Origin of the sequence: Shewanella sp. SW24, assembly GCF_025653395.1 — a bacterium.
Taxonomy (GTDB): domain Bacteria; phylum Pseudomonadota; class Gammaproteobacteria; order Enterobacterales; family Shewanellaceae; genus Shewanella; species Shewanella oncorhynchi.
This window is the reverse complement of sequence record NZ_JAKKSH010000034.1, coordinates 1-52152: the sequence shown is the minus strand read 5'-3', so window position 1 is coordinate 52152 and position 52152 is coordinate 1. Positions and strand designations below refer to the sequence as shown.

The following is a 52152-nucleotide window of genomic DNA, read 5'->3' as shown; positions in this document are numbered from 1 at the left end:
TGCGGTATTAGCAGTCGTTTCCAACTGTTATCCCCCTCGACTGGGCAGATCCCTAGGCATTACTCACCCGTCCGCCGCTCGCCACCTCAGAAGTAAACTCCCTTGTGCTGCCGCTCGACTTGCATGTGTTAGGCCTGCCGCCAGCGTTCAATCTGAGCCATGATCAAACTCTTCAATTAAAGTTTTGTTGTTTGACTGACGTCAAACGGCTCAATGAATTCTACTGTTTTGATTCGCTTTGCTCACTAAAAAGCATCGCGTTTCAATCCATACATTACTGTATGTACATATTACTATGAACACTCAGTCACGCTTCTCGCTGAGGAGAATGACTTGAAAACATTGATTTAAATTTTTGACTGCCAACCCTAAGCTAATGCTAAGGGCGAGCAGTTTCGATTAACTCAACACCTGTGAGTGTCCACACAGATTTGCTTGATAAATTGTTAAAGAGCGTTGACCACACACTGAGTTTTCAGCGGGTCAGGGCTGCGTATTTTACGCATTCCCGTTAGTGCGTCAAGTAGTTTTTTCAACTTTCTCAACACTCATCGTTTAGCTCGCTAACCGATGAACTGCTTGGCTTTCTTTGCTTAACTTGCGTTACGCTGTCTGCCCTGTCAGTGGATGCGCATTATAGGGAGATTGAGAAAGTCCGCAAGGGCTTTTTTGAGAAAAATGGATCTTTTTTTAATACTTTCAGTTAGTCACACAATACCCCCACTTTATCCTCAGACTTATCCACAAAATGGGTTTTAACGGTTAAATTTGCTACAGCGATGGCTTTGCTTTAATGGCTATCGATAAGAATGAAATGATGTTCAATGGGGAATAACGACGATTAGCTATATAAAGAAGAGTAAGAATGTAATCCGGATGACACGAGAGTAAGCGCTAGGCTTATTAAAGAGGAAATAAAAAGGCAACTTAGATAAGTTGCCTTTAGTGTGCGTTCTATTCTACTTATTCAGTAGGCTAATCTGTCAGCAGATTAACTTAACTTGCCGTGACATTGTTTGTACTTACGGCCAGAGCCACAAGGACAAGGATCGTTACGACCCACTTTGTCACCATCACGGATCATCGGTGCTTGCGCAGTGACAGCTTCATGCTCATCATCACCACCACCAACAAGCGACTCTGCCGCTGCGTGTTGATAGTCGCGCTGGATCTTGGCATCTTCTTCACGACGACGCGCTTCCATTTCTTCCACATCTGACTGAGCTTGCACTTGTACTTTCGACAGCACACTGATGACGTCATGTTTCAAGGTGTTCAGCAGTTGTTGGAATAACTCAAACGACTCACGCTTATATTCTTGCTTTGGATTCTTCTGCGCGTAACCACGTAAGTGGATACCTTGGCGCAGATGATCCATCGCCGCTAAGTGTTCTTTCCACAGACCATCGAGCGTTTGCAGCATAACGGCTTTCTCGAACTGGCGTAGCACTTGTGCGCCAACCATTTCTTCTTTTGCCTTATACGCATCGCCCCAAGCAGTGATAATACGCTCACGTAGACTCTCTTCATGCAGATCGTCTTCTTTATCTAACCATTCTTGGATAGGTAATTTGAGCATAAATTCTTGATGTAGACGTTGCTCTAAACCTGGGATATCCCACAGCTCTTCTACTGATTGCGGTGGAATATACTGATCGATTACCGCGCCAATCACATCGTCTTGGATGTTTTGGATAGTATCTTCAATACTTTCCGCATCCATCAACTCGTTGCGCTGGGCGTAAACCACTTGGCGTTGATCGTTAGCGACGTCATCAAATTCGAGTAATTGCTTACGGATATCGAAGTTACGGGCTTCAACTTTACGTTGAGCGTTTTCGATTGCGCGAGACACCCATGGATGCTCGATCGCTTCGCCTTCTTCCATTCCCAGCTTTTTCATCATGCCAGAGACACGATCCGAGGCGAAGATACGCATTAAGCTATCTTCCATCGATAGATAGAAGCGTGATGAACCCGCGTCACCTTGACGACCCGCACGACCACGTAACTGGTTATCGATACGGCGTGATTCGTGACGTTCTGTACCTAGGATATGTAAACCACCCGCAGCAACGACTTCATCATGACGAATTTGCCAATCGGCTTTGATCTTAGCTTTTTGCTCTGCTGTTGGATTATCGAGTTCATCGATTTCCATGTTCCAGTTGCCGCCAAGCACGATATCGGTACCACGACCTGCCATGTTCGTCGCAATAGTCACAGAGCCAGTACGGCCAGCTTGCGCGACGATTTCAGCTTCTCGTTCGTGGAATTTAGCATTTAAAACTTCGTGCGGGATCTTTTCCTGCACCATTAAGCGCGCTAACAGTTCAGACTGTTCGATTGATACTGTACCCACCAATACTGGCTGACCACGTTCACGGCAATCTAAATAAACTAAATCCGCCATATCCTTACGCACCATTGGACGGTTAGTCGGCACAACGACTGTGTCTAATCCATAGATGTGTTGGAATTCAAACGCTTCAGTGTCAGCTGTACCTGTCATACCTGCCAGCTTCTCGTATTGACGGAAGTAGTTCTGGAAAGTGATCGAAGCCAATGTTTGGTTTTCGTTTTGAATGTGTACACCTTCTTTGGCTTCGACAGCTTGATGTAAGCCTTCTGACCAACGACGACCTGGCATAGTACGACCCGTGTGTTCATCGACTATGATGACTTCGTTGTCTTGTACTATGTAATCCACATCACGCTCAAACAGCGTGTGCGCACGAAGCGCCGCGTTGACGTGGTGTAATAGGGAAATATTTGCAGCAGAATAGAGTGAATCGCCTTCAGCTAACATGCCGCGCTCGATCAGCAGATTTTCTACTTTCTCTTGGCCACGCTCGGTGAAATGCACTTGTTTGCCTTTTTCATCGATGCTGTAGTCGCCCTCACCCACAAACTCTTCCGTATCTTCTTTATCTTGACGGATAAGATTGGGGATCAGGGTGTTGATCTTGATGTATAGCTCAGAGCTATCTTCGGCAGCGCCAGAAATGATCAGCGGCGTACGCGCTTCGTCGATTAAGATTGAATCCACTTCATCGATTAGGGCGTAGTGCAACGGACGTTGAACCCGTTCTTGCGGTGAAAACGCCATGTTATCGCGCAGATAATCGAAACCAAACTCGTTGTTGGTCCCGTAAGTGATATCGGCGTTATAGGCCGATTTCTTCTCATGTTGGCCAATACCTGCGACGTTGATTCCTACGGTTAAACCAAGGAACTCAAACAGTGGGCGGTTATTCTCAGCATCACGACGTGCCAAGTAATCGTTCACTGTAATCACGTGGACGCCTTTGCCTGTCAATGCGTTTAAGTAAGCGGGTAAGGTTGCCGTTAAGGTTTTACCTTCACCCGTACGCATTTCAGCAATACGGTTGCTGTCGAGTACCATACCGCCGAGTAACTGTACGTCGAAATGACGCATATCAAATACACGCTTAGACGCTTCACGCACTGTAGCAAAGGCTTCAGCCATGATGCTATCTAATGCAGCTCCAGCAGCTAAACGCTCACGAAACTCTGCGGTTTTCGCCTTTAATGCTTCATCGGTTAATTTTTCATAATCAGCTTCTAATGCGTTAATGCTAATAACGATCTTTTGAAGCCCTTTAAGGGTGCGGTCGTTGCGACTACCAAATACTTTTGTCAGTAATTTACCAAACATCTGAATCACTTATTCTCTGTAGGCCAAGTCCATGATGGAAACTAGAAGCCAATGTTTCAATTAACTTGCTTTGCGGTAGACAAACTTTTGTGGATCTATCTGCTGTCCGCCGCGCAACACTTCATAATGCACATGAGCCCCAGTTGAGCGCCCAGTGCTTCCCATACTGGCGATAGCATCGCCTTTTGCGACCACATCACCTACAGTCACTGACAAAGCTTTATTATGGCCATAACGCGTATGCAAACCGTTACCATGGTCGATTTCAACCAATTCGCCATAACCGAACATATTTCCAGCAAAAGTCACCACGCCTGCAGCAGTCGCAACAACTTTAGCTCCTTCTCGACCGGTAAAATCAATCCCCTTATGCACAGACCTGCGACCGTTGAAAGGGTCATTACGTAATCCGTAGGGCGACGATAACCAACCTTTATCGAGCGGGATACCTGATATATAACGTTCATCATCTATATGGTGGTTAGATGACACTGTTTCAAGTAGTGAAAGCTGAACATTATTATTGTCAATTCGTGATGCCAACTTATCCATATCGTCGATAAGCTGTCCGAGCTCGATGTTAGTGCCTAGTTCGCTCAAACCACCCACACCAACCTCGGATGAAAAATCAAAATCTTCATCCAACTTATTCTGCTGGGCGACCTGTTGACCTAAAGCTTCGAGACGGGTGATCTTGGCTTGCATACGTGCAACATGAGTCACAAGCATAGCCAGTTGAGACTCAGTAGCACTTTTAAGCTCTAAGACTTGTTTCTTTTGTTGTTCGCGCACGAGACGATCGTTATCGACACTGGCTTGCTGATCTTGAAATCGAGCGGAGTTGTGTTGATAAATACCGGACCCAGTGGCCAACAATAGTATTGGAAGTAGCAACCAGCGTTTACTGGGCTGCCAGCGTGTGACGCCATTCCGACCTTGAATAAATACTGTTACACTCATAGCCTAATTCAGCCATCTTATTATCATATGAAAAAGCCCCCTCAAGATCTCAGCCAATTACTGCATCAATCGGGAAAATTACCCGACCTTGCTGAGAAAGCGGAACTACTTATGTATCTGGATCAGCATGTGAAGCAGATTATTGCAGGTCCTGTTGCGGAGCAACTAAAAGTCGCTAATTTCCGCCAGGGTGTTCTTGTGGTTGAAACCACTTCGGCAGCCTGGGCTGCGCGAATTAATTTCCAAAAGCCGAAGCTATTAATCCAGCTTCAAGCAGAAACGCTCCCAATCCTTACCGCAATTGAAGTTAAAGTCAACCCGAGATTAGCAATGTATGACGCAAAGCCTAAACAGGGACATAAAGAATTAAGCCCAGCAGCAGCGGAGCACATTGCAGCATTAGCGGAAAATATTGGCGGTTCACTGGGTGAAAAACTAAAACGGCTGGCCTCATTGGCCAGCCGTAATAAATAATCTTACCGCTTTTTAAGCAAATACAGCGCCACCTGGTACAGTAAAGCTGACGGGAACATCGGCTTCTTTTTCGAAGCTGACCAACTCCCACGCATCTTGTTGCGCGAGTAAAGCACGCACCAATTGGTTGTTCAACGCATGACCGGTTTTATACGCAGTGAACTCACCTAAAATAGCGTGCCCAGCCACATATAAATCACCAAACGCATCTAGAATTTTGTGCTTAACAAATTCGTCCTCATAACGCAGGCCGTCGGGATTAAGGACGCGATATTCATCAAGTACAACAGCGTTTTCCATGCTGCCGCCCAACGCTAGGTTGTTGGCTCGCAAATATTCGATATCACGCATAAACCCAAAAGTACGGGCGCGGCTGATATCTTTCACGAAAGCAGAAGTTGAAAAGTCCATCACCACATGCTGTTGGCTACGAGCGATTTCTGGGTGCGCAAAATCAATTTTAAAATTGACTCTAAAACCTTTAAACGGTTTTAACTCGGCCCATTTATCGCCATCTTCAACGCGCACAGGGCGCTTAATCTTTAAGTACTTCTTAGGGGCGGCCTGCTCTTTAATACCCGCAGACTGCAACAAGAAGACGAATGGGCTTGCACTGCCATCCATAATAGGAATTTCAGGCGCGTCCACTTCGATTACAGCGTTATCTATGCCTAAACCCGCAAGAGCTGCAAATAAATGCTCAATGGTCGAGATACGAATACCTTCGTCATTGACAAGTGCCGTACACATAGTGGTTTCACGAACTTGCTCCGCCTTCGCTGGAATGGCGACGGCAGGACTCAAATCGGTGCGCACGAGTACGATCCCTGAATTAACGGGCGCGGGCATAATGCTCAAAGTGACCTTGTTGCCAGAATGCAATCCGACACCAGTTGTTTTCACCATTTTCTGAACAGTTCGTTGAAATATCATTCAGTTACCCGTTTATGTGCCAATTATAAAGCCTAATATTTGTACACTCAGCGTCGGTAAATCGAGCCGCACTGGTCCAACATAATAACATAACTTTATTATGTCACACAAATGCAGCTATGTTGTGGTATTGCCCAAAACGAACAACACCTCACATATTACGCTGGACTCAAACGCTCTCGCTAGTCGGCTTGCTTACGCAAAAATGCTGGAATATCAAGATAATCCAATTCATGCTTTGTCGATGGTGCAGGCGTAGGAGCTGGCTGCGGAGCCGCTGGCAACACGTTGCCTTTTGGCGCTGCATAGTTCACATGTGCAGCTTCTTCGACATAGGCTTCGACTTTTGGTTCAACAACTACAGGCTCTGGACGAGGTGCAGGTTTAGAAACCAATTGGATATCAGGACGCTTTTCAGCACCGATACCAGTAGCAACAACGGTTACACGCAGCTCATCACTCATTTCAGGGTCGATGACAGCGCCAACAACCACAGTCGCGTTGTCAGAGGCATAAGCCTTAACATGATTACCGACAGTTTCGAATTCTTCGATACTCATATCCATACCCGCAGTAATGTTAACTAACACACCACGCGCACCGGCTAAGTCGATGTCTTCTAATAATGGGCTGGCAACAGCAGCTTCGGCCGCTTCTTCAGCGCGGTCTTCACCGCGAGCGACGCCAGTACCCATCATGGCATTACCCATTTCAGACATCACAGTCTTCACGTCGGCAAAGTCGACGTTAATCAGACCAGGACGAGTGATAAGCTCGGCAATACCTTGTACCGCACCAAGTAACACGTTATTCGCTGCGGCGAACGCATCGAGTAAAGAAGTACCACGGCCCAATACTTTTAATAATTTTTCGTTCGGGATCGTGATTAACGAATCCACGTGCTTAGCCAGCTCAGCAATACCTTGCTCAGCGTAAGCCATACGTTTTTTCCCTTCAAATGGGAAAGGCTTAGTCACAACCGCAACGGTGAGAATACCTTCTTCGCGTGCGATTTGAGCCACAACAGGTGCAGCACCTGTACCTGTACCACCGCCCATACCGGCAGCGATAAAGATCATGTCAGAACCTTTGATTGCCGCGCGAATGTTTTCGCGGTCTTCTTCAGCTGCAGCACGACCCACATCTGGGTTTGCCCCTGCTCCAAGACCTTTAGTGACATCGCGTCCTAATTGAATTGTTGAGCCAGCGCCTGATTTTCTCAGGGCCTGAGCGTCTGTATTGGTAACGATAAACTCAACACCTTCAATGTTGTGTTTGACCATATGTTCGACAGCGTTACCGCCGCCGCCGCCAACGCCGATGACTTTAATCACCGCGTCGTCTGAGTGAGTATCCATGATCTCAAACATTGTCTGATCTCCGTGTTGCCTGCGTTATGAAAATTAAAATTCGCCCTTAAACCAGCTTTGGACCCGATTCCAAGCGCTAGTTACCCCTTGGCGCTCAGGACGTTCGAACTGACGTTCGATCACCCGTCGTGCGCCGTAATGAAGCAGTCCGACTCCTGTGGAGTAAATAGACTGGTCCACGTATTCATATAAACCTTTGATCGGTAGCGGTGACGCTACGCGAACTGGCATGCCGAACGTCGCTTCCGCGATATCGACCACACCTTGAATCGACGCTGTGCCACCAGTGAGCACAATACCTGCGGCGATTTGATCTTCTAATCCACTATCTTTCAACTCTTTAAGTACTAACTCAAACAGCTCTTGGTATCTTGGTTCTACCACTTCGGCGAGCGTGTGACGTGACATGCTACGCGATGGACGACCACCTACCGATGGCACTTCGATACTGTCTTCGCGGCTCACCATAGAGCTGCGTGCACAGGCGAATTGCACTTTAATTTGTTCAGCATGTGACGACGGCGTGCGGAAAATCTTCGCAATGTCGTTCGTCACTTGGTTACCTGCAACCGGTACAACCGCACAATGACGCAAGGCGCCATTGGTATATACCGCGATATCCGTAGTGCCACCGCCGATATCGACGATACACACACCTAAATCTTTCTCATCGAAGGTCAACACAGCATCGGCTGAGGCAATCCCAGAGAACACTAAGTCGTCAACCTTAAGGCCACACCGCTCAACGCTCTTAGTAATATTCTTCGCCATATCATTGGCGCAGGTCACTATGTGTACCTTGGCCTCCATACGCATACCGGACATACCGATTGGGCTGCGAATACCGTCTTGAACGTCGATTGCATATTCCTGCGGCAGCACGTGTAAAATGCGACGTTCGGTCGGGATCTTCACCGAGCGAGCCGTATGGATCACGTTATCAACATCTTCCTGTGTCACTTCTTCATCGTTGATCGATACCATGCCGTTTTCATTTTGGCAGGCGATGTGTTTACCCGAAATACTCAAGTAAACCGATGACACTTGGCAATCCGCCATTAATTCCGCTTGATCGAGCGCACGTTGCACACTGCGAACTATCGAATCTAAATCGTTCACGCCACCTTTATCCATTCCCCTTGAGGGATGGTTACCAAGGCCGACTATGCTAATTTCGCCATCGGGCAGAACTTCGCCTATGATCACTGCGACCTTAGAGGTTCCTATGTCCAATCCGACGATAAGGTTTCTATCTTGGTTTTTGATCATTAATTATCGGCTCTCTTGTTTGTGCATCGCCCCAGCCTACGGCCAACCCTGTGTCGTAGCGTAAATCTACTCTGGCAACGGATTTCTCTTGTTTCGCCAAAACCGGATAAACAGTAATAAATCGTTGTATCCGTGCAATTTTATCTTCTCGACCCAAATCTAAAACGATACCGTTTCCAAGGGTCGCGTGCCACGCATGTCGTGGCGTTAAATTCAAACTGGCTAAGGTAAAGCCGTTAATCTTTAGTAGGGAGTTGATCTGTGCATAGACAGTCAACACCTCAAGGCCCATATCATTTGGTCCAGATAACTGCGGTAAATGCTCAAGCTCTGGGTGCGATGGCGCTTCGAATACTTCTCCATGCACGTTCAACCACAAGTCACCATTCCAATGGGCTGCGGGTTGTTGCTCTTGCAAATACACCCTGAGTTTCGCTGGCCACTCACGCCTTACCGATGCGCGATACACCCAAGGTAAAGCTTCTAACGCCTGCTGCACTAAGGTAATGTCAGCACTAAAAAAACTGCGCTGCATTAAATGCTGTAGTGCTACTTGTATATCTTTATCTGTGGTGTAAACCCGCTCACCTTTGATGGCAACGGCCTCAATCGGCAAGTTGCTGGCATCATTCAAAAATTTATGTAACTGATAGCCACCAAATACAAAACTGGCTACGATGAAAAATAAAAAGCCAGCCCCGCTCCATTGATACCAATTAAACCGTGACATTCTTGCCCGCCAGTGCCGCCTCTTATCACTCCAAGACACGCTTCATCCCACCTTTAACGACACCCATTAAAAACCACAGAAAACCGGCCATTATATAGACCAAAATCCTTTGGTCAAAATTTCCTTTTTCTCGCAGATCAAGCGCTAAAGATCAGCTTGCTTGCGCAGGTAATTCCACCACAGCAAACCCTAATCCAGACGACGCTAACTGTCGTGACAGGGCGCCAATATTACCCGCACCTTGGGTGAGTAATAAATCCCCGTCCTGCAATACATCGGGCAACACTTCTGCAAGCAGATCTGGGCTTGCGATAAAGATCGGATCTAGCTGACCACGCAAGCGAATTGAACGACATAATGCGCGACCATCCGCACCTGTGATCGGCGCTTCACCCGCACTATAAATATCGAGTAACAATAAGCAATCCACTTGTGATAACACTTCCACAAAATCCTCATACAAATCACGGGTACGAGTGTATCTGTGCGGCTGATACGCCATGACCAAACGTCTATCAGGCCATCCTGCGCGCGCAGCTTTAATGGTCGCCGCAACTTCGCTGGGATGATGACCATAATCATCCACTAACATGACTTCGCCCTTCGGCGTGGCAAATTTGCCTAAATGCTGGAAACGACGCCCTATACCTTGGAACTCCACTAAAGCCTGAGTAATAGCGTTATCGTCGATTTCATCTTCAGTCGCCACCGCAATGGCAGCTAACGCATTGAGCACATTATGTTGGCCCGGTAAATTCAACACCAGATCGAGATCTTCTTTAGCTTTACGTCTAACAGTAAAACGGCACTGATGACCTTGCTGGCTAAAATTAAGTGCTTGCACGTCCGCATCGTCACTGAAACCATAGGTCACGTGTTTACGGCCAATACGCGGCAGAATCTCACGCACGACGGCATCATCGATACACACCACAGCCACACCGTAGAACGGCAAGTTGTGCAGAAAATCCACAAAAGTCGATTTCAGTTTTTCAAAATCACCGCCATAAGTATCCATATGATCAGCTTCGATGTTGGTCACCACACTGACCATAGGCTGCAAATGCAAGAAGCTCGCATCACTCTCATCGGCTTCGGCAATCAAATAACGGCTGGTGCCTAATCTGGCATTGGTACCGGCACTGTTGAGCAAGCCACCAATCACAAAGGTTGGGTCCCGCCCAGCTTGACCATAAACGCTGGCGATAAGGCTCGTTGTCGTGGTTTTACCATGGGTGCCCGCAATCGCCACACCATGTCGATAACGCATCAACTCGGCTAACATCTCAGCACGACGCACAATAGGAATACGTAATTCTTTAGCGGCAAGGATTTCTGGATTTTCCAGATTAATCGCGGTTGATATGACGACCACATCCACTTGCTGCACGTTTTCAGCGGCATGACCAATTTGGATCTTGGCTCCGAGTAAACACAATCTGTCAGTCACGGCATTTTGCGCAATATCCGAACCACTCACCTGATAGCCTTCGTTCACTAACACTTCGGCGATCCCGCCCATGCCCGCGCCGCCAATGCCGACGAAGTGAATACGCTTAATACGGCGCATTTCTGGGATCATGCTTCTCAGTTGTGCGTATCTTTCTGTCTTAGTCATGCTTATCCTTTCTCAGCAAGGCTGATGCACACTGCGGCAACTTGTTCAGTCGCATCCAGTACCGCAACGTCTCTCGCTCTTTGGCCCATACGGGCTAATTCTGTTCTGTCATTGGCGAGCAACTGTAATTTGTTCGCCAGTTTATTCACGTCCAAGATGGCCTGTGGCAATAGGAAAGCTGCGCCAGCCTCAACCAATACTTGAGCGTTACGGGTTTGATGATCATCCACTGCATGGGGATAAGGTACCAGAATACTCGGTAGCCCCACCGCCGCTAACTCAGACACAGTCAAGGCGCCAGCTCGGCACAATACCACATCAGCCCAGCGATAGGCGGCTTCCATATCGTCGATAAACTCAGCGATATTCACGCCACCATCTTGTCCTTGTTGCTGATATGCCGCCTTCACGCCCGTAAGATTATCTTTACCCACTTGATGCCAAACCGTCACTGACTGCTGCTGACTCAGTATCGCGACAGCTTCTGGCATAAGATCGTTAAATACTTTGGCGCCAAGGCTGCCACCGACCACGAGCACTTTTAAGGCTTCATCAGCCTCATGCTTAGGTTCTGCACCTAAGGCAATCAGTTCTTGGCGAATCGGATTACCAACGACCTTGGCCTTCACTGTGGTAAAGGTATTTTTAAAAGCGCATAACACTTGCGTCGCAATCCGCGACAACAACTTGTTTGTCATCCCTGGGATAGCATTTTGTTCATGCAGCACCAGTGGAATACCGGCTAATCTTGCCGCAACACCACCTGGGCCACTGGCGAATCCGCCCATGCCAAGGACCACATCGGGTTTAAACTCAGCAATCACGGCCTTAGCCTGCAATATTGAACGCACCACTTTAAAGGGCGCCGCGAGTTTTCTGATCAAACCATTACCGCGCACACCTTTGATATCAATGAAATCAATATCAAATCCATACTGGGGCACTAAACGCGCCTCCATACGATCTGCCGTGCCTAACCAACGCACTTGCCAACCCTGTTGAGCTAAATACTTAGCCACCGCCAGTGCCGGGAACACATGTCCTCCCGTACCACCCGCCATGACTAAAATACGTTTTCCTATTGGAGTCATCACTTCAATCTCCCTTGCACGGCCTGAACTAATGTCATGCGCCGCTCGTAATCAATGCGCAACAACATCATAGCTGCCGCAGTCATGACCCATAAACTACTACCACCGTAACTGATAAAAGGTAATGTCAGCCCTTTGGTTGGCAACATGCCGATACTCGCGCCGACATTCACCACAGTCTGGAAACAAATCCAAATTCCGATGGCATAACCTAAATAACCTTCAAATGGCTTATCCATGGCTAAACACAAATTACCTAAACGAATCGATCTCAGCGCCACAAATAGCAGCACAGATAACACAGCGATAATGCCGATAAAGCCCAATTCTTCCCCGATCACGGCAAAGATAAAGTCTGTGTGCGCTTCGGGTAAATATTCTAATTTTTGAATACTATTTCCGAGCCCTTGGCCAAACCAATCACCTCGACCATAGGCCATCAAAGATTGAGTCAACTGGTAACCGCTACCGAAGGGATCTTGCCAAGGATCCATAAAGGAGGTCACTCGGCGGATACGATACGGTTCCAATAGTACTAGGGCCACGAACGCCAATACGCCCGCAAAAATCAAGGCAAAGAAATCGAGTAAACGCGCACCGGCTAAGAACAATAAACCAACCGTTCCAACAAATAGCACCACCACAGTACCTAAGTCGGGCTGCATCAAAATCAGCACAGCGTAAATCGCAAATACTGCAATCGGCTTATAGAAGCCTTTAGCATTCTCGCGCACTTCCTGATGACGCCTCACTAAGTAACCCGCCATATAGATGGCGAAGGCAAATTTAGCGACTTCCGCCACCTGGATACGAATAGGGCCTATGGATAACCAACGCGTTGCACCGTTTACCGTAGTGCCAACCACCAATACAGCCAACAACATCAAACCCACAATCAACAACAACATGGGGCTCCAGCGCTGCCAAGTCTGCATCTCTACTCTTAGCACAAATGCCGCAATGAATAAGCAACCCACTAAATAACCCACATGGCGAGTCATAAAATAAAATGGGTTCCCCGTGAGCGTTTGCGCTTCAGGCATAGAGGCTGACATCACCATTACAAAGCCGAAGCTAATCAAAGACAACACAGCCGCGAGCAAAGCACGGTCGTACAATTGCACGCCCGGGACTTCGGTATCACGTTGCCAATTGGGTATTGCTAAACGCAAACGCCCAAATAGGCTAAGTTGTCTTGCATCACTCGCCATTAAGTTGTCCCACAAGGTTTCTAAAATCATCACCTCGAGCCATGAAGTTACTGTACATATCTAAACTGGCGCAGGCTGGCGATAATAAAACGATATCACCAGAGGTTGCCAATTCAGCGGCTTTCGCTACCGCAGCAGCCATAGTGTCGACTCTTATCGAGCCGTCTTTCAATGCAGCAATCTTTTTACCATCGCGGCCTAAGGTGATGAGGTGTGTCACTTTAGCTAAAGCCACAGCTAAAGGCTTAAAATCAGCCCCTTTACCGTCACCGCCAGCAATCAAAATAATATCGCCTAAGTGGTCACTCAAGCCATCGAGCGCGGCGACTGTGGCACCGACATTTGTCGCTTTAGAGTCATTGACATAGGTCACGCCATTCTTAACACCAACCACTTCACAGCGATGGGATAAGCCAGTAAAAGTACGCGCCACTTTTGCCATAACGTGCTTATCGACACCCACGACATCCACAAGCGCCATCGCCGCAAGTAGGTTGGCATGGTTATGACTGCCAATCAGCGAGACTTCAGTGATCGGCATTATTTCGCTGCTGCCGTGATAAATCTTGCTGTCGCTGATGCCCCATTCGTCCGCTTCTGGCGCAGCTAAACCAAAACTATTTTGGTTCATTGGTTCTGGCGGTACGGTCAGTTTATCGTCACGATTAAAGAGTACGGCACGGGTTTGTTTGTATAAGCGTAATTTAGCCTCGCGGTAGGCATCAATGTCGCTGTATCTGTCCATGTGGTCTTCGCTGATATTCAAACAGGTCGCCACCACACACTTAAGACTGTGGGTGGTTTCCAATTGAAAGCTCGACAACTCAAGCACAAATAAGTCGGCATTTTCATGCAGTAGATCCAGCGCAGGCACACCAATATTCCCACCAACGGCAACGGCGATACCCGCTTCCCTTGCCATTTCGCCCACAAGCGTAGTGACAGTCGATTTTCCGTTAGAGCCAGTAATACCAATCACACAAGGTTTACGGTCAGCAATCTCACGGGCAAATAGCTCCACATCGCCAATCACCTCAATGCCCATATCCACAGCGGCACGCACCTCTGGGGTATAAGTAGCAATGCCGGGACTAATAATGATCTGCGTCGCTTGCACAAGATAACGGCAATCGAATCCGCCAGAAATCAGCTTCACATCAGGAAAAGACGTTGCTAACGTTTCAGCACCCGGAGGCTGCCGACGACTGTCCATCACCAATGGCGTAATGCCCTTTCCACACAAATAGCGCACCACGGACAAGCCCGTTGCCCCTAAACCTAACACTATGTGTGAATACTGATTTTGCATAAGCAATTACCTTAACTTCAACGTGGCTAAGCCAAGTAAGACGAGGAATATCGAGATAATCCAAAAACGCACTATCACTCGAGGTTCAGGCCAACCTTTTAACTCATAGTGATGGTGGATCGGCGCCATGCGGAAAATACGCTGGCCGCGTAACTTGTACGAACCCACCTGCAGAATCACTGACAGGGTTTCCATCACGAACACGCCGCCCATAATCACTAACAAAATCTCTTGGCGAACGAGCACTGCAATCGTGCCAAGTGCAGCACCTAATGACAGTGAACCCACATCGCCCATGAAGACTTGCGCAGGGTAAGTGTTGAACCACAAAAAGCCCAGACCCGCACCGACAATGGCGGTACAGACGATCACTAACTCACCCGAACCGGGTAAATGCGGGATATGTAAGTAATTCGCAAACTGAGCGTGACCCGACAAATAAGCAATCAACGCAAACGCCGCCGCGACCATTACCGTCGGCATAATCGCCAAACCGTCGAGGCCGTCGGTTAAGTTCACCGCATTGCTCGAACCCACAATAGTGAAATACGCCAATACGATAAATACGGCGCCGAGTTGCGGCATCACGTCTTTAAAGAAAGGCACCACTAATTGGGTTTCGCCTGGATTGGCCGCTGTGGCATACAGGAAAAAAGCAATAAGCAGCGCAGCCAAAGATTGCAGAATGTACTTCCAGCGCGCGATCAAGCCTTTAGTGTCTTTACGTACCACTTTGCGATAATCGTCGATAAAACCGATCAAACCGAAACTGCCGAGCACAAACAGCATGACCCACACATAGCGGCTACCGAGATCGCCCCACAGCAACACGCTGATGAAAATAGCAGCCAATATCAGCAAGCCACCCATAGTCGGCGTGCCACGCTTACTAAAATGTGATTCTGGACCATCGTTACGCACAACCTGACCAATTTGCAGTAATTGCAAACGTTCAATCAGTTTAGGGCCAAACCATAAGCTAAAAACCAATGCGGTCAATAAGCCTAAAATGGCTCGAAATGTCACATAGGAAAACACGTTAAACCCGGTATGAAAACGGGTTAAATACTCGGCCAGATATACCAGCATTTACACTAACTCCCCACGCCCGAAGGCTACTGTTAGGCCATCCACGACCCGCTCCATGGCGGCGCTACGTGAACCTTTAACGAGAACCGTTACCTGTCCCGGCAACTGGTTTATATGCTTTATAAGTTTTTCTACTAACGTCGCCACACTGTCATAGTGCTCCGCACCGAAAGCTTGGCTCGTGTGCTGACTTAAAGTTCCGGTACAAAACAAGGCATCAATCCCCTGTTGCTTGGCCAGTTGCCCTAGTTCAGCGTGTAAAAGGGGCGCATTGTCGCCTAATTCTCCTAAATCTCCCAGTACCAGACAGCGATTTTCAGAAATTTCCTTTAACCAAGCGATCGCCGCGCCAACGGAGACAGGATTTGCGTTATAGCTATCGTCGATTAGACGCACGCGCCCCAATTGACTCGGCTGCATACGTCCTTTCACTGGCGTTAATTGGCTCAAGCCTTCAGATATTTCAGTCAAACTCAATCCCAAAGCAATACAAACACTTGCAGCGGCGAGTGCATTACTCACCTGATGACGACCCGCCAACGGCAATACCACTTGGCAAGATTCACCTAAATAATTGAGCATAAAACGATAGCAACCATCCGCATTAGTCTTATGGCCTGTCGCTATCACGTCGATATGACGTTTAGCGGCACCATCTTGCTGGGAGAAGCTCAGTTGCTTATAAGGTCTTGCCTTAACGCTCATAAAATCAGCGAAGGCATCATCGGCATTGATGATGGCAGTGCCATCGGCCTGCAGATGATTAAAAATTTCTGACTTCGCCTGTGCGACACCCGCTTGCGATCCAAATCCTTCTAAATGGGCGCTGCCGACGTTATTCACCAGCGCGACGTTTGGACGCACAAGTCCCGAGGTGTAATCGATTTCACCTTTATGGTTAGCGCCGAGCTCGAATATCCCAAACTCATCCTCTGGCGTTAAACGCAGCAAAGTGAGCGGCACACCAATCTCATTATTAAAATTGCCAGCGGTATAGAGGATTTGATGCTTTGCCGACAGAATGGTCGCGATCATTTCCTTCACGCTGGTTTTGCCGTTTGAGCCAGTCAAAGCAACACAAATCGGATTGATCTGGTCACGAACATAAGCACCAATCGCACCCATGGCCTTTTGACAATCAGCCACAATGAGCTGCGGGACATCAAAAGCTAATTCACGCTCAACCATTAACGCCGCGGCGCCGTTCGCAATAGCTGTTGCGGCAAAATCATGGCCGTCAAAGCGCTCACCCTTTAAGGCAACAAACAGGGTTGCAGCGCCGATTTTACGGCTATCACTGCTTAAATCTTGGATGGTGACGTCGTCACCGACTCGATGCACGCCTAAGTGTTGACTTAGAGTCTCGAGAGAAAGAGGGATCATCTTGATTGCTCCGATAACTGGCGTGCCAGAGCGCGTTCATCATAGTCATGACGCACACCTGCCGCCTCTTGGTAAGTTTCGTGGCCTTTGCCCGCCAGCAAGATCACATCGCCAGGTTTAGCCAATGCCACAACCTCTTTAATTGCTGCGATACGGTTAACCTGAGTCAATGCCTGCTCTGGTGTTGCAAGCCCTTGGATAATATCGGTAATAATTTGCGCGGGGTCTTCACTGCGCGCATTGTCGCTGGTCACCATAATGCGGTCGGCAAACTGTTCAGCAGCTTGGCCCATCAAAGGACGCTTGCCCTTATCACGGTCGCCGCCACAACCAAACACGCACCATAAATCACCAGCACAATGGCGACGTAGCGCGTTTAACGCTTGTTCGATCGCATCGGGTGTATGGGCATAATCGACCACTAAGGTGATGTTATCCGCAGTAGTAAAACGCTCCATACGACCTGCAACAGGCGTTAAATATTGCACTTGCTCCGCTAACGCTTTCATATCAAAACCTTGCAGATACAAGGCCGATAACGCCGCGAGTAAATTAGAGAGATTAAAGGCACCAAGAAGTGGCGAGTTGATTTGAGTCTCGCCCTCGGGCCACACTAAGGTTGCACTGACACCTTGATCGTCAAACTTGGCATTTTTAGTATAAAAAGCCGCACCTTGATGACCTTCAATGCTAAAACCCCAAATCTGCGCAGGCACAGGCTTAAGCTCAGTCAACCAAGAGGCGCCAACTGCATCGTCGAGATTCAATAAACCGTGACCTAAAGTGCTGAAGCGAAATAGGCTTTGTTTAGCGGCGGCATAGCTTTCCATATCGCCGTGGTAATCGAGGTGATCGCGTGTCAGATTAGTGAACACGGCAACATCAAATGGTACTGCGTCGACGCGGCCTTGCACTAAGCCGTGACTTGACACTTCCATGGCGCAGACACTCGCGCCTTGGGCTTCAAACTCATGCAACTGACGCATTAAGGTAATCGCATCGGCGGTGGTATTACCGCTATCGACTAAAGCCCCCCAGAGACCATTACCAAGGGTTCCCATGACGGCGGCTTTGCGCCCCAATGAAGTCACCAGTTGTGCAATGAGTTGACTCGTAGAGGTTTTACCGTTAGTTCCGGTAATGCCGATAACCCCAAGGGATGGCATAACGGCAGACTTGTGCGCTAAGGGATAACGCTGGGCGGCAATTGCCGATACCTGACGACTTAACTGAAAGAAATAAATCTGCACACCGTGCTCGGCATTATCGCCCAGCAACACTTTGCCATGTTGGTCAGCATCATCCGTGTGAACTAATACGCCTGCGGCACCTAAATCTAAAGCTTTTTCAATAAACTGTCTGCCATCGACCTTATGTCCTGGCAGCGCCAAAAACACATCGCCGCGACGTATTGCGCGGCTATCTAAGGTCAGATCATTGAAGGACTGCGCGCCAGCATAATGTAGCCAAGGCGCTAGCAAATCCCGTAATAACATCATTCTGCTCTCCCAGCGGCGATTCCCGCCAATTGCACTTGTTCTTTATCGGTAATGGGTTCAACGTTTAACATTTGCAGTGCGCCAGACATGACTTTGGCAAATGCAGGCCCCGCCACTGAACCACCATAATAGAGATCGCCCTTAGGCTCATTCACTACCACCACTATCGCTAATCTAGGATTATTCGCAGGAGCAACACCCGCAAATAAAGCAACATAATCATCACCATAACCACCAGCAACTGCCTTACGACTTGTACCAGACTTACCTGCAACTGGATAACCGTCGATGTGCGCTAAGGTGCCAGTGCCACCTTTTTCCGTTACACCGACCAGCATTTGCATTACATCGTGGGCCACATTTTCAGAAATGACTCGCTCACCGACAGGTGGCTTTTTCAGTTTCATTATCGAGACTGGAAACAAAGTGCCGCCATTGCCTAAGGTGGCATACATGCGCGCAAGTTGAAGTGTTGTTGCCGTTAAGCCGTAACCAAACGACAAGGTGGCACGTTCAAAGTCTGACCAACGGTGGCGATCTTGAATCAAGCCAGCGCTTTCACCCGTGAGGTTAATTCCCGAAAAACTGCCAAGTCCCATGGATTGATAAGTACCGAGCAGTTGCTGCACCGGAATAGACAAAGCCAATTTACTGATGCCGACGTTACTGGATTTAGCCAAAATACGCGCCAAACTCATATCGCCGTAGTTGGCGGGGTCACGTACTTGGCGACCACCTAAACGCATCCAACCCGGTGAAGTGGCAATAATATCGGTCGATTTAACTGTGCCAGCTTCAAGCGCTGCGGCAACCACAAATGGCTTAATGGTCGAACCCGGCTCAAAGGTATCTGTCATAGCACGGTTACGCATTCTGAAGGTTTGCAGATTGTCGCGCGCATTGGGGTTATACGAAGGCGTATTCACCATTGCCAAGACTTCACCCGTGTGAATGTCGAGGACGACAATCGAACCCGAAGTCGCTTGGTTCATCTCAGTGGTGCGTTTTAGTTCGCGATAGGCTAATTGTTGGATCCTATGATCGATACTCAGCACGAGATCGTTAGGGCTCTCACCTTCCTGCACTATATCCAGACGCTCGACGACATGACCATCGCGTGACTTACGCACTTTTTGTTTGGAAGGCGTACCTGTTAACCAACTATTGTAAGCATTTTCAACACCTTCAATCCCAACATCATCTATGTTAGTGATGCCGATTAACTGAGCTGTGATTTCACCGCCAGGATAATAACGGCGGGATTCAGACTTTAGAAATACACCGGGTAATTTAAGTTGAGTAATATAGTCCGCAACCGCAGGGGTAATTTGGCGTTTCAAGTAGGTGAAGCGTTTGGTGGGGTTACTGCGCACTCGCTCTAACAAATCTTCGAGGGGCTCATGCAACACATCGGCTAAGGCTTGCCAGCGGCGCATATCGGCAAAACCATTACTATCATTGACTTGTTTTGGATCGGCCCAGACGGCTCGTACAGGTACGCTCACGGCCAGCATGTCGCCATTACGGTCGGTGATCAAGCCACGCTGCACTTCACGACTAGTGGTCCGCAATGTTCGCATGTCACTTTCGTGACGTAATTTGTCAGGCTCGATAATTTGAATGTAAGCTGCGCGTCCCACTAGGCTGCAAAACAACGCACACACAAACCCGACCACTACGTATAAACGCCAGTGGATCAATTGAGGTTTTTGCGGTTTGCTTACCCGTTTGATTTTCGCTTGCCTAGTCATATCTTCCCTATACTCACGGCACCTTTACCACAACTTCTTCGCTGGGTAACGGACGACTCATGTTGAGTTCCTTAGAGGCAATACGCGTAATACGACTGTGCTCAGTCTGCGATTGCTCTTCTAATAATAAATTGCGCCACTCAATATCTAATCTATCTCGCTCCTGCAGTAACTGGTCCCACTGGGTTGTCAGTTGACGGCTAACATGGCTGCCATAAACCACGGCAACCGCATTACTCAGCACAAGCAAGGCTAATAACAAGATCCATTTATGCAGCCATAAATCATGTAAAACGATCCGTGGCAGATTAATCGAGGGCTTACTCACAGTGCGCCCCTTAGTAATCTAAACGCTCGGCAATGCGTAACACTGAGCTGCGAGCTCTGGCATTGCGTTCGATTTCTTCGTCGGATGGCATAATCGCCTTGCCCACGGCACGTAACTTACGCGACTTGTTAATTTGATCTTCAGTCACCGGAAAACCGTGCGGTACACTTTCGCCTTGGCTATGACGACGAATAAAACGCTTCACGATACGATCTTCTAAAGAATGAAAACTGATGACCGACAAACGTCCTTGGGGAGCGAGCACATTGACGGCTCCTTCAAGTGCCTGATCAATTTGATCTAATTCACTATTGATATAAATGCGGATCGCTTGAAACACCCGAGTCGCAGGGTGCTTATTACGTTCTTTATTTTTAGTGATACGCGCAATTAAATCGGCTAAATCTTTGGTACGTAAAAACGGCGTTTTCTCACGATCGGCAGCAATACAACGGGCAATATGGCGGGCGTTTTTCTCTTCGCCATAGGTTTTAAATACCCAAGCCATATCTTCAATTTCGGCACGAGCCAACCATTGCGCAGCCGTTTGGCCTTGACTGTTATCCATACGCATATCGAGTGGACCATCGCGCAAAAAACTAAAACCGCGTTCAGCATCGTCTAGCTGGGGTGAAGACACACCTAAATCGAGTAATACGCCATCAATTTTGCCCACAAGCCCAAGCTCTTCGACATAATCGGCTAATTGACCAAAGCCACCATGCACGATTTGAAAGCGTGGATCGTCAGCAAATTGTTTGGCCGCTTCAATCGCTTGAGGATCACGATCGATGGCGATCAATCGACCATGTTCACCGAGTTGTTGTAATACTTGTCTTGAATGACCACCGCGGCCGAACGTGCCATCGATATAGATGCCATCGTCTTTGATGTTTAAACCGCCAACCGTTTCTGCTAGCAGTACGGATAAATGGGCAAATTCTTGACTCATTACTCTCTTCTTATTTAGTTATCACGACTCGTTAAAGTGAAAAATCCGCGAGGCGCTCATTATTAACGAGATCCTCACTTCGAATCGTTTCCTGACATTCATCAATTTGCTGCAGCCAAGATTGCTCATCCCACAGCTCAAATTTATTCAATTGCCCCACCAGCATGATGCGCTTATCTAAATTGGCATATTGCCTTAACGGTGGCGGCAGTAATATGCGCCCATTACTGTCGAGCTCCACTTCGTGGGCGTAGCCGAGTAACAGGCGTTTTAAAGATCTCTGGGTTTTATCAGTATCTGAAAGCTTCAACAACTTAGCTTCGATCAATTCCCATTCGTGAATGGGATACAAGAGTAAACAGGCGGATTGGATATCGACGGTAATCACGATGCGGCCTTGGTGCTCAAGCTGCAAAGGTTCGCGGTATCGCACTGGAATAGCGATCCGTCCCTTTGTATCTAAGTTGATAGCACTGGCTCCACGAAACACGCTAATTCATCCTATCCTTTGATTTTTGATCCACAAATATCCACTATTTCCCACAACTGCTAAGTTTAGGGACAGTCGACAAGCATTGTCAAGGGATGGGATCCTTTTATAAATCCAGTCGGCAAGCGGGTTAGCCGCATGTTGAGCACTTAACCTCGCGACAAACTTTTGACAAGAAAAACCATTAGAGATTGACTAAACAGAGGAAACAACAGGAATAAATAGCGCCGATATATTCAGCAACCTTTTGCTTTCAGGTGCTTGCGATGAAAAAAATGGGGAATTATTTCTGTATTTGTGGGATTTTACGGGTCGAGAAATAACGTCAAACTCAAAAACGCAACAAAACAAACTTACGTCCATCCTTATTCGACAGTCAAAAAAGAGTTGAAATCAGCATAAAAATCTAAATTTTCATTCCAAATAAAGACGTTCATCTTTTTACTAATGGCTGAATATTAATGTCGCGATTGCGAGAAAGATCAAAAATCCCACGTAAAATCCACCAAAAGAACCACTTTCTCCCTATACATTCACCTTATACCCGCACTAGCTACCTAATAGCTCGCCCTATTCGCCTTAACAAGTTAAACGGCGTATAGTCTAAATATTGACCTACTTCAGCCGATATCATATTAAGAGGTGTAATAACAAGGAGGCGTTATGAGTGGATTGGATAGCATTTATGCCATGCTGGCACAGCCAGTAAAAGCCGTGTTTCACCCTAAACGGGTTGTTGACCAAGTCAGCAGTGCAAGCGCAAATGCCCCCGATAGCCATGAAACACCGCAGTCGCAGTTACCTCCAGCGTTAGAAAGCCGCAATACTAAAGTCAGGGAAAGACGCAAAGAATCAGATAACAATAAAAATAAGAAACGCCGTGCATCGGATGAAACCGAAACGCTAAAACTAAAAGAAGGTGTCGTACTTGAAGTGACCGATGATTCCGCAGAAATCAAAAAGCCACCGAGCCAACATATCATTGATGTAGAAGTATAAATCCGTACTGATATAAAACGGAAAAAACGCAATCCCATTGGATTATCGCCTTTTTATTAGCCTCTTTTTAGCAGCACTATCGAGCATGTCTGAAATCAGGCAGATTTCGAATCATGCGATACCTCAAATTAAGTTTTATCTCAAACCAATGCCGCCTCAAGGCGTATTGTTTAAGTTCGAGTTCTGGCCACCGCGTCCTGCCAACCTGCGTATAGCTGTACTCGAGTCTGGGCATCGATATTAGGGATAAAATGCTTATCAATGCAGGCTTTGTGCTCAAGCTCTATCACACTCTCCCAAAAGCCCACGGCCAACCCAGCTAAAAATGCCGCACCTAAAGCGGTTGTCTCACAAACGCTTGGCCTTAACACTTCGACATCGGTAATGTCGGCTTGAAATTGCATCAAAAAATCATTAGCGACCGCGCCGCCATCCACCTTTAAACGCTTAAGGCTGACGCCACTGTCTTTGATCATGGCATCGAGTAAATCTTTACTCTGATAAGCGATGGATTCTAACGCCGCCCGAATAATATGATTACGATTCGCCCCGCGTGTCAGACCAAATAGCGCACCACGGGCATTGGGATCCCAATAGGGCGCACCGAGTCCCACAAAAGCGGGCACCAGATACACGCCATTAGTATCGGCGACCTTAGAGGCAAAGTACTCAGTATCACTGGCGTCACGAATAAGCCCTAGTTCATCCCGCAGCCATTGAATGGTCGCACCGCCCATAAAGACTGAACCTTCAAGGGCATAGTTCACTTCACCCTTAGGCCCCACGGCAACTGTGGTCAATAAGCCATGGTTTGAGCGCACCGCTTTTGTCCCTGTATTCATCAACAAAAAACAACCAGTACCGTAGGTATTCTTCGCCATGCCGGGCTCGACACATAACTGACCAAAAAGCGCAGCCTGTTGATCGCCCGCCATTCCTGCGACTTGGATTTCACTGCCTTCCCCCGCTATCCGTGTCGTACCATACACGCTGCAGGAAGGTTTAACGTCAGGCAACATAGACAAGGGAATATCTAAGGCTTCGAGTAACTTATTATCCCAAGTCAGGCTATGGATATTGAATAGCAAAGTGCGGGCAGCATTGGTGGGATCGGTGACATGCACCTTGCCCTCGGTTAACTTCCACACGAGCCAAGTATCGATAGTGCCGAACAACAACTCACCACGCTCGGCTTGCTCACGGGCATTGGGCACATTATCTAGAATCCACTTGATCTTAGTGCCTGAAAAATAAGGGTCGAGTAATAAACCAGTATTCTCACGCACATATTCTTCTAACCCTTGAGCTTTAAGTTGCTCACAAATCTCAGCGCTGCGACGGCACTGCCACACTATCGCGTTATAAATAGGTTTACCTGTGGCCTTCTCCCATATAACAGTGGTTTCCCGCTGATTGGTAATGCCAATGGCGGCCACTTCATCGCTGTGAATACCCGCACGCGCCAATACTTCAATTAACACTGAACTTTGGCTTGCCCAAATCTCCATGGGATCATGCTCGACCCAACCCGGATTCGGGTACAACTGGGTAAATTCCCGCTGGGACACGCTGACAATATTTGCGTCGTGATCGAACACTATCGCCCTTGAGCTGGTCGTGCCTTGATCTAAGGCCACCACGTATTTTTTCTGCACGCTACTATCCTATCTGAACTCTCCGCCGCCTTTTTATGCTAGGGAGAATTAACATGATCCACCGACTTATGCAGTGAATATATTCGGAATTTACCGCCGTGACCAGCAAGCAAGCCGTAAAACAAGATAACGCCACCATGCTATAGCCATAAAAAAGCCCTGAAGATTCAGGGCTTTTTTTAACATACTGAACTTACATCTTGTAGCTCATTTGGATACCCGCAAGCCATACATCACCGCTTGCTTCACCGTTAAAATTAACAGTCGCGAGGTTCAATAGGTTTTGCTGTTCGTTGATTGGCGCATCGCCAGTCGCTTTAATATAAGTCACAGCAAAATCAACGTTCAGATTCTTAGTTGCCTGATAACCTGCACCCACAGAGAACCACAGACGATCAGAGTCTGGAATTGTGGTTGTGCGCCACTCGTCATTTGCTGCCGTTTTGTCTAAAGCAACACCGGCACGCACTAACCAGTCATTATTCACTTGGTAAGTGGTTCCCAGCGCGAAACGCCAGTTATCTTCAAAGTGTTCTTCTTTAACAACATCAAATCCCACTGGTAATTTAGTCTTTAAGTCGATGGGTTTAACGTCACCAGGGAAATAAGCCACCAACTGATCAAATACACTCCAATCGGTCCAGTTCACGCTCGCGTGCATGGCCCAGTTATCGGTCAATTGATGATGGGAAGCAATTTCTGCAAAGGCGGGTAATTCAAGGGGTAAATACCCTTCGATAGACACATCTTGGCCGCCGGTATACAAGAAGCCAGAAGCATGGCCATCTAAGTCCAATTGCACGCCGCTGTGATACGCAAAACCTAAACGGTGAGCCGGATTAATTTGCCAACTTGAACCTAACTGCCAGCCGTAACCCACATCATCACCCTTCATGCTTTTCAGCTCAGTGCCACCAGGAGGCAACATAGCCTGCACAGGAGCCGGCAGAGCCGGTTTGATACCATCGACCCAACCGGGTAATGACGCACCAATTTCGCCTTCACCATAAACGATACGCACACCAGCACCGACGCTAACTGCATCATTGATGCGATAAGCGATGTTTGGATTAAACTCAACGGTTGTAACTGAAGTCTTGTTACCAAAAATAGCCGCGGCGTGAGTCGCAGGTAATTCAGTGGCTAGACCATAGTTAGAATTTACCGCTAGGCCCCATGTCCATTGATCATTTAACTGATTTGAGTAGTAAAAGTTTGGTACCAGTGCGTCATCGGCCACATCCAGTGCATCGCCACCTTTCATAACAACAGGATCCGAGCTAAGGCTGACATCGCCAGTCACATCGACGTTTGGCATCACATAGATGCCACCCGCTGATAATTGACGACCCTCAAGGTAGGTCAACATGGCTGGATTACGTGCTTGAGCCGAAGCGTTATCCGCCATAGCCGCTTCACCGGCAAAGGCGCGGCCTAAGCCTGTGGCAGAATATTCGGCTAATTGAAAACCAGCGGCATGGAGTTGAGTCGTTGAACTTAACAAGGCTGCAGTGACAGCCAAAGTCAGAAGACGTTTTTGCATCGTTATTCTCTAATAATATTATTGTTATCTGTACTACTTAAATGAGTACTGCGGCGTTCAGGCAAAATAGAGCAAACACTCCAGATTGAATGCGAAGCAGTTTACTTATGCAGAAGATGTTTGCAACCAAAGGAGATAAAACAGACAAAAACTCTAGCTAACGATGACTTTAAAACAGATTTAGTGACCAATATCACCATTTAAACAAAACTCAGCCTATATTCGCCCAGTTATTATTCGCAACGCTGATTAACTCAACATGGTTAAATAAAAAATAACCATAATAAACAACAAAATAAAATCAAAAATCGCAGAAACACGTGTAAATCATTCAGATGTAACAAATTCAGCATAAATCACTATCGACACAAAAATTCTATGACACACAAACAGCAGTAAAAATTTATCACTTCAAATACAACTAGTTAAACCATGAGCAGATGATGATTTAAAACAAAAGCGCCTAGGTGTTAACCTAGGCGCTTAAATATGGACTCAACACCAGTACAAATGTGCGCTGAAAAACTAACGGCGCCAGCCTTGGATTTGAGTTTCGTACTGACTGATTTGCGCAGCATGGGACAAGGTCAAGCCAATCGCATCTAAACCGTTGAGTAACTTATGTCTCGCCGATTCTGCCAGCGTAAAACTAAACTCGGCGCCCGACGGTGAAATCACTTTGCAGCTTGTGAGATCAACCGTAATTTGTGCGCCTGTTTCTGCCGCCACTTCGTCCATTAATTGGCGCACCTGCGCGTGAGTTAACGCCACAGGTAACAAGCCGTTATTGATTGAGTTACCGTAAAAAATATCAGCAAAACTCGGCGCAATAATCGCACGCAGACCAAAGTCTGCCAGCGCCCAAGGCGCATGTTCGCGGCTTGAACCACAACCAAAGTTTTCCTGCGCCAAAAGAATCGACGCGCCTTTATAGCGGCTTTGATTCAATGAAAACTCAGGGTTAGGCAGATCGCCCGCATCATCTAAATAACGCCAGTCGTGGAATAAGTGCACGCCAAAACCATCGCGCGTCACCTTAGACAAAAACTGTTTCGGAATGATCTGATCCGTATCGATATTGGTGCTGTCGATCATGACCGCAAGCCCGGTATGGGTCGTAAAAGGTTGCATTAACTTCTCCTCTTGGGTTTACGGTAATTAGTAAGGTTTACGAATATCGACAAAATGCCCAGCCACCGCAGCGGCGGCGGCCATTGCAGGGCTCACCAAATGGGTGCGACTGCCACGGCCTTGGCGGCCTTCGAAGTTACGATTACTGGTCGAAGCGCAGCGATCACCCGCTTCTAATCTGTCATCGTTCATCGCTAAACACATAGAACAACCCGGTAAACGCCACTCAAACCCCGCTTCGATAAAGATTTTATCTAAGCCTTCGGCTTCGGCTTGCGCTTTCACTTGACCAGAACCGGGTACGACAATCGCGGTGACGCCATTCGCGACTTTACGACCTTTGGCATGTACGGCGGCGCTGCGTAAATCTTCAATCCTTGAGTTAGTACAAGAACCGATAAATACCTTGTTGATACTGATGTCTGTCATAGGCGTGCCCGCACTCAGGCCAATGTATTCTAAGGCCTTTTCCATGCTGGCACGGGTGCTTGGGTTGGCTTCATCAATAGGATTTGGCACTTTTCCATCGATCGCTACGACTTGGCCGGGGTTTGTACCCCAAGTCAATTGTGGTGCAATATCGGCGGCATCGAGTACCACAGTCGCATCAAACACGGCGCCATCATCGGTTTTTATGGCTTGCCAATAAGCGACAGCCTCAGTCCAATCTTCGCCCTTGGGTGCAAACTCGCGGCCTGCTAAATAGTCGAAAGTGGTTTGATCCGGCGCGACCATGCCCGCCTTAGCGCCCATCTCAATCGCCATGTTGCACACTGTCATGCGGCCTTCCATCGACAGGGCTTCAATCGCCTCACCGCAGAACTCCACCACATAACCCGTGCCACCATCCATGCCGATTTTGCCAATAATAGCGAGTACGATATCTTTGGCGGTCACGCCATCGGTGACATGACCACGCACTTCAATCTTCATGGTCTTAGCTTTTAGTTGACGCAAGGTTTGGGTTGCTAAAACGTGCTCAACCTCGGACGTACCAATGCCAAACGCCAATGCCCCAAAGGCGCCATGGGTCGCGGTATGGGAATCACCACAGACAATCACAGTGCCGGGTAAGGTAATACCCAACTCTGGCCCCATCACATGCACAATCCCTTGATTAGGATGGTGAATGTCGTATAAACGCACGCCAAAGTCTTTACAGTTTTGCGCTAGGGTTTCAACCTGAGTGCGCGCCATCGGGCTTAGGGCATCCAAGCTGGCGCTACGGGTCGAAGTGTTGTGATCCATAGTAGCAAAGGTTTTTTCCGGTGCACGCAGTTTGCGGCCCGCCACTTTTAAGCCACTAAATGCTTGGGGAGAAGTCACTTCATGGACTAAATGTCTGTCGACATAAATGATCGGCGCTTCACCTTCAGGAGTCGCTACAACGTGGGCATCCCATACTTTTTGATACAGCGTTTTTGCCACCGCGTTTTTTGGCACAGTCGTCATTACACACCTTCCTTTATAGCATTGGCGATAAAGTCACCCATCTCGGCGGTTGATTTAGCTTGGCTACGCTTGTCGCTGCTCAATAGCTCACCGGTTAAGTAGCCAGAATTTAATGCTTTGCTTACGGCACGTTCAATCGCACAGGCGGCTTCTTCTTGCTTTAAGCTGTGGCGCAGCATTAATGCCGCCGACAGAATTTGGGCGATAGGGTTTGCAATACCTTTGCCCGCGATATCCGGCGCACTGCCACCCGCTGGTTCAAATAAACCAAAGCCAGTGCTGTTCATGCTCGCCGATGACAACAAGCCCATAGAGCCAGTTAACATGGCGATTTCGTCGGATAAAATATCGCCGAACAGGTTAGAACATAGCATCACATCGAACTCATCGGGACGACGTAGCAACTGCATGGTCGCATTATCGATATAGATGTGTTCAAGCTCGACATCGGGGAAATCTACTGCGACTTCTTCAACCACTTGGCGCCATAACACTGAACAGGCGAGCACATTGGCTTTATCCACTGAGGTCACTTTTTTACGGCGACCACGGGCGGCTTCGAAGGCGATGCGGGCGATACGGCTAATTTCGCGACGGCTATAACGCATGGTATCGAAGGCTTCTTCATTTTCGCCTTCGCCTTGACGGCCCTTCGGCTTACCAAAATAAATGCCGCCGGTTAACTCGCGCACACATAAAACATCAAAGCCACGGGCGGAAATATCGCTACGCAGCGGCGACATATGTTCTAAGCCATCATGCAATTTTGCTGGGCGCAGATTACAGAACAGTTCGAAGTGACCACGCAGAGGCAATAGCGCGCCGCGCTCAGGTTGTTCATTTGGTGGTAACTTTTCCCACTTAGGACCGCCTACCGAGCCAAATAGGATCGCATCGGCCGCTTCACAGCCCTTTAGCGTGGCATCGGGTAAGGGACAACCGTGGTTATCGATGGCAATACCGCCAACATCGAATTCAGTGTATTCGATATTCAAATCGAAACGCGCTTCAACCTCACGCAGCACTTTACGCGCCTCTGCCATCACTTCAGGACCGATCCCATCCCCTGCTAATACTGCTATTTGATAACTCATACGCCAGCTAACTCCTTTAAATGTGAATGCTTTATGCTCGACCTTGCTATTCTTTGGATGCTTTTAGCGACTAGACGCCGCCTAGCTCTCGATTTTTTTGCATGCTTTGTTTGTAATCGGCAACCTTGTCTGCGCGGCACGTTAAGTTCATCACATGCACTAAAGCGCGTGCCGAGGCTTCAACCACATCGGTTGCCAAACCTACGCCGTGAAAGTTTTGCTCGTGGTAAACCGCGGTAATATCCACTTGGCCTAATGCATTTTGACCTACGCCCTTAGCGCCTAGCTTGTAGCTGATGATATCGATTCGACGATCGGTTGCGCGGGCAATCGCGTTATAGGCAGCATCAACAGGACCATTACCGGTTGCGGCTTCGGTTTTAATTTCGCCGCCCACTTCGATACGTACAGTCGCCGTAGCTACGCCTTCAGTTGAGTCAGACTGCACCACTAATTGCTGCAATTGATAGTGATTGTCTTCTTCGGCCTGCGCTTCCATAAAGGCTAAGGCTTCTAGATCATAATCAAATACTTGGCCTTTTTTATCTGCCAATTTTAGAAACTCTTCATACAGAGTATCCATATTGTAATCGTGCTCGCTATAGCCCATTTCCTCCATGCGATGCTTGATCACATGGCGACCCGAGCGCGAGGTCATATTCAAGTTGTTGCGATTCAAACCTATGCTTTCTGGCGTCATGATTTCATAGGTATTTTGTGCTTTTAACATGCCATCCTGATGGATACCCGACGAATGGGTAAAGGCATTGGCACCGACAATAGCCTTGTTCGCCTGCACTGGCATATTGCATAACTGGCTGACTAAATTAGAAGTACGGTGAATTTCTTTGGCATTAATGCCCGTTTCTAATCCCAACATCCCCTTACGCGTCGCTAAAATCATCGCGATCTCTTCCAGTGAACAGTTACCCGCACGCTCACCTATGCCATTGATCGTACATTCAATTTGACGCGCACCGTGTTGCACTGCAGTTATCGAGTTAGCCACAGACAAACCTAAGTCATCGTGGCAATGCACTGAGATCACCGCTTGGTCGATATTCGGCACCCGATTAAACAAAGTTTGAATGATATTGCCAAACTCGCTGGGCACTGTGTAACCGACCGTATCGGGAATATTAATGGTGCGCGCGCCCGCACGAATGGCCGCTTCTACCATACGGCATAGATTATCGATGGGCGTACGCCCCGCATCCTCACAGGAAAATTCCACATCGTCGGTAAAACGGCGGGCATACTTCACCGCGCCTACGGCCATCTCTAACACTTGATCGAAAGAACGCTTCAACTTGCTCTCAACGTGAATCGTCGAGGTCGAGATAAAGGTATGGATACGGAATTGATCTGCAACAGACAAGGCCTGCGCCGCAGCATCTATGTCCTTTTCCAATGCGCGGGATAAGGCACAAACGCGGCTATTTTTGATGGTACGCGCTATGGTCTGCACTGACTCAAAATCACCGGGCGAAGAAACCGGAAAACCCACTTCCATCACATCCACACCCAGACGTTCCAGCGCCATAGCGATCTGTAGTTTTTCTTTGACCGACAAACTTGCGGCTAATGCCTGCTCACCATCACGCAAGGTAGTATCAAATATTATGACTCTGTTAGACATTTCGCTTCTCCATGGAACGTCACCGTTCGTTAGTTAATTTTTGCCGTATTCAGATACAAAAAACCCCGCAACATCGGTGCGGGGTTTGTGAATGCTTTGCCTCTTTATCGAGCGTGCAACACTAAGACCTCCGCGTATAAACCGCGAGAGATAGAAGGAGGAGGTCGAGTTTGCGGCTAATAATATTCATTTAATCTGTATATTTATTCTGTTTGAATTATTGAGGACGGTTAATATTTAACTTGCCTAGCCGATAGTGTCAACCCTAATTTTTTCATGTTCCACTCATTCAACCTGTCTTAAGGCTAATAACTGTGAGTTTCATCCCCAAATTAGTGATCGATTCCACAGAATTAACCAGCTGTTTGGATTCAGAAATCACTGGGATGTGTTAACTTATTCCCCTTAGAAAAAAATAGTTTTTTATGCAAAAAACGATTAAGAAAAGTTATAATCCCGCCTTAGTGATTAGGGATATTAGAACTTACGCATTTTATATGGAGCACAAAATGGATTTTCGCGTCTTGGTACTGAGCCTGTTGTTATGGCTGTTTCCCTTTGGGGCCAGTGCTATAGACCAATTAGATGAACTCACTGAACTCGTCTACCAATATCCCAGTAAAGCACTCACTCAAATAACAGCGTTAGAAAAACAATTTGCGACCAGTGCAAGCTCAGATATCAATCGACTCAGATTAAGTGTGTTGAAATGCCAAAACCTACTACAAATAGGGGAAAATGAAGCCGCTATCAACGTCGCTCAATTAGGCGAAGCAAACGCTAAACAACTTAAGCTAGATCAAGTACGCCCTTACTTTTTGATTTGCCAAGCCGACGCCAACCTTAGCTATAACAATATTCAAAATGCCCTACCTTTGCTTGATTCAGCCATTAACCTCGCGCGACGTTACCAGCAACCACAAGCCTTAGTCGATGCTTTACGCTTACGTGGCCAACTCGATACTGACACTGATAACTTCTCCTCTGCTATCGAAGATTTACGCCTCGCGATTGATATTTATCCGGATATTCATACTCAAAACCAAAATTGGATATGGCCACCACAGGCCTATGTGTATGCCGCGATGGGAAATTTACTTTATGCCACCCATGATTTCCCCCAAGCCATGTATTACACCAACTTAGGTATACAAAGTGCCGATGCAAAAGGGAAAGTTTTACACTTTATTTTACGCAATGCAGCTCGGATAGCGCTTGATAATCAAGAGTTTGATTACAGTGATAAACTCGAACAACAAGCTAAAGCGCTTTTACCTGAGCTCGGTTCGCCACTTGAACTCGCCTACAGTTATGCCATTTTGGCCTCAATCGCGCTCGATAAAGGCCGCATCGATAATGCCGAAGAATATCTTTCTATCGCGATTAATACGTTTAAAAAACAAAATCAACAATTAGCGACAATGCGTTCAACTCGCCTACTCGCCCAAATTCGTTTTGCTCAGCATCAAGAAGATGCCGCTTTAATCCTCATGAATCACGCTATTGAGCAAGCTGAAAACCTAAAACAATACTCAGATCTCAAAGGGTTTTACGGGATCATGAGCGATCACTACTTAGAAAAAGGGGATTTTAAACAGGCCTATTCTTTCTTACTCAAACGTTATAGAGCGGCCGAGCTCACCAATCAAGCGATGAATAATGCTCGAATATTGCAGTTTAAGGCCCGTCTAAATCAACAAGATCTGCAGCAGGAGCCAAATAGCACTGCACCAGAAAAAGATTCAATCTTACAAGAGCTAAATGTCGATTGGGCCTATAGCACACTGTTCTTAATCGCAATGGCATTATTGGGTGGAGCTATTTGGTATTTGATTGATAAACAGAATAATCGTGCCCCACATATTGAAGGTAATGAACCTGCGGAAACGCTGCTCCAACAAGTCACATCAACATTAAACAGTGCCAAACAAGGTAATTATCCGCTGTCTTTATTATTGTTTAATGCGAGTCAGATCCGTCAAGTTGACCTACCTCTCTTACAGGATGAGCTGCAACACAGACTACGGGAGCAAGATAAGTTAATCCGATATTCTATGGATGAAATTATCATTATCCTGCCGCATACCTCGGCAACTGGTGCTAAAAGAGTCGTTAGTCAGTTAGTTGCTTGCATTCAGCCTTGGCAGGGTTCAAGTAAGGTCAATATTGGTATAGCGGCGATGCAACAGTTTGATACGTTAGAGTCTTTAATCAAACGAGCCAGTATCAATCAATTGGGCAAGGTTAAAATCAATGAGAATACTTCAAACCATTATTCTCCCGCTAAGTAAGCCGTAATTTCATCGAGAAAAGCATCACCGAAACGACTCAGTTTACGCTCGCCAACCCCGTTGACGGCGAGCATTTCCCCCGCGCTCGTTGGCATCATGGCTGCCATTTCTGCGAGGGTAGCGTCGTTAAAGACTAAATACGGCGGCACATCCTGCTGCTCGGCAATGGTTCTACGCAATAACTTCAACCGTGCGAACAATTTACGGTCATAATTCAACGGTGCTTTAGACTGACTCGCCTTACGTTTTGTGGTTGTTAACTGAATACGCGGTTCAGCAAGCATTAGCGCCACTTCCCCTTTGAGCACAGGCCGTGCCGATGGGTTTAAGGTAATAGAGGAGCCACGAGTCACATCTTGACTCGCCAGTCCCAAGTGGATCAATTGACGGATCACACTCAGCCAATACTCATGGCTCTTGTCTTTACCAATCCCCCAAGTCGTGAGTTTGTCATGCCCTCGATCGACTATCGGTGCGCCTTTCGAACCGCGCAACACTTCAATTAAATGATTGATACCAAAACGCTGGCCTAAACGGAAAATACATGACAACACCTTCTGTGCATCTTCGGTGCCGTTATAACGCTTAGGCGGGTCGAGGCAAATGTCGCAGTTACCACAGGGCTCTAATGCACTCTCATCAAAGTAATGCAGCAACACTTGGCGGCGACAGGTCTGCGCCTCAGCAAAGGCGGCCATAGTATTAAGTTTGTGGAATTCGACCTGTTGCTGCGGTCCTGGCTCGGACTGTTCAATCAAATGTCGCACCCGACCAATATCGGCGGGATCGAACAACATAAAAGCTTCTGCATCGAGCCCATCACGTCCTGCTCGGCCCGTTTCCTGATAATAGGCTTCGATACTTTTTGGGATATCGTAATGCACCACAAAACGCACATTCGACTTATTAATACCCATACCGAAAGCCACAGTGGCAACCACAATATCGATTTGATCTTTAAGGAAACTATCCTGTACTGCACCACGGTCTTCCTGCGTCATTCCCGCATGATAGGCCTTGGCATTAAAACCTTGCAGACATAAACGGTCAGCCACTTCATCGACACGACGGCGACTGCTGCAATAAATAATGCCGTTAGTACCATTCTGCTGCGTTAAAAAATGTCGTAACTGATTAGCTGCATTAAGCTTTTCGGCGACTGTATAGCGAATATTGGGCCGATCGAAACTTGAAAGTAAACGGAACGGGTCAATACCGAGCCGCTCACAAATACTCTGTCGAGTCGCCTGATCTGCTGTTGCGGTCAGCGCCATCATGGGCACATAGGGGAAGAGTTGCTTTAGCTGGCCAAGCGCCGCATATTCAGGGCGAAAATCATGACCCCATTGACTGATACAGTGCGCCTCATCGATGGCAAACATCGCCAACTGCAACGACTGCATACGCTCAATAAAATCAGCGGTTAATAAGCGCTCAGGTGACACATAAAGTAGTTTTAACTCACCGTGGCGCAGCTGCCTTAATACTTCGGCGCTCTGCTCTCGCGGCAATGAAGAATTGAGATAAGCCGCTGCAACACCGGTTTGCAACAAGCTATCGACTTGATCTTTCATCAAAGAAATCAATGGAGATACGACAATAGTGATGCCATTCATCAGCAACGCGGGGAGTTGATAGCAAAGACTCTTACCGCCGCCCGTTGGCATGATCACTAAGCAATCTTGCCCGCCACAGACACGTTCTATCACCTCCCGCTGACCGTCCCTAAAGTCACGGTAACCAAACACCTGTGCGAGGCGTTGCGAGAGCGGATCATCATGCGTGTCGAGTACGAGCTTTTCCATGGATCTTCTATGTCAAAAGTGAGGGGGCCTATTCTATACCCAAACTAGTTCAAAATGCAGGATTCAACGGTAATTTAAAGCGTTTTAGACGAGGCAATTCACCACGATTGTAGCTATTTTAACCCTAGTGGGCTAAGCCAAAAATAACGAACGCGGGGTAAAATACTTTAAAAACTGCCGAAACGGTGTCGTCATTTTAGCGACGGAGTTGCATTAGCCGTAAGCTTCACTGTAGATTAATTGCTCTAAGCCGCACTTTGTTTATCTCAGTGTTGATAACAAATCCAATTACGCCTAATACCGTCACTCAGTGACAAGGACCCCAAAATGACCAGCCCAATCCAAGCCGAAGCTTTGAGAAGAGTCGCAGCAGTATTTGATCAACATGTCCCTTTCCATAATCTACTCGGACTCGATATCAAGCGTTATGACATTGATGGCGTCGAAGTCGTGATCAACATGAAGCCTGAGCTGATTGGCAATATCCACCAGCAAATCCTCCACGGCGGTGTGACAGCAACGGTACTCGATGTGGTTGGCGGACTCACGGCCTTTGCAGGACTGGTCGCCAGTCGTGATGATTGGACGGTCGAAGAGCTGCAGCAACGCCTGCAAACCCTAGGGACAATTGATATGCGCGTCGATTATCTGCGGCCGGGACGCGGCCTCACCTTTACGGGCACGGGCAGCGTCATTCGTGCGGGTAATCGAGTTTCAGTATGCCGCATGGAACTACATAATGAGCAAGGCACCCATATCGCTTTTGGAACAGGGACTTATATGGTGGGTTAGGCGGTTAAATTTAGATGTGTATTACTGCCTTAGGGCTCAAAATTGACTAAGGTAAACGTCTTGATCAACAGGATGTTTACTCACTTTAATCGCCCATTCAATCTATTGCGGAGATATTCTGTAACGAAAAGAACACGGCGATACCCTTGAGTCAGCGGTCAGACACACCTACAATCGCCACCTTGTTGTTCTTCGAAGATGTCTCATGCCAAATCTTGAATACCGCAAAGGGATCCTACTTGCCGTCAGTGCTTACTGTATGTGGGGTTTTGCGCCTTTATATTTCAAATTACTCAACCATGTTTCCGCCACCGAAATTTTGCTCCATCGAGTGATTTGGTCATTCGTGTTTATGCTGATCATTATGCAGTTTATCGGCGGTTTTTCTCGCTTACGCTTACTGTTTAAACAGCCTAAACAGTTGATGGTTCTCACCATTACTTCCATATTGATCGCGGGAAACTGGCTACTATTTATCTGGGCGGTAAATAACGATCACATGCTCGATGCCAGCCTAGGTTACTTCATCAATCCTTTACTCAACGTTTTACTCGGTATGTTATTTCTAGGCGAAAGGTTGCGTAAATTGCAATGGTTTGCGGTTTCACTCGCCAGCGCTGGCGTATTGATCCAGTTAATCTCTTTTGGCTCGATTCCCATCGTCTCACTGGCACTCGCGGGCACCTTTGGTTTCTATGCACTGCTGCGAAAAAAGGTCAATGTGGATGCTAAGGCCGGATTATTGGTCGAAACCGCAGTGTTATTACCGGTAGCGCTGATTTATCTCGTCGCAACCTTAGACACTGCCACGGCGAGCATGCTGACTAACGATTGGCAATTGAATCTGATGTTAATGGCGGCTGGGATAGTGACTACCATTCCTTTGCTGTGTTTTGCAGGGGCAGCGGTACGTATTCCATTGTCTATGCTCGGCTTTTTCCAATATATTGGCCCGAGTATTATGTTTATCCTCGCGGTGAGTCTATTCAATGAGCCCTTCGATGCCGAAAAAGGCGTGACCTTCGGATTTATCTGGAGCGCGCTGCTCGTCTTTACCTTAGATATGGCCTATAAACGCAAAACGGCGTGAGCATTATCACGCCGATAAACACAGTGGCAGAAGTGATGACATATGATGATTACTTCTGTAACTGTGCTAAAAACTCACTCCCTTGCGGTACTGTCAGTAATAAACTGTAGCCTTTAGTCGTTGGCACTAACACTAACTGCGATTTATCTGTTATCGCCAAAAATGCCCTGCCTTTCCCTTGTAGATTAAACCAACCCAATTGAAATCCTGGCATGCCTATACCATTCGTTTTAAATCTCGGCGTTAAATCTGTCTCTTGTTGCAAATCGACTATACGTGCCTCGGCGGGCAATAAATCCACGCGGGATAACTGCACTTTATAGAAGGGAACATCCACTGTGAGCTCTGTATCGGTTAACACTAATTCGGCGCTATTCGATTGATAGAAGACCCAAGAAAATCCGCCCATCATCACCAGCAATATACCTAAACTCGCTGACTTCGCTATCTTAGGCATATTTTTTAGCCATAACATCAGCAAGATACCCGCTAAACCGAGCAATAAGACGATAAAGCTGAAGATAGAGGTTTGGGTTAAAGGGGCGAGTTCAAAAAATTGAGGACTCATTGGCAGTATCTCCCGTGCAGTGAAGCCTTAATCTGCCAATAAAGACATATTATGTCAATAAAAATGCCAGCGCTAATATGAGTACTAGGCTGGCATTGATTGGATTGATTTAGAACGGCTTAAAGATCGAGCGCGAGAATTTTTGAGCGGCGTTGATAGTTATACAACTGCTTCTTCTTCTGTGGCAGTGCTTCAACATCTTCAATCACAAAACCATGCTCTAAGAACCAGTGAATGCTCCGAGTTGTCAGCGCAAACAAGCGTGAATAACCGCGGTTTCTAGCCTGATTGATAATGTTCTTCAGCAGTAAGCTCCCTCTATCGGCATCGCGATAATCAGGATGCACCACCAAACAAGCAAACTCACCCGCATTGTCCTCTTCAAAAGGATAGAGCGCAGCGCAACCAATCACTAAACCATCACGTTCAATCAACATGAACTGTTCGATTTCAATCTCAAGCTGCTCACGACTACGACGCACCAGAATGCCTTGTTCCTCCAATGGACGGATAAGGTTCAACACACCGCCAATATCGGCGATTGACGCACAGCGTAAACGCTCAGCACTCTCAGTGACGATTTGTGTACCAATCCCTTCACGGGAAAACAGCTCTTGTAGCAAAGCACCATCTTCAAGGTAGCTAACTAAATGACAACGTGGCACACCATTGCGGCAAGCATCGATACTGGCTTTGAGAAACGCCATAGTACCAACACAAGCAGAACCTTGCTCGGCCAGCTTGTTCATGATGTTTTGCGCATCATTTGGCATCAACTCGGCAATCACATCGCCATTTCGATCGAGAATACCGTTCTGTGAGCTAAAGCCGATCATCTTGTCTGCTTTGAGCTTAATTGCCACTTGAGTCGCGATTTCCTCGGCGGTGAGATTAAAGCTTTCACCAGTAACCGAAGCCGCAATCGGCCCCATCAATACGATGCAGTGATTATCTAACTGACGTTTTAAGCCTTGCACATCAATACGACGCACTTTGCCACTCAGGCAAAAATCCACACCATTATCCACACCCAGTGGTTGAGCAATCACAAAGTTGCCGCTTACTAAGTTAATTTGCGCACCTTGCATCGGCGTATTACTTAAACTCATGGATAAACGCGCTGTGATATCAAATTGCAGTGCACCCGCAACTTGCTTAATCACTTTGAGCGAATCTTCATCCGTGATACGCACACCGTCGTGGTAGGCAGGCGCAATACCGTTGGCGGCTAATGCAGCATCAATCTGCGGCCTAGCGCCATATACCAACACCACTTTGATCCCTAAACTGTGCAGCAGGGCGACATCATTTAAGATGGCGCGGAATTGATTTTGAGCCAAAGCTTCACCGCCAAGCATGACCACAAAAGTTTTACCTCTGTGAGCATTAACATAGGGGGCAGAATGACGAAATCCATCAACCAGTTCAGTGGTACGCACGCGTTATTTACACCTCATTTTTGAGCTGGCAGCGTCACTATGACACACCAGGAATGAATCGCTAACTTTCGCGTATGGTATTGCATTTTAATTCACATATAAAGAATTTATTCTCACTAAAGTGCAGATTTAATGATTTAAAGTGCTTAGAACCGCACTATTTTATATTTTCAGCAAGTGTTCACACTTTTTTAACTTCACAAGGGATGATTCAGTTGCTTAAGTTTGCGAGGCAATTATCTCAACTTGATGACTAGCCACTAAAAAAAGTGCAAAAAAAAGCCCCTTAAATAAGGGGCTTTTCTCGAAACACTAACCAAGGATTACTTGATTTTGGCTTCTTTGTAGATAACGTGCTGACGAATAACTGGATCAAATTTTTTGATTTCCATTTTTTCAGGCATGTTACGCTTGTTTTTTTCAGTTGTGTAGAAGTGACCAGTCTTAGCTGTAGAAACTAATTTGATCTTCTCACGATTACCTTTAGCTTTAGCCATGATCTATTATACCTTCTCGCCACGGGCACGAAGTTCAGCAACAACAACTTCGATACCTTTTTTGTCGATCAGACGGATACCTTTAGTAGATACACGTAACTGTACGAAACGCTTTTCTTCTTCTAACCAAAAACGGTGGTTTTGTAGGTTAGGTAAAAAACGACGACGGGTCGCGTTTTTTGCATGCGAACGGTTGTTACCAACCATCGGCTTCTTGCCAGTAACTTGGCATACTCTTGACATGTCAATCTTCTCCAAAAACAATTTTAACGCTCGAGCATTAATGTGCCTCGTATGGCCGTCGCCCGAGGCACAAAGAGGGCGCATTTTATACACGATCACAGAGTGAAGATCAAGTGTTAGATTAATTAATCCAGCCTCGTTCTGCAAAAGAAACTATCTCTCGATCACCTACAACCATATGGTCCAACAAGGATACGTCTATGGTTGCTAACGCATTTTTTAATCGCTCAGTTATTCGTCGGTCAGCCTGACTGGGCTCGGCAATACCAGACGGATGATTATGACAAACTATAACTGCTGCGGCCTTTTTCTCCAGCACTAAGCTCACCACTTCACGTGGATACACTGATGCTGAGTCTATTGTGCCGCGGAATAATTCGACAAATTGAATCACTCTATGCTGGCTATCCAGCAGTAAAACTGCGAACACTTCATAGGAGCGATCGGCCAATTGTCGCATTAAATAGTCCCGAGTTAAATCGGGATTTGTCAAAACCTGACCTCTTTGCAGATTTTCCTGCGCTACACGCCGCGCTAATTCGGCCGCAGCTTGAAGCTGGGCGTATTTTACAGGTCCTACGCCCGGAAGTCGACACACCTGATTTCTTGGGGCACAGAGCAGGTTTCTGAGGCCGCCAAACTCGCAAATAAGCGACCTAGCAAGGTCAACCGCGTTTAATCCAGCTAAACCGTTACGCAGCAATACTGCTAGTAATTCAGCATCCGAGAGATGCGCAGCTCCTTTTTGTAACAGTTTATCTCTGGGACCTTCGCCCTCAGGCCAATCTTTAATCCCCATGTGACCTCCCTGTCATCTCACATATTTTCACTTTACTGAGTATGGACGAGATTTTTTGAACTGGGATAGTCACTAAAATTCACCGCTTTGTGATATTGTTGCCGGCATTATTTCTATCTCGGATGATGTCTGTGAGTCTGACAAATAAAAACGTCCTGCTGGGCATTGGCGGCGGTATTGCGGCCTATAAAAGTGCTGATTTAGTACGTCGCTTGAAAGAGCGTGGTTTTGATGTGCGCGTGGTGATGAGCCAAAGTGCGATGGAATTTATCACGCCTCTGACGCTGCAAGCGTTGTCTGGACATCCAGTGGCATCTAGCTTGCTCGACCCCGCAGCAGAAGCAGCCATGGGCCATATAGAACTTGCTCGTTGGGCAGATCTCGTCATCATCGCCCCTGCAACCGCAAACCTATTGGCGCGGATTAATGCAGGAATGGCCGATGAGCTAATCACCACCACTTGTCTTGCCACAGAGGCGCCTATCGCCCTGTGTCCGGCAATGAATCAGCAGATGTACCGTAATCTGGCGACGCAGGCGAATTTAACCAGCCTGGCATCACGTGGCTTTACCCTTTGGGGACCTGCAAGTGGCAGTCAGGCCTGTGGTGAGGTAGGTCCCGGTCGTATGTTAGAGCCATTAGACATAGCCGAACGGGCTACGCAGTTTTTTGCCACTCATGACGTTGTTGAACTTAAGCCACTCGCAGGACAGTCACTGCTGATTACCGCCGGACCAACCCGTGAAGCAATTGATCCCGTCAGATACATTTCGAATCACAGTTCTGGAAAAATGGGCTTTGCCTTAGCCAAAGCCGCGGCAGATATGGGCGCAACGGTCACCTTAGTCTCTGGCCCAGTGAATCTAAGCACCCCAGAAGGCGTGACCCGCATTGATGTTGAATCGGCGCAAAATATGCTTAACGCTGTGATGAATAACGTTGATAAAAAAGATATTTTTATTGGTTGCGCCGCCGTTGCAGACTATCGCATTAGCGACATCGCCACCAGTAAGATCAAAAAATCGGCAGAAGAAATGCAACTTGCGCTGGTGAGGAATCCTGATATCTTAGCCACGGTCGCAAGCTTGCCAAACCGTCCCTTTGTGGTGGGATTTGCCGCAGAGACCCATGATGTAGAAACCTACGCCCGCGATAAACTCAAACGTAAAAACTTGAATATGATCGCCGCAAACGACGTTTCCGTCGCAGGCCTTGGTTTTAATGCCGATGCCAATGCCCTGCGCGTGTTCTGGCCGCAAGGTAGCCAAGATTTGCCCGCCACTGACAAGCTCACGCTGGCACGGCAATTACTTTCGTTGATAGTGAAAGAAAAAACAAATACATGAAAACACCGATTGAATTAAAAATTCTCGACTCCCGTATCGGCTCAGAATTTCCTTTACCTGCCTACGCTACACCTGGCAGTGCAGGCATGGATCTTCGCGCCATGATCGACACGACTTTGACTATAGCACCGGGTGAAACCGTGCTTATTCCCACGGGGATTGCCATTCATGTTGCCGATCCAGGACTGGCTGCAGTGATTTTGCCGCGCTCAGGTCTTGGCCATAAACACGGTATCGTACTGGGGAATCTGGTCGGACTCATAGATTCAGATTACCAAGGCCCCTTAATGGTGTCTTGCTGGAATCGTAGCGACAGTCCTTTTGCCTTAGAAATTGGCGATCGTCTCGCACAACTGGTGTTTGTTCCTGTAGTACAAGCACAATTCAAACTCGTTGATGAGTTCGACAGCTCAGATCGTGGTGAAGGCGGATTTGGCCATTCAGGCACTAAATAATCCCCTAAGTCGTTATTGAGCCAAGGATACTGCAATGGCTGTAAGCCCAAAAATTAATCGTCGTGAACATATTTTGCAATGTCTAGCACAGATGCTAGAAACCAACCCAGGACAAAGGATCACCACAGCGAAACTGGCCTCAGAAGTCGGTGTATCGGAAGCCGCCCTGTACCGTCACTTCCCGAGTAAAGCACGGATGTTCGAAGGCTTAATCGAATTTATCGAAGAGTCGTTATTGTCGCGCATCAATTTAATCATGGATGACGAAAAAGACACCATGAAGCGCTGCCAGCTTGTTTTACAGCTCCTGCTGATTTTTGCCGAGCGAAACCCGGGCATTTCCCGCGTACTCAATGGTGATGCGCTGCTCGGAGAAAATGAACGCCTCCGTAGCCGCATTAGTAATTTATTTGCCAAAATAGAAACTCAACTTAAGCAAATTTTGCGGGAAAAGACACTGCGAGAAGGCAAAGGCTTTAATTTAGATGAGGCAATTTTAGCCAATTTACTGTTAGCCTTTGCCGAAGGCCGCATCGCCCAATTTGTACGAAGTGAATTCAAACTCAAACCGACGACACACTTCGATGAACAGTGGCGTTTTATCCAGCACCAACTTTTACAAAGCTAATGATTTTTCAGCATAAAGGACGGTAACTATCGTCCTTTATTTTCGATATTCCTTCCTTGTTTCGCTCCATCTTTTGTTTTATCCTCGAAAAACATTTTAAGAACAAAAAACACAATGATTTTACAAGGATGTCAGATGAAACTCTTCCGATTAGCCATGTTGGCGACACTTTGCTTACCAATACTTCCAATATCCACCTTTGCAGCCAATAGCTCCAACGCGAATGCGTTATCGCAAGCACAGTTATTCAGTAAAGGTAATGAGTACTCAGATGTAAAAATATCGCCTACTGGCAAATATTTAAGCGCTATCACAAGTGTCGAGGGTAAAAACGTTCTCTTAGTCTTAGATACCCAAACCAAAAAACTCCTCAATGCGATACGTTTCCCTAGTAATGCTCAAGTCGGCGACTATGAATGGGCCAATAGTGAGCGACTGGTACTGGCAAAAGAATACCTAAAAGGCTGGCAAGACACACCTATCTACTACGGTGAATTGATGGCGGTGAATGCCGATGGTTCACGAAAAGCGTATCTCTTCGGCTTCGAGAGTGGCGAGCAACAAACAGGTTCAAATATCAAGAAAAACACCCCTATGCGGGCGAGCGCGTTTATCCTCGATCCTCTGCCAGATGATGAACGCTACATGTTAGTCAATGCTATTCCATGGAATGATAGGATCAATCTTGACGTGGAACTGTTACAAGATGTCTATCGCGTAGACTTGTTCAATGGCACACGTAAACGCATCACAGGCTCACCTATCGGCCGAGCCCGTTTTATGACAGACCATCAAGGTGAAGTCCGCTTCGTTGCCGGTGAGGACAGTAAAAACATTACTAAAGTGTTCTACCGCAAAGACGGTAACTGGGTAAATACCGATAAACTCAATCTAGGTCTTGCTGATTTCAAACCACTCTCCTTTGCCGATGACAAAAATACGATTTATGCCGCCGGTCGCTCCCAAGGTGAAACCTTAGGGGTTTATAAAATTAATCTCGAAACGGGCGATAAAACTGAAATCATTCAGGATGAAAACGTTGACCCTAGCAACTTTTGGATTAACGGCACCAATAAACAACTTTACGCCGTCGAGTTTGAAAATGGCTACCCAAGTTATGCCTTCGTCGATACTGAGGATTCGCACGCTAAATTGCTAAAAGATTTGCTTGGTGCTCTACCTGGCCATCAAGTACGAATTGTTAGCGAAACCCGAGATGCAGAAAAACTCGTTGTACTTGCATTTAATGATCGTAATCCTGGTGAATACTACATATTTGATACGAAAAAACTGAAACTTGAATATCTAGCCGCAGCTAAAAAATGGCTCGACCCAGAGCAAATGGCTGATGTTAAACCCATCAGTTTCACCAGCCGTGATGGTAAACAACTCCATGGATATCTAACGCTTCCCTATGGAAAAGAAGCTAAAAATCTGCCTTTAGTAGTCAATCCACACGGTGGTCCACACGGTATCCGTGACTGGTGGGGCTTTGACCCGCAAAACCAATATCTAGCGAGCCAAGGCATAGCCGTTCTACAGGTCAACTTCCGTGGCTCGGGCGGATATGGCGATCAATTTGAACGCGCAGGTTATCAAAAATGGGGCTCGGATATTCAATACGATATCATCGACGGCACCCAATATGTCATTGACCAAGGTTTCGCCGATAAGGCACGCATCTGTATCGTTGGCGGCAGTTTTGGTGGTTACAGCGCCTTACAGAGCGCCGTACTTGCTCCAGATATGTTTAAATGCGCCATAGGTGTAGCTGGCGTATATGATCTTGAATTGATGTTTGATGAAGGCGATGTAGCCAGTAGCCGTTCTGGCACTAGCTATCTCAAGGATGTGCTTGGCCAAGATAAAGCGGTACTCAAAGCAATGTCTCCTTCTGAAAATGTCGATAAACTCAAAGCAAACATACTATTGGTGCATGGTGGTGAAGATGATCGAGCGCCAATCGAGCAACTCGAATCCCTCGAAAAAGGCCTAAAAGCTCACAATTATCCTTACCAAAAACTGGTAATGGACAATGAAGGGCACGGTTTTTATAACGATGAGCATAGAGCGAAATACTATGAACAAATGCTCAGCTTCCTAAAAACTAATCTAAAACTTTAGGATTGACTCAAACTTGCCGTCACAGCAAGTCTAAACTCGATTAGCCGTGGCTGATTTTAAGCCGATATCCGATAAGGACTATCGGCTTTTTCATGTGGCCTATGAGCGTTTTTCGGTATGAATTATCTGCAATTCGCGTTATCCTCCTCCCCCTATTCTTGCCCTAGCGAGAATAACAATAATTTGTATCTGATGCTGAACAGCCCAAGTACCACTCGATGCTCAGCATAGATTTTCTGTTATAGCCGCTACGACGTAGTGGAGGATAAGATGGCATTAAGTGAAGCAGCAGTAAAAGTACAAGCCGCGTTATTAGAACGTGGACTTGAAACCCCAATGCTCCCAAGCGTTTACAGCAGTGAAGAACGTAAAGACAAGATTGAACATCATATGAAAGAAATCCTGACATTAATGTCATTGGATCTGTCAGACGATAGCCTTGCCGATACGCCGCGCCGCATTGCTAAAATGTACGTCGATGAAATCTTCTCCGGCTTAGATTATGCGAACTTCCCTAAGATCACGGTTATCGACAATAAGATGGGCTTCGATGAAATGGTGCGAGTGCAAGACATTAGCCTCACCAGCACCTGCGAACACCATTTAGTGACGATCGATGGTACCGCCACCATAGCTTATCTACCACGCAAAAAAATCATTGGTTTATCAAAGATTAACCGTATAGTACGCTTCTTTGCCCAGCGTCCACAGGTGCAAGAGCGTTTGACTCAGCAAGTGTTAGTCGCGCTGCAAACCTTGCTCGAAACCAAAGATGTTGCGGTTAAAATGGATGCTGTGCATTACTGCGTGAAATCCCGTGGCGTGATGGACTCAACCAGTTCAACCACCACCACAGCACTGGGCGGTATTTTCAAATCAAATCCTGCGACCCGCGCCGAGTTTTTGCATCAGTCGAAATAAGTGTATTGAAGCGTAACGTGATTTAAAGCGTGCCTAAATCAATAGCAATCAATACCACTCAACAAAAAAAACGCTGCGATTCCTTCTATAGAATCGCAGCGTTTTTTGTTTTCATACCAACCCAATCAAACCTTTCTCAACCTAGCTAAGATCAATGCCAGTTGATTAACTGATTTCACCACGCCAATAATAGCCACTTGATCAATACCAGCGGCTAAGCACTAGAGTTAAATCCCGTATTGCTCGCGATACTGGCTCACGGCGGCAAGTTGCACTTCCATCCCTGGTTTTTCAGACAAATAACTGATTAGGTCGGCGAGTTTAATAATTGCTACTATTCCGCAGCCAAAATCACGCTCAACTTCTTGGATGGCCGATAACTCGCCCTTGCCTTTCTCTTGCCTGTCTAAAGCAATCAACACACCCGCTAATTGTGCCTTATGGGCTTCGATGATTTCCATCGACTCACGAATCGCAGTACCTGCGGTGATCACATCATCCACCAACATAACGCGGCCTTTCAGCTCGCTTCCGACTAAGCTGCCACCTTCGCCGTGATCTTTTTTCTCTTTGCGGTTAAAGCAATAAGGGATATCGATATCGTGGTGTTCACACAGGGCAACCGCCGTTGTGGTGGCAATCGGAATACCTTTGTAAGCAGGGCCAAACAGCAAGTCGTAATCAATGCCAGAATCCACTAACGCAGCGGCATAAAAACGGCCTAAACGTGCTAAATCACGGCCAGTATTGAACAAACCCGCATTGAAGAAATAAGGACTGATACGGCCCGATTTAAGGGTAAATTCGCCAAATCGCAACACCTGACGTTCTAGGGCAAATTCAATAAACTCACGTTGATAAGCTTTCACAATATCTCCTTACGACTTTGTCTTTTATTGGTTTTGTATTATGGGGAATTTTTATTCGGTACAGAGCTTGCACTTCACTAGCATCTTGCTGCAGATAAAAAGCTGCAGTTAATAAAAAGCCCCGCACTCTACAACATGACGGGGCTTTTTCATCACCACAATATTAGTTCAGTGCGGCTTTCTGCACATCGACGATTTCACGAATACTGTTCTTCGCCAATGCCAACAGTTCGAGTAATTCTTCGTGGCTGAATGGCTCGCCTTCGGCGGTACCTTGAATTTCGATGATCTTGCCCGTTTCTGTCATCACGACGTTCATGTCAGTTTCAGCGGCGCTGTCTTCGATATATTCTAGATCGCTTATCGCTTCACCCTTGTAAATACCTACGCTGACAGCAGCGATAAGGAATTTCAGCGGGTTAGATTTAATGATGCCTTTACCACGCGCCCAGTTCAACGCATCCACTAAGGCCACACAGGCGCCAGTGATAGAGGCAGTGCGCGTGCCACCATCAGCTTGGATCACATCACAGTCGATCACGATAGTGTTTTCGCCTAGGGCTTTCATATCCACACAGGCGCGTAGAGCACGACCGATAAGACGTTGAATTTCTTGCGTACGGCCAGATTGCTTACCGCGAGCAGCTTCACGATCCATACGGCTATGGGTCGAACGTGGCAACATGCCGTATTCAGCCGTTACCCAGCCTTGACCCTGACCTTTAAGGAAACGTGGCACACCTTCAGTAAAACTGGCGGTACAAAGCACTTTCGTTTCGCCAAATTCCACTAACACAGAACCTTCGGCATGGGCCGTAAACTGGCGAGTGATAGTGATGGGACGAGTTTGTGCTGGCGTTCTGTTACTTGGACGCATGCGAGATTCCTGTATTCTGAGTCATTGACCGATTTTGGCTGCATATTATAAGGGCTTGAGCCTTAGGATGCCATGCTTAGGGTGATTCTCTGGCAAACTCATCACACTCAAACGCCTAATCCGTGTCCTTATACCCAAACAACCTGAAGATGCAGAATTCAGCGGGAGTTTAACGCACTTTAGGCAAGGCCCTTTATTGCTCCTGCATAAATGGCATTCACGCCATCCATGGCGATTGCGGTTATTTGCGGACCTAGTGGGCTAAGTTAAAAATAACCAACGCAGCATAAAGTGCGTTAAAACCCGCCGGGACGAAGCAGCTTGGGTATATTTGCTGTATGCCTTTAATCCTAAAGCCATTGACTCTATAATCGCCTCTCATTATGACGATTACACCATTAGGACAACCCATGATCCAAAGCATGACAGCCTACGCTCGCATCGAGCACAAAGCACAATGGGGCACTGCCTCCTGGGAAATTCGCTCAGTCAATCAACGTTATCTCGAAACTTACCTACGTTTACCCGAGCATTTCCGCAGCTTCGAACCCGTACTGCGCGACCGCCTTCGTAAACGTTTAAGCCGCGGCAAAGTGGAAGTCAATCTGCGCTACGAATTGGCAGACAACAGCAATAACGAGCTGCAGTTGAATCAAGCGCTAGCAAAACAGCTATTAGGCGCCGCCACTTGGCTCAAGCAAGAAGCGGGACAAGGCGATGTCAATCTGACCGACATCCTGCGCTGGCCGGGCGTGCTAGCGAGCGGTGAACAAGATATGGATGCGATCGGCGCCGATCTGATGACAGCCTTCGACTCAGCCATAGATCAATTCATCGAAGCCCGTGGCCGTGAAGGCGAAGCCATCAAAGACATGCTGCTAAGCCGCTTAGACGGAGTCAGCGAGCAAATCGCCGTCGTACGCGAGCACATGCCAACGGTGATGCTGTATCAACGCGAAAAGCTCACCAACCGCCTTGCAGAAATCAAAGGTGAACTCGACCCAGCCCGCATCGAGCAAGAAATGGTGCTACTGGCACAGAAACAAGATGTAGCCGAAGAAATGGATCGCCTCGAAGCCCATGTCGCCGAAGCTCGCCGTATCCTCAAAAAAGGCGGCAGCGAAGGTCGCCGTTTAGATTTTATGATGCAAGAATTTAACCGCGAATCGAACACACTCGCCTCTAAATCCATTAGCACTGAAATCACCTCAGCCGCAGTGGAACTTAAAGTTCTCATCGAGCAAATGCGTGAGCAGATCCAAAACGTTGAGTAATGATGTTTTTTCGCGTTTGTGCCCGTTAAAAATATCCTATAAAACCAAGCGCTTGCTTGGTTTTATGTTTTTATAGGTTTGAGTTTGTTTGCTATTGTAACCACTTGAGTCCCATAGGAGCAAAGCTTCAAACCTCCAGTTGAGGTTCATCCCCACACTGGTTAAGAACAGACTCTGGCAGTCCGTATGTGAGGGTTCAGGAATGACGCCAACAATTTATTAAATAACCTGAACTCGATGTATGGACTCCACCAACCTACAGTCGTAGGTTGGTGTCGACCAAAACAAAAGGAGTCCATACATGAGTAAGCCTACAATAATATCTCTCGACCTTGCAAAAAAGTCATTCAAGTTTGTAAAGTGAATCCATATGGTGAGTTGTTATTCAATAAAGCCATGTCACCACAAAAAACGAAAGACCTTCTTGCCAACTCTCCTCCTTGTGTCTTTGCTATGGAAGGCTGTGCTAGCTTTCACTACTGGGCTCGAGTCGCACAATCATTTGGGCATGAAGTCAGAGGGATAGCCCCTAAAAAGTAAAACCCTATATCAGCAATCAAAAAACAGACGCTAATGATGCTATCGGCATTGCCATCGCATCAACACAGTTAGGAATGACTTTCTGCCAGGTTAAAGACCTATCACAACAGAACATTCAAGCGATTCAAATCAGCAGAAAATGGTTCGACCGAACAATCACATCACTGGGTAACCACATACGAGCGTTGTGTTTTGAATATGGAGCTATCATCACGTTAGGTAAAAAGTCATTAAGGCAAGCCATCACTCACTTTATTTCGCCCGAATCAACAGACTTACCTGAGCAAATCAAAACATTGCTCATGATTTTATGGCAACAATATCAAACAACAGAAGAGCACTACAAAGCGGTAACGTTACAGTTAAAGCAGTGAGTCACTCAATCAGAACCTTGTAAACGCTTGATGAAGCTCGAAGGCGTTAGTCATATTGGTGCAGCCGGTTTACTGGCTTGCTTAGGTGACGGTCAAGGTTTTAATAATGGCCAGCATGCGGCTGTCTTCGTTGGTGTTACCCCTAAACAACACAGCAGTGGAGGTAAGGTTGTTATGATTGGAATAGATAAGCATGGTGGCGATAAATACCTGCGTTCAATCCTCTATCAAGGCGCACTCTCTGTTATATCAAGGCTGCCAGTAGAGAGAAAAACCTATAAACAGCAATGGCTTATCAATTTAGTCAGGCGAGTGGGTATAAAACGTGCTTGTGTCGCGTTAATCAATAAAACCGTTCGCACCGCATGGGCATTGCTCAATTACAGAACCGAATATAGCAGTCAGACCATATAGAATATTGTTTTAGAAAGAGTTTTAGAAAAAGTTCAGCAAAATGCATTAACAAATAGGTAAGACCAACCTTCTGAAAACCTGTTTATCCCGACAGCGTTAATAACGCTACAATCTCGATAAGGACAGAGGGTGCGAATAGATCATTGGTTAGAAGATAGCTTCTTCAATAAAAAACCGTATATACGTGCGCATCTAATCTTTTTGTCAAAGCAATTGCTAAACAGGTGGAGTCCATATACGGGATAAGAAATGTTGAACTAATAGCCCTCCAAGTGATCGGATCTTTCGACCAAGAGAAACCCCATCACACCGGAGGGCCTATGCATAAATTAGTGGAAGTGTTTTGCGATGTCGATGATTTTTGCACTGTTTTCATTCCAGAATGGGAAAAAACGCTGTTAACCGATGGTACACGCAAGCGTCAACGCCCTGGCCGTATGACGATGAGCGAAGTGATGACCATCATCATACTTTTTCAGATGTCTCACCACCGTGATTTCAAGAACTTCTACATCGGCTATCTGGCCCATTTCTACAAATCCGCTTTTCCTAATTTACTCAGCTATACCCGCTTTCTTGAGGTGATGCCCACTGCTTTAGTGCCGCTTTGCAGTTACTTTGCCAGCCTCAAGAGTGACCCCACTGGCATCGAATTTGTTGATTCAACCAGCATCAAAGTGTGTCATAACCTACGTATTCATCGCCATAAAACCTTGGCGGGACTGGCGTGCAGAGGTAAAGGCACCATGGGGTGGTTCTATGGCTTTAAGCTGCATTTGATTGTGAATCATCAAGGCGGAATAGTGGCGGCCAAAGTGACCCCAGCGAATGTACATGACACAAAACYGGTGAACGAGATGGTGCACAGTGACATGAATAAACTCTATGCAGATAAAGGGTATATCAGTAAAGCACTGTCCAGTGAATTGCTGGAGAAAGGCATCACACTGGTGACAAACGTGCGTAAGAATATGAAAGTAAAAGCGATGTCGTTGTGGGATAGAGCGATGCTGTCGAGACGTTTCATCATAGAAACCATCAACGACCAGTTAAAAAACATCTCTCAAATAGAGCACTCTAGACACCGCAGCGTACATGGTTTTATGCTCAACATGATTGCGGGACTCATCGCCTATCAATTGAAAGACAATAAGCCA

At 47.0% G+C, this 52152-nt stretch carries 45 protein-coding genes and 1 rRNA gene; 14 read left to right on the top strand and 32 right to left on the bottom strand.

The genetic code is table 11. From position 1 onward, the window contains the following. The 3 genes from L5M17_RS20250 to L5M17_RS20240 form a co-directional block, all read right to left on the bottom strand. A 16S ribosomal RNA gene (locus tag L5M17_RS20250) occupies positions 1 to 179 on the bottom strand; the annotation flags it as partial. 812 nt (positions 180 to 991) lie between these two features. Further along, positions 992 to 3679, bottom strand: coding sequence for a preprotein translocase subunit SecA (gene secA / locus L5M17_RS20245; RefSeq protein WP_263148957.1), 2688 nt, complete (start codon positions 3677 to 3679; stop codon positions 992 to 994). A 60-nt stretch (positions 3680 to 3739) separates the two neighbouring features. After that, entirely contained in the window at positions 3740 to 4639 is a 900-nt protein-coding gene (locus L5M17_RS20240; protein ID WP_105251201.1) for a M23 family metallopeptidase, read from the bottom strand. 27 nt (positions 4640 to 4666) lie between these two features. On the opposite strand from L5M17_RS20240, the gene L5M17_RS20235 reads away from it, so the two are divergent. Then, on the top strand, positions 4667 to 5113 hold the full coding sequence (locus L5M17_RS20235) for a DUF721 domain-containing protein (RefSeq protein ID WP_105251200.1): 447 nt from the start codon (positions 4667 to 4669) through the stop codon (positions 5111 to 5113). A gap of 12 nt (positions 5114 to 5125) precedes the next feature. Here the strand turns inward: L5M17_RS20235 and lpxC are convergent, their stop codons facing one another. The 15 genes from lpxC to mraZ all read right to left on the bottom strand — a co-directional run bounded on the left by lpxC (position 5126) and on the right by mraZ (position 22136). Further along, complete coding sequence (gene lpxC, locus L5M17_RS20230) at positions 5126 to 6046, bottom strand: UDP-3-O-acyl-N-acetylglucosamine deacetylase (protein ID WP_011845621.1); 921 nt, start codon at positions 6044 to 6046, stop codon at positions 5126 to 5128. Positions 6047 to 6228: 182 nt separating this feature from the next. Continuing rightward, positions 6229 to 7416: a cell division protein FtsZ gene (gene ftsZ / locus L5M17_RS20225; protein WP_106648312.1), complete on the bottom strand. Its 1188-nt coding sequence runs from the start codon at positions 7414 to 7416 to the stop codon at positions 6229 to 6231. A 33-nt stretch (positions 7417 to 7449) separates the two neighbouring features. Further along, on the bottom strand, positions 7450 to 8685 hold the full coding sequence (ftsA, locus tag L5M17_RS20220; RefSeq protein WP_006079897.1) for a cell division protein FtsA: 1236 nt from the start codon (positions 8683 to 8685) through the stop codon (positions 7450 to 7452). Continuing rightward, positions 8666 to 9415, bottom strand: coding sequence for a cell division protein FtsQ/DivIB (locus tag L5M17_RS20215; protein ID WP_168826587.1), 750 nt, complete (start codon positions 9413 to 9415; stop codon positions 8666 to 8668). Before L5M17_RS20215 ends, ftsA begins: the two co-directional genes overlap by 20 nt. 151 nt (positions 9416 to 9566) lie before the next feature. After that, positions 9567 to 11033, bottom strand: a complete 1467-nt coding sequence (murC, locus tag L5M17_RS20210) for a UDP-N-acetylmuramate--L-alanine ligase (protein WP_105251197.1) — start codon at positions 11031 to 11033, stop codon at positions 9567 to 9569. Positions 11034 to 11035: 2 nt separating this feature from the next. Then, positions 11036 to 12124, bottom strand: coding sequence for an undecaprenyldiphospho-muramoylpentapeptide beta-N-acetylglucosaminyltransferase (murG, locus tag L5M17_RS20205; protein WP_113941075.1), 1089 nt, complete (start codon positions 12122 to 12124; stop codon positions 11036 to 11038). After that, positions 12124 to 13335, bottom strand: a complete 1212-nt coding sequence (gene ftsW / locus L5M17_RS20200) for a cell division protein FtsW (RefSeq protein WP_113941076.1) — start codon at positions 13333 to 13335, stop codon at positions 12124 to 12126. The genes murG and ftsW overlap by 1 nt, the downstream gene beginning before the upstream one ends. Next, positions 13325 to 14644 carry a UDP-N-acetylmuramoyl-L-alanine--D-glutamate ligase gene (gene murD, locus L5M17_RS20195; protein WP_131525724.1) on the bottom strand — a complete coding sequence of 440 codons (1320 nt, stop codon included), beginning with the start codon at positions 14642 to 14644 and terminating at the stop codon, positions 13325 to 13327. Before murD ends, ftsW begins: the two co-directional genes overlap by 11 nt. A 6-nt stretch (positions 14645 to 14650) precedes the next feature. Next, entirely contained in the window at positions 14651 to 15733 is a 1083-nt protein-coding gene (gene mraY / locus L5M17_RS20190; RefSeq protein WP_006079891.1) for a phospho-N-acetylmuramoyl-pentapeptide-transferase, read from the bottom strand. Beyond that, positions 15734 to 17116, bottom strand: a complete 1383-nt coding sequence (locus L5M17_RS20185) for a UDP-N-acetylmuramoyl-tripeptide--D-alanyl-D-alanine ligase (protein ID WP_263148952.1) — start codon at positions 17114 to 17116, stop codon at positions 15734 to 15736. Beyond that, entirely contained in the window at positions 17113 to 18615 is a 1503-nt protein-coding gene (gene murE, locus L5M17_RS20180; RefSeq protein ID WP_263148951.1) for a UDP-N-acetylmuramoyl-L-alanyl-D-glutamate--2,6-diaminopimelate ligase, read from the bottom strand. Before murE ends, L5M17_RS20185 begins: the two co-directional genes overlap by 4 nt. After that, positions 18612 to 20366 (bottom strand): penicillin-binding transpeptidase domain-containing protein, encoded by a 1755-nt coding sequence (locus L5M17_RS20175; RefSeq protein WP_105251191.1) that lies wholly within the window; start codon positions 20364 to 20366, stop codon positions 18612 to 18614. The genes murE and L5M17_RS20175 overlap by 4 nt, the downstream gene beginning before the upstream one ends. 13 nt (positions 20367 to 20379) lie before the next feature. Then, the gene (gene ftsL, locus L5M17_RS20170) at positions 20380 to 20694 is read right to left on the bottom strand and encodes a cell division protein FtsL (RefSeq protein ID WP_105251190.1); all 315 of its coding nucleotides are present in this window, start codon (positions 20692 to 20694) and stop codon (positions 20380 to 20382) included. 10 nt (positions 20695 to 20704) lie between these two features. Next, positions 20705 to 21646 carry a 16S rRNA (cytosine(1402)-N(4))-methyltransferase RsmH gene (gene rsmH / locus L5M17_RS20165; RefSeq protein ID WP_105251189.1) on the bottom strand — a complete coding sequence of 314 codons (942 nt, stop codon included), beginning with the start codon at positions 21644 to 21646 and terminating at the stop codon, positions 20705 to 20707. Between the two features lie 31 nt (positions 21647 to 21677). After that, the gene (mraZ, locus tag L5M17_RS20160; protein WP_105251188.1) at positions 21678 to 22136 is read right to left on the bottom strand and encodes a division/cell wall cluster transcriptional repressor MraZ; all 459 of its coding nucleotides are present in this window, start codon (positions 22134 to 22136) and stop codon (positions 21678 to 21680) included. Between the two features lie 663 nt (positions 22137 to 22799). Here mraZ and L5M17_RS20155 point away from each other — a divergent pair. After that, positions 22800 to 23135 (top strand): hypothetical protein, encoded by a 336-nt coding sequence (locus tag L5M17_RS20155; RefSeq protein ID WP_168826581.1) that lies wholly within the window; start codon positions 22800 to 22802, stop codon positions 23133 to 23135. Between the two features lie 170 nt (positions 23136 to 23305). Here L5M17_RS20155 and glpK read toward each other — a convergent pair whose 3' ends face one another. The 6 genes from glpK to leuA all read right to left on the bottom strand — a co-directional run bounded on the left by glpK (position 23306) and on the right by leuA (position 31649). Then, the gene (gene glpK / locus L5M17_RS20150; protein WP_263148950.1) at positions 23306 to 24790 is read right to left on the bottom strand and encodes a glycerol kinase GlpK; all 1485 of its coding nucleotides are present in this window, start codon (positions 24788 to 24790) and stop codon (positions 23306 to 23308) included. Positions 24791 to 24983: 193 nt separating this feature from the next. Beyond that, a complete protein-coding gene (locus L5M17_RS20145; RefSeq protein WP_263148949.1) occupies positions 24984 to 26333 on the bottom strand; it encodes an outer membrane protein transport protein in 1350 nt (449 codons plus the stop codon). A 525-nt stretch (positions 26334 to 26858) separates the two neighbouring features. Next, a complete protein-coding gene (leuD, locus tag L5M17_RS20140) occupies positions 26859 to 27464 on the bottom strand; it encodes a 3-isopropylmalate dehydratase small subunit (protein ID WP_263148948.1) in 606 nt (201 codons plus the stop codon). Between the two features lie 27 nt (positions 27465 to 27491). Next, the gene (leuC, locus tag L5M17_RS20135) at positions 27492 to 28892 is read right to left on the bottom strand and encodes a 3-isopropylmalate dehydratase large subunit (RefSeq protein WP_263148956.1); all 1401 of its coding nucleotides are present in this window, start codon (positions 28890 to 28892) and stop codon (positions 27492 to 27494) included. A 23-nt stretch (positions 28893 to 28915) separates the two neighbouring features. Continuing rightward, complete coding sequence (leuB, locus tag L5M17_RS20130) at positions 28916 to 30010, bottom strand: 3-isopropylmalate dehydrogenase (RefSeq protein ID WP_198572574.1); 1095 nt, start codon at positions 30008 to 30010, stop codon at positions 28916 to 28918. A 70-nt stretch (positions 30011 to 30080) separates the two neighbouring features. Then, the gene (gene leuA / locus L5M17_RS20125; protein WP_113941087.1) at positions 30081 to 31649 is read right to left on the bottom strand and encodes a 2-isopropylmalate synthase; all 1569 of its coding nucleotides are present in this window, start codon (positions 31647 to 31649) and stop codon (positions 30081 to 30083) included. Between the two features lie 509 nt (positions 31650 to 32158). Here leuA and L5M17_RS20120 point away from each other — a divergent pair. After that, on the top strand, positions 32159 to 33940 hold the full coding sequence (locus tag L5M17_RS20120; RefSeq protein ID WP_263148947.1) for a diguanylate cyclase domain-containing protein: 1782 nt from the start codon (positions 32159 to 32161) through the stop codon (positions 33938 to 33940). Here the strand turns inward: L5M17_RS20120 and recQ are convergent. Continuing rightward, positions 33922 to 35745: a DNA helicase RecQ gene (gene recQ, locus L5M17_RS20115; protein ID WP_263148946.1), complete on the bottom strand. Its 1824-nt coding sequence runs from the start codon at positions 35743 to 35745 to the stop codon at positions 33922 to 33924. The two genes, L5M17_RS20120 and recQ, sit on opposite strands and share 19 nt — an antisense overlap. Positions 35746 to 36072: 327 nt before the next feature. Between recQ and L5M17_RS20110 the strand changes: the two genes are divergently transcribed. Continuing rightward, the gene (locus L5M17_RS20110) at positions 36073 to 36537 is read left to right on the top strand and encodes a thioesterase family protein (protein WP_006079875.1); all 465 of its coding nucleotides are present in this window, start codon (positions 36073 to 36075) and stop codon (positions 36535 to 36537) included. Positions 36538 to 36742: 205 nt separating this feature from the next. After that, the gene (gene rarD, locus L5M17_RS20105; RefSeq protein WP_198572571.1) at positions 36743 to 37627 is read left to right on the top strand and encodes an EamA family transporter RarD; all 885 of its coding nucleotides are present in this window, start codon (positions 36743 to 36745) and stop codon (positions 37625 to 37627) included. Positions 37628 to 37676: 49 nt separating this feature from the next. Here the strand turns inward: rarD and L5M17_RS20100 are convergent, their stop codons facing one another. The 5 genes from L5M17_RS20100 to radC form a co-directional block, all read right to left on the bottom strand. Further along, complete coding sequence (locus L5M17_RS20100; RefSeq protein WP_263148944.1) at positions 37677 to 38195, bottom strand: PH domain-containing protein; 519 nt, start codon at positions 38193 to 38195, stop codon at positions 37677 to 37679. A 119-nt stretch (positions 38196 to 38314) separates the two neighbouring features. Next, positions 38315 to 39634 carry an amino-acid N-acetyltransferase gene (argA, locus tag L5M17_RS20095; RefSeq protein WP_105251176.1) on the bottom strand — a complete coding sequence of 440 codons (1320 nt, stop codon included), beginning with the start codon at positions 39632 to 39634 and terminating at the stop codon, positions 38315 to 38317. A gap of 323 nt (positions 39635 to 39957) precedes the next feature. Further along, a complete protein-coding gene (gene rpmG, locus L5M17_RS20090; RefSeq protein WP_006079871.1) occupies positions 39958 to 40131 on the bottom strand; it encodes a 50S ribosomal protein L33 in 174 nt (57 codons plus the stop codon). Positions 40132 to 40137: 6 nt separating this feature from the next. Beyond that, positions 40138 to 40374 carry a 50S ribosomal protein L28 gene (gene rpmB, locus L5M17_RS20085; RefSeq protein ID WP_006079870.1) on the bottom strand — a complete coding sequence of 79 codons (237 nt, stop codon included), beginning with the start codon at positions 40372 to 40374 and terminating at the stop codon, positions 40138 to 40140. Positions 40375 to 40495: 121 nt separating this feature from the next. After that, positions 40496 to 41173, bottom strand: coding sequence for a RadC family protein (radC, locus tag L5M17_RS20080; RefSeq protein WP_113941095.1), 678 nt, complete (start codon positions 41171 to 41173; stop codon positions 40496 to 40498). Between the two features lie 122 nt (positions 41174 to 41295). Here radC and coaBC point away from each other — a divergent pair, with 122 nt between their 5' ends. The 5 genes from coaBC to folE all read left to right on the top strand — a co-directional run bounded on the left by coaBC (position 41296) and on the right by folE (position 46647). Then, on the top strand, positions 41296 to 42519 hold the full coding sequence (coaBC, locus tag L5M17_RS20075; RefSeq protein WP_263148954.1) for a bifunctional phosphopantothenoylcysteine decarboxylase/phosphopantothenate--cysteine ligase CoaBC: 1224 nt from the start codon (positions 41296 to 41298) through the stop codon (positions 42517 to 42519). Then, positions 42516 to 42974, top strand: a complete 459-nt coding sequence (gene dut, locus L5M17_RS20070) for a dUTP diphosphatase (RefSeq protein WP_006086674.1) — start codon at positions 42516 to 42518, stop codon at positions 42972 to 42974. Before coaBC ends, dut begins: the two co-directional genes overlap by 4 nt. Positions 42975 to 43008: 34 nt before the next feature. Further along, positions 43009 to 43602 (top strand): nucleoid occlusion factor SlmA, encoded by a 594-nt coding sequence (slmA, locus tag L5M17_RS20065; RefSeq protein WP_006079866.1) that lies wholly within the window; start codon positions 43009 to 43011, stop codon positions 43600 to 43602. A gap of 135 nt (positions 43603 to 43737) precedes the next feature. Beyond that, on the top strand, positions 43738 to 45726 hold the full coding sequence (locus L5M17_RS20060; protein WP_263148943.1) for an alpha/beta hydrolase family protein: 1989 nt from the start codon (positions 43738 to 43740) through the stop codon (positions 45724 to 45726). Between the two features lie 270 nt (positions 45727 to 45996). After that, entirely contained in the window at positions 45997 to 46647 is a 651-nt protein-coding gene (folE, locus tag L5M17_RS20055; RefSeq protein ID WP_006079864.1) for a GTP cyclohydrolase I FolE, read from the top strand. 227 nt (positions 46648 to 46874) lie between these two features. On the opposite strand, the gene pyrE is transcribed toward folE, so the two are convergent. Continuing rightward, positions 46875 to 47516 (bottom strand): orotate phosphoribosyltransferase, encoded by a 642-nt coding sequence (pyrE, locus tag L5M17_RS20050; protein ID WP_006079863.1) that lies wholly within the window; start codon positions 47514 to 47516, stop codon positions 46875 to 46877. A gap of 163 nt (positions 47517 to 47679) precedes the next feature. Further along, positions 47680 to 48393 carry a ribonuclease PH gene (gene rph, locus L5M17_RS20045; RefSeq protein ID WP_006079862.1) on the bottom strand — a complete coding sequence of 238 codons (714 nt, stop codon included), beginning with the start codon at positions 48391 to 48393 and terminating at the stop codon, positions 47680 to 47682. Between the two features lie 410 nt (positions 48394 to 48803). Between rph and L5M17_RS20040 the strand changes: the two genes are divergently transcribed. From L5M17_RS20040 to L5M17_RS20025, 4 genes are all read left to right on the top strand, one after another. After that, a complete protein-coding gene (locus tag L5M17_RS20040) occupies positions 48804 to 49667 on the top strand; it encodes a YicC/YloC family endoribonuclease (protein WP_263148942.1) in 864 nt (287 codons plus the stop codon). A 614-nt stretch (positions 49668 to 50281) separates the two neighbouring features. Then, a complete protein-coding gene (locus L5M17_RS20035) occupies positions 50282 to 50581 on the top strand; it encodes a hypothetical protein (RefSeq protein ID WP_263148941.1) in 300 nt (99 codons plus the stop codon). A gap of 30 nt (positions 50582 to 50611) precedes the next feature. After that, positions 50612 to 50995 carry a transposase gene (locus L5M17_RS20030; RefSeq protein WP_263148953.1) on the top strand — a complete coding sequence of 128 codons (384 nt, stop codon included), beginning with the start codon at positions 50612 to 50614 and terminating at the stop codon, positions 50993 to 50995. 320 nt (positions 50996 to 51315) lie between these two features. Next, the coding region (locus L5M17_RS20025; protein WP_263148940.1) for an IS982 family transposase at positions 51316 to 52152 on the top strand (837 nt) is incomplete at its 3' end.

Coding starts and splice junctions, on each gene's coding strand:
- secA (WP_263148957.1), bottom strand. CDS start 3,679: ATGTTTGGTAAATTACTGACAAAAGTATTTGGTAGTCGCAACGACCGC.
- L5M17_RS20240 (WP_105251201.1), bottom strand. CDS start 4,639: ATGAGTGTAACAGTATTTATTCAAGGTCGGAATGGCGTCACACGCTGG.
- L5M17_RS20235 (WP_105251200.1), top strand. CDS start 4,667: ATGAAAAAGCCCCCTCAAGATCTCAGCCAATTACTGCATCAATCGGGA.
- lpxC (WP_011845621.1), bottom strand. CDS start 6,046: ATGATATTTCAACGAACTGTTCAGAAAATGGTGAAAACAACTGGTGTC.
- ftsZ (WP_106648312.1), bottom strand. CDS start 7,416: ATGTTTGAGATCATGGATACTCACTCAGACGACGCGGTGATTAAAGTC.
- ftsA (WP_006079897.1), bottom strand. CDS start 8,685: ATGATCAAAAACCAAGATAGAAACCTTATCGTCGGATTGGACATAGGA.
- L5M17_RS20215 (WP_168826587.1), bottom strand. CDS start 9,415: ATGTCACGGTTTAATTGGTATCAATGGAGCGGGGCTGGCTTTTTATTT.
- murC (WP_105251197.1), bottom strand. CDS start 11,033: ATGACTAAGACAGAAAGATACGCACAACTGAGAAGCATGATCCCAGAA.
- murG (WP_113941075.1), bottom strand. CDS start 12,124: ATGACTCCAATAGGAAAACGTATTTTAGTCATGGCGGGTGGTACGGGA.
- ftsW (WP_113941076.1), bottom strand. CDS start 13,335: ATGGCGAGTGATGCAAGACAACTTAGCCTATTTGGGCGTTTGCGTTTA.
- murD (WP_131525724.1), bottom strand. CDS start 14,644: ATGCAAAATCAGTATTCACACATAGTGTTAGGTTTAGGGGCAACGGGC.
- mraY (WP_006079891.1), bottom strand. CDS start 15,733: ATGCTGGTATATCTGGCCGAGTATTTAACCCGTTTTCATACCGGGTTT.
- L5M17_RS20185 (WP_263148952.1), bottom strand. CDS start 17,116: ATGATCCCTCTTTCTCTCGAGACTCTAAGTCAACACTTAGGCGTGCAT.
- murE (WP_263148951.1), bottom strand. CDS start 18,615: ATGATGTTATTACGGGATTTGCTAGCGCCTTGGCTACATTATGCTGGC.
- L5M17_RS20175 (WP_105251191.1), bottom strand. CDS start 20,366: ATGACTAGGCAAGCGAAAATCAAACGGGTAAGCAAACCGCAAAAACCT.
- rsmH (WP_105251189.1), bottom strand. CDS start 21,646: ATGAGTCAAGAATTTGCCCATTTATCCGTACTGCTAGCAGAAACGGTT.
- L5M17_RS20155 (WP_168826581.1), top strand. CDS start 22,800: ATGAGTGGATTGGATAGCATTTATGCCATGCTGGCACAGCCAGTAAAA.
- L5M17_RS20145 (WP_263148949.1), bottom strand. CDS start 26,333: ATGCAAAAACGTCTTCTGACTTTGGCTGTCACTGCAGCCTTGTTAAGT.
- leuD (WP_263148948.1), bottom strand. CDS start 27,464: ATGCAACCTTTTACGACCCATACCGGGCTTGCGGTCATGATCGACAGC.
- leuB (WP_198572574.1), bottom strand. CDS start 30,010: ATGAGTTATCAAATAGCAGTATTAGCAGGGGATGGGATCGGTCCTGAA.
- leuA (WP_113941087.1), bottom strand. CDS start 31,649: ATGTCTAACAGAGTCATAATATTTGATACTACCTTGCGTGATGGTGAG.
- L5M17_RS20120 (WP_263148947.1), top strand. CDS start 32,159: ATGGATTTTCGCGTCTTGGTACTGAGCCTGTTGTTATGGCTGTTTCCC.
- recQ (WP_263148946.1), bottom strand. CDS start 35,745: ATGGAAAAGCTCGTACTCGACACGCATGATGATCCGCTCTCGCAACGC.
- L5M17_RS20110 (WP_006079875.1), top strand. CDS start 36,073: ATGACCAGCCCAATCCAAGCCGAAGCTTTGAGAAGAGTCGCAGCAGTA.
- rarD (WP_198572571.1), top strand. CDS start 36,743: ATGCCAAATCTTGAATACCGCAAAGGGATCCTACTTGCCGTCAGTGCT.
- L5M17_RS20100 (WP_263148944.1), bottom strand. CDS start 38,195: ATGAGTCCTCAATTTTTTGAACTCGCCCCTTTAACCCAAACCTCTATC.
- rpmG (WP_006079871.1), bottom strand. CDS start 40,131: ATGGCTAAAGCTAAAGGTAATCGTGAGAAGATCAAATTAGTTTCTACA.
- rpmB (WP_006079870.1), bottom strand. CDS start 40,374: ATGTCAAGAGTATGCCAAGTTACTGGCAAGAAGCCGATGGTTGGTAAC.
- radC (WP_113941095.1), bottom strand. CDS start 41,173: ATGGGGATTAAAGATTGGCCTGAGGGCGAAGGTCCCAGAGATAAACTG.
- coaBC (WP_263148954.1), top strand. CDS start 41,296: ATGATGTCTGTGAGTCTGACAAATAAAAACGTCCTGCTGGGCATTGGC.
- dut (WP_006086674.1), top strand. CDS start 42,516: ATGAAAACACCGATTGAATTAAAAATTCTCGACTCCCGTATCGGCTCA.
- slmA (WP_006079866.1), top strand. CDS start 43,009: ATGGCTGTAAGCCCAAAAATTAATCGTCGTGAACATATTTTGCAATGT.
- L5M17_RS20060 (WP_263148943.1), top strand. CDS start 43,738: ATGAAACTCTTCCGATTAGCCATGTTGGCGACACTTTGCTTACCAATA.
- folE (WP_006079864.1), top strand. CDS start 45,997: ATGGCATTAAGTGAAGCAGCAGTAAAAGTACAAGCCGCGTTATTAGAA.
- rph (WP_006079862.1), bottom strand. CDS start 48,393: ATGCGTCCAAGTAACAGAACGCCAGCACAAACTCGTCCCATCACTATC.
- L5M17_RS20040 (WP_263148942.1), top strand. CDS start 48,804: ATGATCCAAAGCATGACAGCCTACGCTCGCATCGAGCACAAAGCACAA.
- L5M17_RS20035 (WP_263148941.1), top strand. CDS start 50,282: ATGACTTTCTGCCAGGTTAAAGACCTATCACAACAGAACATTCAAGCG.
- L5M17_RS20030 (WP_263148953.1), top strand. CDS start 50,612: ATGAAGCTCGAAGGCGTTAGTCATATTGGTGCAGCCGGTTTACTGGCT.